The organism is Clostridium sp. B9 (assembly GCF_050509515.1).
Classification (GTDB): domain Bacteria; phylum Bacillota; class Clostridia; order Clostridiales; family Clostridiaceae; genus Sarcina.
The window spans coordinates 3570344-3628014 of sequence record NZ_JBNWKA010000003.1 but is presented as its reverse complement, the minus strand read 5'-3'; the positions used below and the strand labels follow the sequence as shown (position 1 = coordinate 3628014).

The window sequence follows — 57671 nt, the reverse complement described above, 5'->3', positions numbered from 1 at the left end:
GGATGCAGCTAACAATACTGGAGCAGCTGTTAAGAAGAGAGAAGATACTCACAAAATGGCTGAAGCTAATAAAGCATTTGCTCATTACAGATATTAATATAATGAAACTGTTTTGGCTTAGAGCCAAAACAGTTTTGTTGAATTTAAAAACACTATACGTTGAGAGGAGGAGTCACAATGGCTAGACAATATCCATTAGAGAAATTCCGTAACTTCGGAATAATGGCACACATAGATGCTGGTAAAACAACAACTACTGAGCGTATTCTTTTCTATACAGGAAGAAACCACAAAATAGGGGAAACTCACGATGGAGCTTCAACTATGGACTGGATGGCTCAAGAGCAGGAAAGAGGTATAACAATAACTTCTGCTGCTACAACTTGTTTCTGGAAAGGTTATGAGTTAAACATAATCGATACTCCAGGACACGTAGACTTCACTGTTGAGGTTGAAAGATCATTAAGAGTTCTTGATGGAACAGTTACTGTTCTTGATGCTAAGAGTGGGGTTGAACCACAAACTGAAACTGTTTGGAGACAGGCAGATAAGTATAACGTTCCAAGAATGATATACGTAAACAAAATGGATGCTACAGGAGCTGACTACTACAACTGTATAAACACAGTTAGAGAAAGATTACAAGCTAATGCTGTTGCGATCCAAATTCCAATAGGTCAAGAAGATCAATTCCAAGGAATGGTTGACTTATTAGAAAACAAAGCAATCATCTTCAAAGATGACTTAGGAAAAGATATCGATGTAACTGATATCCCAGCTGAGTTAGCTGATAAAGCTGAAGAGTACAGAGCTGCTATGATAGAAGCTATTGCTGAAACTGATGAAGAGTTAATGATGAAATACCTAGAAGGTGAAGAGTTAACTTTAGAAGAGTTAAAGCTTGCTTTAAGAAAAGCAACTATAAACAATGAAATAATCCCAGTTATATGTGGATCATCATACAAAAACAAAGGTGTTCAACAAATGATCGATGGTGTTGTTGATTACTTACCATCACCTTTAGATATACCTGCTGTTAAAGGTACTAACTTAGATGGTGAAGAAGAAACTAGAGAAGCTTCAGATGACGCTCCAATGTCAGCTTTAGCATTCAAAATAGCTACTGACCCATTCGTTGGAAGATTAGCATTCACAAGAGTTTACTCAGGAGTTTTAGAGAGCGGTTCATACGTATTAAACTCAACTAAGGGTAAAAAAGAAAGAATCGGAAGACTTGTTAAAATGCACGCTAACTCAAGAGAAGAGGTAGAATCATTAGAAGCTGCTGAATTAGGAGCTGTAATAGGTCTTAAGAACACAACTACTGGAGATACTCTATGTGCAGAGTCAGCTCCAATAATACTTGAAAAAATGGAATTCCCAGAGCCAGTTATATCTATCGCTATCGAGCCTAAGACTAAAGCTGGTCAAGAAAAAATGGGTATAGCTTTATCAAAGCTTGCTGAAGAGGATCCAACTTTCAAAACTTGGACTGATCAAGAAACAGGTCAAACTATCATAGCTGGTATGGGTGAGCTTCACTTAGATATCATAGTTGATAGATTACAAAGAGAATTCAAAGTTGAGTGTAACGTAGGTGCTCCTCAAGTTGCTTACAAAGAAACTATCAAGAAAGCTGTTGAAGCTGAAGCTAAATTCGCTAGACAGTCTGGTGGTAGAGGACAATACGGACACTGTAAGATAGAAATGATACCAACTGAAGGTGAATATGAATTCGAAAATGCTATCGTTGGAGGAGCTATTCCAAGAGAATACATTCCTGCAGTTGATAACGGAATTAGAGAAGCTTCAGAGAGTGGTATAATAGCTGGATACCCAGTTATAAACTTCAAAATAAGATTATTTGATGGATCATACCATGACGTTGACTCATCAGAAATGGCATTCAAAATAGCTGGATCTATGGCATTCAAAAACGCTATGGCTAAAGCTGATGCTGTATTACTTGAGCCTATAATGAAAGTTGAAATAACTGTACCAGAAGAATACATGGGAGACGTTATAGGAGATGTTAACTCAAGAAGAGGTAGAATGGAAGGAATGGACTCTAGAAATGGTGCCCAAATCATAAGAGCATTCATACCACTATCAGAAATGTTTGGATACGCTACTGCATTAAGATCTAAAACTCAAGGTAGAGGAACTTATGCAATGGAATTCGATCACTATGACGATGTACCAAAGAGTGTTCAAGAAGAAGTTGTAGGTAAAAAGAACAAGTAATTAAATTAAAATTAAAGGAGCTTTTTAAGTAAGGCTTCTTTAATACATAAATTGTATATAATATTTTAAATATAAGGAGGAATTTGCAATGTCAAAAGCAAAATTTGAAAGAAGCAAACCACACGTTAACATTGGAACAATCGGTCACGTAGACCACGGTAAAACAACTTTAACAGCAGCTATAACAACTGTTTTAGCTCAAGCTGGTGGAGCAGAAGCATTCAAATACGATGAAATAGATAAAGCTCCAGAGGAAAAAGAAAGAGGAATCACAATCAATACAGCACACGTTGAGTACGAAACTGCTAACAGACACTACGCTCACGTTGACTGTCCAGGACATGCTGACTACGTTAAAAACATGATCACTGGAGCAGCTCAAATGGACGGAGCTATATTAGTATGTTCAGCTGCTGATGGTCCAATGCCTCAAACAAGAGAGCACATCTTATTATCATCAAGAGTAGGAGTTGACCACATAGTAGTATTCTTAAACAAAGCTGATATGGTTGACGACGAAGAGTTATTAGAGTTAGTTGAAATGGAAGTTAGAGAGTTATTAAGCGAGTACAACTTCCCAGGAGACGATATCCCAGTAATAAAAGGATCAGCTTTAGTAGCATTAGAAAACCCAACTGATGAAGCTGCAACAGCTTGTATCAGAGAGTTAATGGAAGCAGTGGATAGCTACATTCCAACACCAGAAAGAGCAACAGATAAGCCATTCTTAATGCCAGTAGAGGACGTATTCACAATCACTGGTAGAGGAACAGTTGCAACTGGAAGAGTTGAAAGAGGAGTTCTACATGTAGGAGACGAAGTAGAAATAATCGGATTAACTGAAGAAAGAAGAAAAACAGTTGTTACAGGAATCGAAATGTTCAGAAAGTTATTAGATGAAGCACAAGCTGGAGATAACGTAGGAGCATTATTAAGAGGAATCCAAAGAACAGACATCGAAAGAGGTCAAGTTTTAGCTCAAACTGGAACAATCAACCCACACAAAAAATTCGTAGGTCAAGTATACGTACTTAAAAAAGAAGAAGGTGGAAGACATACTCCATTCTTCGATGGATACAGACCACAATTCTACTTCAGAACAACAGACGTTACAGGATCAATCAAATTACCAGAAGGTATGGAAATGGTTATGCCTGGAGACCACATCGACATGGAAGTTGAATTAATCACTGAAATCGCTATGGACGAAGGATTAAGATTCGCTATCAGAGAAGGTGGAAGAACTGTAGGTTCAGGAGTTGTTACTTCAATAATCGAGTAATTTAAACTTTTAAAATAAATTCTAGTAGTACCGATGAACGCCGGGAATTGATGCTCAAGTATATGGATATATATTTTTAGCGCAAAAGATATAAACTCTATGTACTTGAGAAGATGTTCTTAAATATAGACGTATATTTAAGAATGCTTATAAAATATGAAAGATATAGCGCAATGTTTTTTATACTTTATAAGAGTTCAGCCAAAAGGCCTGTAAAAAGAGAGAGGTTAATTCCTCTCTCTTTTTATTTTTAAAATAATATATTGATTTTATAAAAAAATACAATATAATATAATTAGAAATTTTTTTGTTGGATATAATTAAAATGTAGATTTTAATCGAGGAATAAAATTCTTGTTGAAAAAATAAAAAAATAGTATATTATTAATAATAGTGTTGTATTTTTTGAGCGTTTTTTTGATTAAATAAGTATAAAAATACATATGTCAAAACTTCTAAAAAAATACTTGAAAAAACATAATATACATAGTATAATGAAGAAGTTGTAAAGCGAACAGCGATGAATCAAGAGGTTGCCGGACTTCCGGGTAATTCTTGATGAGCATGTTAGGATCTAGAATCCGACGACAGAAGTAAAGTTTGCTCGTCTAAAGTGTGAAACACCAGGGACAGTTTACACATACTTACTGTTGTGCGTTAGAAGTAAAGCGTACATGAAAAGGAGGGAAACCAAATGTCAAAACAAAAAATAAGAATAAGATTAAAAGCATTTGATCACACAATATTAGATCAATCAGCTGAGAAAATTGTTGAAACTGCTAAATCAACAGGAGCTAAGGTTGTTGGACCAGTTCCACTACCAACTGAGAAAGATGTTATAACAATCTTAAGAGCTGTACATAAGTACAAAGACTCTAGAGAGCAGTTCGAAGTAAGAACTCACAAGAGATTAATAGACATCGTTAATCCATCACCAAAAACTGTTGATGCATTAATGAGATTAAACTTACCAGCAGGTGTTGATATCGAAATAAAACTTTAATAGTTTATTTAGATTGAATTAAGAGATTGAACTGTTATGATTGCAGAGGCAATCCGCTAATATGTTTAGGAGGTGTAACCACATGAAAAAAGCTATCATAGGTAAAAAAGTTGGAATGACTCAAATATTCGATGAGAATGGTAAAGTAATTCCTGTAACTGTAGTTGAAGCTGGTCCATGTGTTGTTGTTCAAAAGAAAACAGTTGAAACTGATGGATATGACGCAATACAAGTTGGATTCGGTGAGTTAAGAGAAAAATTAGTTAACAAACCAAGAAAAGGACATTTTGCTAAAGCAGGTGTTTCTTTAAGAAGAACTTTAAAAGAGTTCAAAATGGAAGATGTTGCTAATTACAATGTTGGAGACGAAATAAAAGTTGACACATTTGAAATTGGAGACAAAGTAGACGTATCAGGAGTTTCTAAAGGTAAGGGATTCCAAGGTACAATAAAAAGATGGAATGCTAGTAGAGGACCAATGTCTCACGGTTCTAAATTCCACAGAGCACCAGGTTCAATGGGAGCTGCTTCAGACCCATCAAGAACTTTCAAAAACAAGAGAATGCCTGGACATATGGGTGCTAAGAACACAACTGTTCTTAACTTAGAAGTTGTTAAGATAATGCCTGAAAAGAACATAATCTTAATCAAGGGTGGAATCCCTGGTCCAAATAAAGGCACTGTAGTTATAAGAAACAGCGTTAGAGCTTAATTTCTGTAGAAAGGAGGAAGCGTAATGCCTAAAGTAGGTTTATTTAATAAAGAAGGACAAAAAGTTGGAGATATCCAATTAAACGAGCAAGTATTTGGAGTAGAAGTTAATCAATATGCTTTACACCAAGTAGTAGTAGCTCAATTAGCTAATAAGAGACAAGGTACTCAATCAGCTAAAACAAGATCTGAGGTAAGAGGAGGCGGAATCAAGCCTTGGAGACAAAAAGGAACAGGTAGAGCAAGACAAGGTTCTATCAGAGCGCCTCAATGGATCAAAGGTGGAGTTGTATTCGCACCAAAACCAAGAGATTACAGAATGTCAATACCAAAGAGCATGAGAAAAGTTGCTATGACTTCTGCTTTAACTAGCAAAGTTGCAGATATGGTTGTTTTAGAAAACTTAACTTTCGAAGCTCCAAAAACTAAGGAAGCAGTTAAAATGTTAAATGCTTTCGAAGCTAAGAAGACATTAATAATAACAGCTGAAGTTAATGAAAATGTATATAAATCAGCTAGAAACATCGAAGGTGTAACAGTTATGCCTGTTAACAACATCAATGTTTATGATTTATTAAACTGCAAAACATTAATGATAACTAAAGAAGCTGTAAACAAAATTGAGGAGGTGTACGCATAATGAAGTTAACAAGCCATGATATAATCAGAAAACCAGTTATAACTGAAAAGAGTATGGCAGCTATGGCTGAAAATAAATACACCTTCATAGTTCATATGGCAGCTAACAAAGTACAAATAAAGAGAGCTGTAGAAGAAGTTTTCAACGTAAAAGTTGCTGACGTTAAGACTATGAGATTCGAAGGAAAAACTAAGAGAGTTGGAGTTCATATCGGAAAAAGAGCTGACTTCAAAAAAGCTGTTATAACTTTAGCTGAAGGTAGCAGCATCGAGTTCTTCGAAGGAATGCAATAATATAAAGCAGGTATTGGTTGAAAGCCAGATAAGCTATTAAGAAGGAGGGACAATAATGGCACTTAAAAAGTTTAACCCAATAACACCATCAAGAAGACAAATGACTATGCCAACATTTGAAGAAGTTACTACAAATGCACCTGAAAAGTCACTTCTTGTTTCTTTAAAGAAAACTGGTGGTAGAAACGCACAAGGTAAAATAACTGTTAGACACCACGGTGGTGGAGCTAAGAGAAAATATAGAATAATAGATTTCAAAAGAAATAAAGATGGAATCCCAGCAAAAGTTGCTACAGTTGAGTACGATCCAAACAGATCAGCTTACATAGCACTTGTTGTTTACGCTGATGGAGAGAAGAGATACATACTTGCTCCTGTAGGTTTAAAAGTAGGAGATACAGTTGTATCAGGACCTGAGGCTGATATCAAGCCAGGTAACGCTCTTCAATTAAAGCACATGCCAGTAGGTACATTCATACACAATATAGAATTACAAGCTGGTAAAGGTGGCCAAATGGTAAGATCAGCAGGTACTTCAGCTCAGTTAATGGCTAAAGAAGGAAACTATGCTACATTAAGATTACCATCAGGTGAAATGAGATACGTAAGAATCGAATGTAAAGCTACTGTTGGAACAGTATCAAACACAACTCATGAGATCGTAAATATCGGTAAAGCTGGTAGAAAGAGACACATGGGATGGAGACCAACAGTTAGAGGTTCTGTAATGAACCCTTGCGATCACCCTCACGGTGGTGGAGAAGGTAGATCTCCTATCGGTAGACCAAGTCCAGTTACTCCATGGGGTAAACCAGCACTTGGATACAAAACTAGAAAGAACAAAAAATACTCAGATAGATTCATCATTAAGAGAAGAAACGCTAAATAATCTGGAGAGAATTAAATATTCTCTTCAAAGTTTGGCGGCATAATTAAGTTTATGAAGGGAGGCAATTCTAGTGAGTAGATCAATTAAGAAAGGACCTTTCGTGCATGCAGGTCTTTTAAAGAAAATAGAAGAAATGAACCAAAATGAAGATAAGAAAGTTATCAAAACTTGGTCAAGAAGCTCAACTATATTCCCACAAATGATAGGCCACACAATAGCCGTTCATGATGGAAGAAAACACATCCCAGTTTATGTTACAGAAGATATGGTTGGACATAAATTAGGAGAATTCGTTTTAACAAGAACTTTCAAAGGTCATATTAAAAACGAAAAAACATCAAAGAGAAAATAATAGTATCCGAGAAAGGAGGATCTTTAGATGGAAGCTAGAGCTATAGCTAAATATGTAAGAATGTCTCCAACTAAAGTAGGAGTTGTTCTTGATTTAATAAGAGGAAAGAACGTAAATGAAGCTTTCGCAATTTTAAAATACACTCCAAGAGATGCTGCAGAGGTTATAAGCAAAGTATTAAAATCAGCAGTAGCTAATGCGGAGAACAATCATGAGTTAGATGCTAACAGATTATTCGTTGCTGAAGCACATGTAGGTCATGGACCAACATTAAAGAGATTCAGACCAATGGATCACGGTAAAGCATTCAGAATAAACAAGAGAACAAGTAACATAACACTTGTTGTTAAAGAAAGAGCTTAATAAGGTAAGGAGGGAAAAGCATGGGACAAAAAGTACATCCTCACGGACTAAGAGTTGGTGTAATTAAAGATTGGGATGCGAAATGGTATGCTGATAAGAAGAATTTTGCTGACAACTTAATCGAAGACCAACAAATAAGAAAATTCATAAAGAAAGAACTTTTCACAGCTGGAATCGCTAAGATTGAAATCGAAAGATCAGCTAAAAGAGTTAAGTTAAACATACACACAGCTAAGCCTGGAGTAATCATCGGAAAAGGTGGTTCAGGAATCGAAAGATTAAAAGCTAGCTTAAAAAATATAATAGCTGAAAAGAATGTTTTAATAAACATCGTTGAGGTTAAGAACGCTGAAACTAACGCTCAATTAATGGCTGAAAACATTGCTGCTCAATTAGAGAAGAGAATATCATTCAGAAGAGCTATGAAGCAAACTATCCAAAGAGCAATGAAAGCTGGCACATTAGGTGTTAAGACTGCTTGTTCAGGTAGATTAGGTGGAGCTGAGATAGCAAGAACTGAGCAATACAATGAAGGAACAATCCCACTACAAACAATAAGAGCTGACATCGACTATGGATTTGCTGAAGCAGATACAACTTATGGTAAAATCGGTGTTAAAGTATGGGTTTACAATGGAGAAGTTCTTCCAACTAAAAAAGTTGAGAAAAAGGAAGAATCTAACGCATAATAAGATGCACTAAGAAAGGAGGAATTTAACATGTTAATGCCTAAAAGAGTTAAACATCGTAAGGTACAACGTGGTAGAATGAAAGGTAAGGCAACTAGAGGAAACTTTCTAGCTTACGGAGATTTCGGAATCCAGGCTACAACTTGTGGATGGATCACTAGTAACCAAATAGAAGCTGCGAGAATAGCTATAAATAGATATATAAGAAGAGGCGGAAAGCTTTGGATAAAAATATTCCCAGATAAACCTGTAACTGAGAAGCCAGCTGAAACAAGAATGGGTTCAGGTAAAGGTTCAGTTGAATACTGGGTAGCAGTAGTTAAACCAGGTAGAGTATTATTCGAATTATCTGGAGTTGACGAAGAGAAAGCAAGAGAAGCTATGAGACTTGCTTCACACAAACTTCCTGTAAAGACTAAGTTCGTTACAAGAAGAGATTTTGAGGAAATGGGTGGTGAAGAATAATGAAAGCTAGAGAGTTAAAAGAACTAAGAACAAGCAATCCTCAAGATTTAGTAAAGAAACTAGGAGACCTTAAAGCTGAATTATTCAATTTAAGATTCCAATTAGCTACAGGTCAATTAGAAAACCCAATGAGAATCAGAGAAGTAAAAAAATCAATAGCTCAAATCAAGACAATCATAAGAGAAGAAGAGTTAAAGATTGAGCAGTAATCCTGAAAGGAGGTAACCGCTGTGGAAAGAAATTTAAGAAAAAAGAGATTAGGTAGAGTTGTTTCTGATAAAATGGATAAGACTATCGTTGTTGCGGTTGAAACAAAGGTTAGACATCCACTATACGGAAAAACTGTTAACAGAACAACTAAGTTCAAAGCTCATGATGAGAATAATGAGGCTAGATTCGGAGATAGAGTTCTTATAATGGAAACTAGACCATTATCTAAAGATAAGAGATGGAGACTTGTTGAGATAGTAGAGAAAGCGAAATAGTTTTCTAAAGTCTGAAAGGAGGTTAATTTCATGATACAACAACAAACCTTACTAAAGGTTGCTGATAACTCAGGTGCAAAAGAAATAATGTGCATAAGAGTTTTAGGCGGATCTAAAAGAAAATTCGGAAATATTGGTGATATAATAGTTGCTAGCGTTAAAAGTGCAACACCAGGCGGAGTTGTTAAAAAAGGCGAAGTAGTTAAAGCAGTTATAGTAAGATCAGTAAGAGGACTAAGAAGAGCTGACGGTTCATACATCAAGTTTGATGAAAATGCAGCTGTAATAATAAAAGATGATAAGCAACCAAGAGGAACTCGTATCTTTGGACCAGTTGCTAGAGAGCTAAGAGATAATGAGTTCAATAAAATCTTATCATTAGCACCAGAAGTTCTATAATAAACGATTAGGAGGTGGCTAAGATGAAGGTACATGTTAGAAAGAACGACACAGTAGTAGTTATATCAGGTAAAGATAAAGGAAAAACTGGTGAAGTTTTAAGAGTAATTCCTAAGACTGGTAAAGTAGTAGTTAAAGGAATTAACTTAGTTAAAAAGCATCAAAAACCTAATAGACAAAACATGCAAGGTGGAATAATCGAAATGGAAGCTGCAATAAACAGCTCAAAAGTTATGTTATTCTGTGAAAAATGCAAGAAGGCTACAAGAATAAGCCATAAGTTATTAGAAGATGGTGCAAAAGTAAGAGTATGTAAGAAGTGTGGAGAAACATTCTAAAATTTGAAAGGAGGTACTTTACGTGAATAGACTTCAAGAAAGATATGAAAAAGAAGTAGTTCCAGCTATGATGGAAAAGTTCGGATACAAAAACATAATGCAAGTTCCTAAACTTGAAAAAGTTGTAATAAATATGGGAGTAGGAGAAGCTAAAGACAATCCTAAAGTTCTAGAAGCTGCTGTTGGTGATTTACAAATAATCGCTGGACAAAAGCCAGTATTAACTAGAGCTAAGAAGTCAGTTGCTAACTTTAAAATAAGAGAGAACATGGCTTTAGGATGTAAAGTTACTTTAAGAAAGACTAATATGTACGAATTCGTAGATAAATTAGTTTCAATAGCTTTACCTAGAGTAAGAGACTTCAGAGGAGTTTCAGCTAAAGCATTTGATGGAAGAGGAAACTACTCATTAGGAATTAAAGAACAATTAATATTCCCAGAAATCGAGTATGATAAAGTAGATAAAGTAAGAGGAATGGATATAATCTTCGTTACTAGTGCAAATACTGACGAAGAAGCAAGAGAATTATTAAGATTCCTTGGAATGCCATTCGCTCAATAATAAGGAGGGGATACGCATGGCTCGTAAGGCAATGATCGAAAAATGGAAAAAAGAACCTAAGTACAAAACTAGAGCGTATACTAGATGTAGATTATGTGGAAGACCACATTCTGTATTAAAGAAATTCGGAATTTGCCGTATCTGCTTCAGAGAATTAGCTTACAAAGGTGAAATTCCTGGATGTAGAAAGGCAAGCTGGTAATATAACTAGTAGAATGAAAGGAGGCACAATATAATGGTTATGACAGATCCTATCGCAGACTTACTAACTCGTGTGAGAAACGCGAACGCAGTAAGACACGAGGTTGTTGAAGTACCTTCTTCAAATGTAAAGAAGGCTATCGTAAACATATTATTACAAGAAGGTTATCTTAAAGGAGTAGAGGAGTACAACGATGGTGTAGTTCCTATGATGAGATTAACTTTAAAGTACGGAGCAAACAATGAAAGAGTTATAACTGGTTTAAAGAGAATATCAAAACCAGGTTTAAGAGTTTACTGCAAGAAAGATGAAGTTCCAAGAGTATTAAACGGATTAGGAATCGCTTTAATATCAACTTCAAAAGGATTAGTAGTTGACAGAGAAGCTAGAAAATTAGGATTAGGCGGAGAAGTTATCTGCTACGTTTGGTAATTTTTTAGATTGAGAAAATAACATAGATTTTATATAGATTGAAGCAAAGAGATGAAATAAAAAATATAAGGACCAAATTCACAGGAGGTGCGCATTATGTCAAGAGTAGGTAAAATGCCTATAGCTATCCCTGCTGGAGTAACTATTACTGTAACACCAGAGAACGTTGTTACAGTAAAAGGCCCTAAGGGTGAGTTAGTTAAAGCTATGCACAAAGACATTAATATAGCTGTAGAAGATGCTCAAGTAGTTGTTACTAGACCAAGTGACGTTAAAGAACACAGAGCACTTCACGGATTAACTAGAGCTTTACTTAACAACATGGTTGTTGGAGTAAGCCAAGGTTTCTCAAAAACTTTAGAGTTAAACGGAGTTGGATACAGAGCTCAATTACAAGGAAAGAAACTAGTAATGAACTTAGGATATTCACATCCAGTTGAAGTTGAAGCTGTTGAAGGAGTTGACTTCAAATTAGACGGAACAACTAAAGTTATCGTTGAAGGTATCGATAAAGAAAAAGTTGGAGCAGTTGCTGCTAATATCAGAGCATGGAGAAAACCAGAGCCATACAAAGGTAAAGGAATTAAGTACTCTGATGAAGTTATAAGAAGAAAAGAAGGTAAAACTGGTAAATAATAAATACTAATAAAGAAAGGAGTGAACCTTATGTTCAAAAAGGCAGACAGAAAAGAAGCAAGAGAAAGACGTCACCTAAGAGTTCGTAAGAAGGTATTCGGAACTCCAGAAAGACCAAGATTATCTGTATATAGAAGTGAAAAGAACATATATGCTCAAATAATAGACGACGTTAACGCTGTTACTTTAGTAGCTGCTTCAAGCTTAGATAAAGCTGTAGAAGTTAAAGGAAGCAACAAAGAAGCTGCTAAATTAGTAGGAGAATTAGTTGCTAAAAGAGCTATAGAAAAAGGAATAAACGATGTAGTATTCGACAGAGGTGGATACGTATATCACGGAAGAGTTGAGGCTTTAGCTAGCGGAGCAAGAGAAGCCGGATTAAAATTCTAATCTACAAGGAGGGGAAATACATGAGAATCGATCCTAGCACACTAGACCTTAAAGAAAAGGTTGTTAGTATAAGCAGAGTTACTAAGGTTGTTAAGGGTGGTAGAAACTTCAGATTCAGTGCTTTAGTTGTTGTTGGAGACGAGAACGGACACGTTGGTGTTGGAACTGGTAAGTCTATCGAGATCCCAGAAGCAATTAGAAAAGGAATAGAAGATGCTAAGAAAAACTTAGTAGAAGTTTCAATCGTTGGAACTACTGTTCCTCACGAAATACACGGAAAATTCGGTACAGGAGATGTACTTATAATGCCAGCTACTGAAGGTACAGGAGTTATAGCTGGAGGTCCTGCAAGATCAGTTCTTGAGTTAGCAGGATTAAAGGATGTTAGAGCTAAGTCATTAGGTTCAAACAATCCAAGAAACATGGTAAAAGCAACTATTAACGGATTATCAAACTTAAGAACAGCTGAAGATATAGCTAAATTAAGAGGAAAATCTGTTGAAGAGATATTAGGTTAGGAGGGATAGCGATGCTAAAGGTAACATTAGTTAAAAGCTTAATTGGTAGAAAAAAAGACCATATCGCTACTGCACATGCCCTTGGACTTAGAAAAATAGGTAAAACAGTAGAGCATGAGGAAACTCCTCAAATAAAAGGTATGATAAACAAAGTAAGTTATCTACTAAAAGTTGAAGAAGCATAATTAAATAGAGTGTCAGAGGAGGTGTAATAATAATGAAACTTCATGAATTAAGACCAGCAGCTGGTAGTAAATCAGCTCCTAAAAGAGTTGGTAGAGGTACTGGTTCAGGACTAGGAAGAAATGCCGGAAAAGGTGAAAAAGGTCAAAATGCTAGATCAGGTGGTGGAGTTAGACCTGGATTCGAAGGTGGTCAGATGCCATTATACAGAAGACTTCCTAAGAGAGGATTCACTAACCCATTTACAAAACATTTTGTAACAATTAATGTTGATAGATTAAACATATTCGATAATGGAACAGAAGTTACTCCAGAATTACTATTAGAAAAAAGAGTAGTAAGTAAACTAATGGACGGAGTTAAGATCTTAGGAAATGGAAACATTGAAAAGAGCTTAACTATCGCAGGTTGCAAGTTATCAAAGCAAGCAGCTGAAAAAATAGTTGCAGCTGGAGGAAAAGTTGAGGTGAAATAATCGTGCTATCAACCCTACGTAATGCCTGGAAGGTTCAAGATTTAAGAAAAAAAATAATTTGGACTGTATTCTTAATAGCAATTTTCAGGATGGGAAGTTATATTCCTGTTCCTGGAATTGATACAGATAGTCTAAAAGCTTTAACACAATCAGGAGGCTTAGTAAGCTTCTATGATTTAATTTCTGGTGGTTCTTTTAGTAGATTTAGTATATTCGCTTTAGGTGTTGTACCTTACATCAACGCTTCAATCATTTTGCAGCTATTAACAGTTGCAATCCCAAAATTAGAGCAATTATCTAAAGAGGGAGATGACGGAAGAAAGAAAATCCAAAAGATAACTAGATATGCTTCAATTATTATTGGAGCTATAATGTCTTATGGAACTTATGTGATTATTCACAATGTAGGAGCACTTAAAAGTACATCTCCAGTTAGTATGTTTGTAATATTACTAACATTAGTAGTTGGTTCAACTTTCCTAATGTGGTTAGGTGATCAAATTACTGTTAAAGGAGTTGGAAATGGTACATCATTGATAATATTTGTAAATATATTATCAAGCTTACCAATGACAGGTTATCAAATATATAACTTAAGTAAAGTAGGTAGAATTAACATCGTTGAGATAGCTTTATTCGTTATCTTTACATTAGCATTATTATGTGGTGTTATTTACTTATCATTAGCTGAAAGAAGGATTACTGTACAATATGCAGGTAAAGCCGTAGGTAACAAGGTTATGAAGGGACAATCAACTCATATTCCATTAAGTATTATTGGAACAACTGTTATAGCAATTATCTTTGCTATGTCTGTTATGAGTTTCCCTACAACTATAGCTCAATTCTTCCCTGAAGCTGGTTGGTCACAAGCTATTACAGGATCTTCTTATAGTCCTTTCAATGCAAAGACTTGGATGTATCCAGTATTATATGCGTTACTAACTATATTCTTTACATGGTTCTATACGCAAATAACTTTCAAGCCAGATGAAATGGCTGAGAATATGCATAAATCATCAGGTTTCATTCCTGGAATAAGACCTGGTAAACCAACAGAAATTTATTTAGAGAAAGTATTAAATAGAATTTCAATGTTTGGTGGATGTTTTGCTGCATTTATAGCAGTAGTTCCTATATTAGTTGCAAACTATACTCCTTTTGAAGGAATACAGTTTGGAGGGACTTCATTATTAATCTTAGTTTCAGTTTCATTAGAAGTAATGAGACAATTAGAATCTCAGTTAACAATGAGACACTACCAAGGATTCTTAAAATAGAAATACAAGTTATGGAGATGATGCCCGTGAAGATAGTTTTATTAGGTCCTCCTGGAGCAGGAAAAGGAACACAGGCAAAATCAATTAGTAATAGATATTCAATTCCTCATATATCTACTGGAGATATTTTTAGAAAGAATATTTCTGAAAATACTCCTTTAGGTGTTGAGGCTAAAACATACATGGATAATGGACAGTTAGTTCCAGATGAAGTAACTATAAACATGGTAAAAGATAGACTTCAGCAAGATGATTGTAAAAATGGATATCTGTTAGATGGTTTCCCAAGAACAGTTCATCAAGCAGAAGCTTTAGATAACTTTTTAACTGAAAGAGAAGAGTCAATAGACACAGCTCTTTTAATAGAAGTACCTAAGGAATTCATACTTGAAAGAATGACAGGAAGAAGAGTTTGTCCTTCTTGTGGAGCAAGTTATCACATAAAGTTTAATCCACCAGCTAATGATGGAAAATGTGATCTTTGTGGATCAGATGTTATCCAAAGAAAAGATGACACTGAAGAAACAGTTAAGGAAAGACTTGATGTGTATGAAAATCAAACACAACCATTAATTGATTTTTATGAAAACAAAAAGCAACTTTCAGTAGTAGATGGAACACAAGCAATAAACGAGGTCTTTGAGAGTATCTGTAAGATATTAGGAAGTGATAAGTAGTGATAATTCTTAAGAATGAACATGAAATCGACCTAATGAGGAAAGCAGGAAAGCTTCTTGGAGAAACACTTAACCTGCTTGAGGAGAAAGTAAGACCTGGTATTACTACTACGGAATTAGATAGAATAGCTGAAGAGTTTATAACTAAGCATGGAGCTACACCATCCTTTAAAGGATTGTATGGTTTCCCAGCTTCATTATGTATATCTGTTAATGAACAATTAATTCATGGATTCCCAGGAAGTTATGTTTTAAAAGATGGAGACATTGTTTCTATTGATTGTGGAGTTTGTCTAAATGGATTTCACAGTGATGCTGCCAGAACTTTTGGTGTTGGTGAAATATCAGAAGAAGCGAAAAAGCTTATAAAGGTTACTGAAGAATCCTTTTTCAAAGGAATCGAGAAAGCATACGTAGACAATAGATTAACGGATATTTCTAATGAAATACAGCAATATGTTGAAGCCAATGGATTTTCAATTGTTAGAGACTTTGTAGGACATGGAATTGGCCGAAAAGTACATGAAGATCCTGAAGTTCCTAATTTCGGTAGACCAGGCAGAGGTCCAAAGTTAATGGCAGGAATGGTATTAGCTATTGAACCAATGGTAAACATGGGATCATATAGAGTCAAGACTTTAGATGATGGCTGGACAGTAGTAACAGCAGATGGAAAACTTTCTGCACATTATGAAAATACAGTTGCAATTTTACCTAATGGTCCTGAAATATTAACACTTGTAAAATAGTTTTAATATATATTGCTTAGTTATAAATTAACATTTGCCTATAAGGAATTTGTAGTTTATGACTAAGGTAATCTTTGAGGTGGATAAGTTGCAAGAAACTCACTTAATTGGTAAACTAGTTACTTCAAGTACTGGTAGAGATGCAGGAAAATCATATATAGTGGTTGGATCTGCAGATGATTATCTACTAGTTGCTAATGGAGCAACTAAAACCATAGAAATGCCAAAAAAGAAAAAAATAAAACATGTAGTGTTTACTGAGATATTTGACGATGAGCTAAAATCATGTATAATATCAAAGGATAAGAATATAAATCTTAAGATAAAGAGATTTATAAAGCTTAATAAGCACTAACAAGGAGGTTTGATTACCTTATGTCAAAAAGTGATATAATTGAAATGCAAGGTACGGTTTTAGAATCCCTACCAAATGCAATGTTTGAAGTTGAATTAGAGAGTGGGCATAAAATATTAGCTCATATCTCAGGAAAGTTAAGAATGAACTTCATAAGAATTTTACCAGGAGATAAAGTTACTGTGGAACTTTCACCATATGACTTATCAAGAGGTAGAATTACATGGAGAGCAAAATAAGGAGGGTTAGCGATGAAAGTAAGACCATCAGTTAAGCCTATTTGCGAAAAGTGCAAAGTTATAAGAAGAAAAGGAAGAGTAATGGTAATCTGTGAAAATCCTAAGCACAAACAAAAACAAGGCTAATAGGTAAATAAAACATAATAAAAGGTCAATTGGGAGCGAATTCTTATTGACTTTTATTTAAAAGTAAAATATGATTATATAGGCATTTAAATAATAGCAAGTAAATTTTAGGTGCGGCTGTGATGGGTGAGACCATCAGCCTAAAATTTTAAATATAAATAACAATAGAGCAATTGAGTTACTATTAATGTAAATCAATTATACATTTTATTACCAGGAGGTGTAACATTAATGGCAAGAATAGCAGGTATCGACCTACCAAGAGAAAAAAGAGTTGAGATAGGTCTAACTTATATATATGGTATAGGATTACCTACATCACAAAAAATTCTTGAAGTAACTGGAGTTAATCCTGATACAAGAGTTAAGGATCTTACTGAGGAAGAAGTAAACTCAATAAGAAACTACATTAAAGAATTAACAGTTGAAGGTGACTTAAGAAGAGAAGTTGCTTTAAACATAAAGAGATTAGTTGAGATTGGTTCATACAGAGGAATCAGACATAGAAAAGGTCTTCCACTTAGAGGACAAAAAACTAAGACTAATGCTAGAACTAGAAAAGGTCCTAAGAAGACAATAGCTAATAAGAAGAAATAGTTAAGGAGGGAAGACAATGGCAGCTCAAAAAGTTAAAAAAACTAGAAGAAGAAAAGAAAGAAAAAATGTTGAGCATGGTGCAGCGCACATCCAATCAACATTCAACAACTCAATAGTTACTTTAACTGATGCAAAAGGAAATGCATTAGCATGGGCAAGTGCTGGTGGACTTGGATTTAAAGGTTCAAGAAAAAGCACACCATTTGCAGCTCAAATGGCAGCTGAAACAGCAGCTAAAGCAGCTATGGAACACGGATTAAAAAGCGTTGAGGTTTACGTAAAGGGACCAGGTGCTGGAAGAGAAGCAGCTATAAGAAGCTTACAAGCAGCTGGATTAGAAGTTACTTTAATAAAAGATGTAACTCCAATCCCACACAATGGATGTAGACCACCAAAAAGAAGAAGAGTTTAGTAACGTCACGGGAGGTGTAATGAATGGCAAGATATACTGGAGCTACATGTAAGTTATGTAGAAGAGAAGGTATGAAATTATTCCTAAAAGGGGATAGATGTTATACAGATAAATGTGCTTTCGTTAGAAGAAGCTATGCACCAGGACAACACGGAGCAAGCAGAAAGAAATTATCTAACTACGGAACACAATTAAGAGAGAAGCAAAAAGCTAAGAGAATATACGGAGTTCTTGAAGGTCAGTTCAGAAACACATATGAAAGAGCTGAAAAAATGAGAGGAATCGCCGGTGAAAACTTACTTAAGTTATTAGAAATGAGATTAGATAACGTTGTTTACAGATTAGGATATGGTGCTTCAAGAACAGAAGCTAGACAATTAGTAAACCACGGTCATTTCTTAGTAAATGGTAAAAAAGTTGATATCGCATCATTCAAAGTATCAGTTAATGATGTAATCACTGTTTGTGAAAAGAGCAGAGGATCAGAAAGATTCAAAATGTTTGCTGAAAATCCAAAAGCTTTACCAAAATGGTTAGAAGCTAACGTTGAAAACTTCGAAGGTAAAGTTGTTGCTGAGCCTGCAAGAGAAGATATCGATGTACCAGTTAACGAGACTCTAATCGTCGAGTTATACAGCAAATAATAATTTTTGATCTTAAGTACTTTTACGATTGGATCAGTTGCCCTCATAAGGTTGCCATTTTAAAATTAAGGAGGGTTTTTAAATGTTAGAAATAGAAAAGCCAGTAATTCAATGTGTTGAATCAAACGAAAACGGAACATATGGTAAGTTTGAGATTGAACCATTAGAAAGAGGTTACGGAATAACTCTTGGTAATGCATTAAGAAGAATATTACTTTCTTCTTTACCTGGAGTGGCTCCAACTTCAGTTAAAATAGATTCAGTTCTTCATGAATTTTCAACAATAACAGGTGTTAAAGAAGATGTTACAGAGATAATCTTAAATCTTAAAATGTTAGCACTTACTATGGAAGGTGAAGGACCAAAAACTATTTATATTGATGCTCAAGGACCAGGTGTTGTTACTGGAGCAGATATAAAAACAGATGGTGATGTGGAAGTTATAAATAAAGATTTACATATCGCTACATTAGACAATGATGGTAAGTTATACATGGAAATCGTAGTTAATAGAGGAAGAGGTTATGTTACTCAAAACAAGAACAAAACTGAAGATCTTCCATTATCAGCTATTGCTATAGATTCTATATATACTCCTGTAAAGAGAGTTAATTTCTCTGTTCAAAATACAAGAGTTGGTCAAATTACTGACTATGATAAACTTACATTAGAAATTTGGACTAATGGAACTATAAGAATAGAAGAAGCGATTTCATTATCAGCTAAAATTCTTATAGAGCACTTCAAATTATTCATGACTTTAACTGACAACGCTAATGATGTTGAGATAATGATTGAAAAAGAAGAAGATAAAAAAGAAAAAGCTTTAGAGATGACTATTGAAGAGTTAGACTTATCAGTAAGATCATACAACTGCTTAAAAAGAGCAGGTATAAACACTGTTCAAGAGCTTGCAGCTAAGAGCATGGATGATATGATGAAAGTTAGAAACTTAGGTAAGAAGTCTCTAGAGGAAGTAGAAAGAAAGTTAAACGAGTTAGGCTTAAATTTAAGACTAAACGACGAGTAGGTAAGGAGGTAAAGCCATGGCAGGATATCGTAAGTTAGGTCGTCCTACTGATCAAAGAAAAGCTATGCTTAGAAATCTTGTTACAAGCTTCTTAAAGCATGGTAAAATAGAAACTACTGAAACAAGAGCTAAGGAAGCTAGAAGTCTTGCAGAAAAAATGATCACTCTTGCAAAAAGAGGAGATTTACACGCAAGAAGACAAGTGTTAGCATTTGTTACAGAAGAAGAGGTTGTTAAAAACTTATTTGACAACGTAGCTCCTAAGTACGCTGAGAGAAACGGTGGATACACTAGAATGTACAAAGTTGGTCCTAGAAGAGGAGACGGAGCTGAAGTTGTTATACTTGAATTAGTATAATATATTTCTTTTATAGAGGATTAAGTTTTTACTTAGTCCTCTTTTGCTATATAAAATTAGTTCAATAATATGATGAGATTTATAGTAAGTGACTAAATTAAAGATTTATTATCTATATTAGGTACAGTAATGCGAGATAAATTTAAATAAAGCCCTAAAATAAGGAAATATCTATTTACAAAATAAAATTATTAATAGTATTATTTTATAAGTAGGTATTTTTTTAATACCTAAAATGAATTATTGAAACATATGATTAAAGATTATATTGTATGTATTCTTTATAGGTTTTATACATTACAATAAAAATTTTATAATCTAGAATAAATAATAGTTATATATATGACTGCTTCTTTATAGTTATTATAATTAAGTAGAATTGGCTTTATAGGAGGCTAGTATGGGAGAAAATATGATTAAAAGTGAAGACTTAGTTTTTAAGTACATAAATGCAGAAGAACAAACAGAAAAAGTTGCTATAAACCATGTTACTATGGATGTTAAAAAAGGTGAGTTTTTAGTTGTATTAGGACATAATGGTTCTGGAAAATCAACTATGGCTAAACATATGAATGCATTGTTACTTCCTAGTGGTGGAAAGATGTATGTAGATGGATTAGATACATCAGAGGGCGATAATATTTGGGAGGTTAGAAGAAGAGCCGGAATGGTTTTTCAAAATCCAGATAACCAGTTAGTAGCAACTATAGTTGAAGAGGATGTAGCTTTTGGACCTGAAAATCTTGGAGTAGAACCAAGTGAAATAAGAAAAAGAGTTGATGATTCTTTAAAGGCAGTTGGAATGTATGAATATAGAAAGCATGCTCCACATTTACTTTCAGGAGGTCAAAAGCAAAGGATTGCAATAGCGGGAATTTTAGCCATGATGCCAAAATGTATAGTTTTAGATGAACCAACAGCTATGCTTGACCCTTCAGGTAGAAAAGAAGTTATGAAGACTATAAAAGAAGTAAATAAAAAATACGGTATAACTATAATACTTATAACTCATTACATGGATGAAGCCGCTCAGGCAGATAGAATAATAGTAATGGATAAGGGTGAAAAAGTTATGGAAGGGATACCTAGAGAAATTTTTTCACAAGTTGAAAAGATAAAATCAATAGGTCTTGATGTACCTCAAGTAACAGAATTAGCTTATGAACTTCAAAAAGAAGGAATAGATATATCAACTGAAATTTTAAATATAGATGAGATGGTGGGTGCTTTATGTCAATTAAAATAGAAAAATTAAGACATGTTTATATGCCTAAAACGCCTTTTGAGAAAATTGCCTTAAACAATATAAATTGTGAGATTAATGATGGGGAATTTATTGCATTAATTGGGCATACTGGATCAGGAAAATCAACTTTTATACAACATTTAAATGGATTATTAAGTCCTACTAGTGGAAAGATAATTGTTGATGATATAGATATAACTGAGAAAAAGGTTAAATTAAGTGATATAAGAAAAAAGGTTGGGTTAGTATTTCAATATCCAGAGTATCAATTATTTGAAGAGACTATTGAGAAAGATATTGAATATGGACCAAGAAATTTAGGGATAAGTGAAGAGGAAATAAGTAAAAGAGTAAAGAAGTCAATGAAAATGGTTGGACTTGATTATGAAACTTATAGAAATAAATCTCCATTTGATTTAAGTGGAGGACAAAAAAGAAGAGTTGCTATTGCTGGGGTTATTGCTATGGAACCAAAGGTTCTTATATTAGATGAGCCAACAGCAGGTCTTGACCCTAAGGGAAGAGAAGATATTCTTGCTCAAATAAAGATTCTTCATGAAGAGTATGGCATGACTATAATAATGGTTAGTCATAGTATGGAAGACGTAGCTAAAATAGCAGATAGAGTTATAGTTATGAATGGTGGAGAAATTGTTTTAGATGGAGCTATAGCAGAAGTATTTAAAGAGATAGAGACTTTAGAGAAAATTGGATTAGCAGTTCCTCAAGTTACTTATTTAGTCAAAGAGTTAAGAAAGAAGGGCTTTGATATATCAGAAGAGATATTTACTATTTCTCAAGCTAAGGAAGCACTTTTAGAAATAATAAAGAATAATAATTAGGAAGGACAAAGAATTATGTTAAAGGACATTACTATAGGTCAATATATTCCTGGAGATTCTTTTGTACATAAATTAGATCCAAGGACTAAGATATTAATATCATTTATTTTTATAGCTTCATTATTTATAGTAGATAAATTCTTCGGATATATATTTATAATAGCTTTTTTAGGAGCTACAGTATTAGTATCAAAATTACAATTTAAATATTTATATAAAGGACTTAAACCGGTATTTTTATTAATTGCTATTACAGCGGCACTTAATATATTTATGATAAAAGGTACGCAGGAAACATTAATATGGCAATGGAAGTTCTTAGCTATATACCAAGAAGGTATTAGAACAGCTATATTCATGGCTCTAAGACTTGTTTTATTAATAATGGGTACTTCTGTACTAACATTAACAACATCTCCTATAGAGCTAACAGATGGTATTGAGAGTCTCTTAAAACCATTTAAGAAAATTGGAGTTCCAGCACATGAGTTAGCCATGATGATGACTATAGCTTTAAGATTTATACCAACATTAATTGATGAGACTGATAAGATAATGAAAGCTCAAAAAGCTAGAGGGGCTGATTTTGAATCAGGAAATTTAATTCAAAAAGCTAAGAGTTTAATTCCATTATTAATACCATTATTCATAAGTTCATTTAGAAGAGCTGATGAACTAGCTATGGCAATGGAAGCTAGATGCTATAGAGGTGGAGATGGAAGAACTAGAATGAAAGTATTAAAGTATTCAAAAAATGATTTTATTTCATTTGGAATTGCCGGATTACTTTTAGTTGCTTCAATAGCAGTTAGATTTGCTTAATTTAAAGCAAGCTATGTTTAGTTAAAAGACTTATTATAAAAATAAAATTATTAATTATAAATAGAAATAAAATATTATAATGCTATAATAAATAAAGATTTTAAAATAAAGATTACAATTTTGTAGTCTTTATTTTTTTGATAAAATTAATTTGAAAAAGAGTTTTAGTTTTTTTATGATTGGCTAATAATCTTTAGGGAAAATGTTAATTAAAATTAAGCATGAGTAAAATATAAGATAATATAATAAAATTTGTATAGATAGTTTGGAGTATTTTATTAAATAAGTTTTAAATTAAGAGGGATTAAAAAAATACTAATTATATTTAAAAAGATTTAAAGGAATGATAAGATGAAGAATATAAAGTTAACTATAGAATATGATGGAACAGCATATTTTGGGTGGCAAAAGCAGCCCATAGGTAATACTATTCAGCAGAAAGTTGAAGAGGCTATAAAAAAGGTAACAAAAGAGGACATAGAAATTTTAGGAAGTAGTAGGACTGATTCAGGGGTTCATGCTAGAGCTTATGTAGCAAACTTTAAAACTAATTCTAATATACCAGGAAAGAATTTTAAAGCTGCAATAAATTCTAAGCTTCCAAAGGATATAGTAATAATGGATTCAGAAGAGGTTGATGAAAACTTCCATGCAAGATATATGACTACTGGAAAGACATATTGCTATACTATTTTAAATAGAGAAGAACCACCAGCTCTAGAAAGAAATTATGTTTATCATGTTAAGAAGCCATTAGATGTAGAGGCTATGAAGGAAGCATGTACATATTTTTTAGGCAAGCATGATTTTAAAGCCTTTCAAAGACCAGGTGGAACAGTAAAAACATCAACAAGAACAATAAAAGATCTGCATATAGAAACAGAGGGAAATAAGATAAAAATATATGTATCAGCAGATGGATTCCTATATAATATGGTTAGATTAATAGTTGGAACATTACTTAAGGTTGGAAGAGGTAAAGAAAAGCCAGAATTCATGAAAGAGGTAATAGAATCTGGAGATAGAAAAAAAGCTGGAATATGTGTTCCGGCAAGTGGATTATGTCTAGAAAAAGTTTTTTACTAAAAGTAACTTAAATGTATTGACACGCCCGTAAGCGTGTATTATAATGGTATTTGTTTGTAAGAGAGATGTACGGGATTCAAAATGAATCTTAACATAAAGTACGAGGACATATAAAACCTATTTTAAAATTCTAGGGAGGGAAAACGATGAAATCATACATTGCAAAAGCACAAGAAGTTGAAAGAAAATGGTATGTTGTTGACGCTGCTGGAAAGCCACTAGGAAGAGTTGCTAGCCAGGTTGCTTCAATATTAAGAGGAAAGAACAAGCCAACATTTACACCAAATGTTGACTGTGGAGATTTCGTTATCGTTATAAACGCTGAGAAAGTTGTTTTAACTGGTAAGAAATTAGACCAAAAAATGTTAAGAAAGCACAGCTTATACGCTGGTGGATTAAAAGAAACTCCATACAGAGAAGTTTTAGATAAGAAACCAGAATTTGCTTTCGAAGAAGCTGTTAGAAGAATGCTTCCAACAGGTGTTTTAGGAAGAAAAATGTTAAAGAAATTAAATGTGTACAGAGGAACTGAGCACAAGCATGCTGCTCAAAACCCAGAAGTACTTGAGTTAAGATACTAATATTATAAGCTCGGGAGGAGGAATTCAAATGGCAAAAGTTCAATACATGGGAACTGGAAGAAGAAAGAAATCAGTTGCAAGAGTAAGACTTGTACCAGGTGAAGGTAAAGTTGTAGTAAATAATAGAGAAATCGAAACATATTTCGGATTAGAAACTTTAAGAGTTGTAGTTAACCAACCTTTAGTTTTAACAGAAACTAAAGACAAATATGACGTTTTAGTTAACGTTCATGGTGGTGGATTATCAGGTCAAGCAGGAGCTATAAGACATGGTATATCAAGAGCTTTATTAAAAGCTGACGAAAACTTAAGACCAGAATTAAAGAAAGCTGGATTCTTAACTAGAGACCCAAGAATGGTTGAAAGAAAGAAATGCGGTTTAAAGAAAGCAAGAAGATCTCCACAGTTCTCAAAGAGATAATATTGTTTTCATTAGAAAAGAGGGAGTTTACTCCTTCTTTTTTTTATACTTTAAATTAATAGTTTAAAATATATATTTAGTAATTTTTAGATTTAATGTATAAAGAATATAATTATTTAGGCTTTTAGAGGAGTATAAGTAATATTATTACATAAATATTAACAATTTTTAAACTGGAAATAATGAGTTGATCATTAAAATCAATTCAAATAGGTAGCGTATAAATGGCTATTTGTAAGGTGTTAGAGTCTATTTGTTTTAATTTTAACTCAATAAATTAACTATAATCTAGAAAAAAATTCAATAAATTGGATGCTGTATTAAGTTTAGGTTAAAAAGAATATTTAAAACTTAACAAAAGACTGATTATATTGTAAAATGTTATAGGATTGATAATTTAAAATTAAATACAAAAAATTAAAAACGTTTGTAGATTTACAAATTAGCAAATTGGAGGAGAAGTATCTTGAAAGATGCAATTTTTACTTTAATTGAGGTTGCCGGTGGTTTAGGTCTATTCCTTTTCGGTATGAAACTTATGGGAGACGGCTTAGAAAATGCTGCTGGAGATAAATTAAAAAGTATATTAGAGAAAGTTACTAAGAATCCTATATCAGCTGTTATAGTTGGTGCATTTGTAACAATGGTAATACAAAGTTCAAGTGCTACAACGGTAATGGTAGTAGGTTTTGTTAACGCAGGTCTTATGAATTTAGCACAAGCGGCTGGAGTAATTATGGGTGCCAATATAGGTACAACCATTACTGCTCAACTTGTTGCATTTAAATTAGATGAGATTGCACCTTTATTTGTAATTATTGGTGTTGTACTATTAATGTCAGCCAAGCAAAAGAAAAGAAGAGATGTTGCTAATATTATTTTAGGGTTTGGTATCTTATTCATGGGTATGGGAATAATGAGTTCAGCATTAAAACCATTAGCTGAGTCACCAATGTTCTCACAACTTATTGTTGCTATAGGAGATAACTGGATTCTAGGAATATTCACAGGTTTAGCACTTACAGCTATTTTACAAAGTTCATCTGCAACTACAGGTATATTAATTGCCTTAGCATCAACTGGTGCTATAGACATAAAAGTTGCATTACCAATATTATTCGGATGTAACATTGGAACATGTGTAACTGCTTTAATAGCAAGTATTGGTGCAAACAAGACAGCTCACAAAGCTGCTGGAATACATTTAATGTTCAACGTATTAGGTACATTAATATTTATACCTTTCATAACTCCATTATCAGATATAGTTATGAAAATGAGTCCTGGAGATGTTGAAAGACAAATAGCCAATGCTCATACAATTTTCAATATAACTGCAACTATAATACTTGTACCTTTAAGTAAGTACATGATTATGATAGTTAACAAGTTAGTTAAAGGTGAAGATGAGGTTGAACATTGCGGACCTAAATATCTTGATGAGAGATTACTAGAAACACCGGTAATAGCTGCTGGTCAAGTTCAAAAAGAAACTTTAAGAATGGCTAACAAAGCTAAACAAAACTTAGAGTTAAGTATGGAAGCTTTCAAAAAGAATAATGAAGGTTTAGTTAAAAAAGTATATGAAAATGAAAAACTTATAAATACATTAGAAGAAGCTATAACTACTTATTTAGTAAAACTATCTAAGTGTGATTTATCTGCTAAAGAAAGTAACATAGTAGCTGCTACTTTCCATGTTGTAACTGATATTGAGAGAATTGGTGATCATGTTGAAAATATAGCTGATTTAACTTTAGAGAAAATCGGAAGAAATTTAAAGTATAGCGAAGATGCTTTAAAAGAAATTGACTACATATATGGCCAAACTACTAAAGCTTTAGATGTAACAATTGATGCTTATGCAAATGAGAATGTTGATGAGGCTGGAACTATCTATGAAATAGAAAGAACAATAGATTCATCACAAAAAGAATTTAGAGATAATCATATTAAGAGATTAAGTCAAGGTTCTTGCAGTGCTTATGATGGTGCAATATTTATGGACTTATTAAGCAACTTTGAAAGAATTGGTGACCATGCAACTAATATAGCAGAAAGTGTTATGGAAGTTTATTAGAATTTAAAGAGTACCTGAGAGTCAGGTACTCTTTTTTTGTTTGTACAAGTTAGAATATTTCTTTAAATATTGGTAAAAATAAATTAGGCATTATTTATAGGAGGTATTCTAATGAAGAAAATATTAAAGGTATGTTCAATACTAGTTCTAGGATTTTTAGTATTTAGTATTGTAGGAATAAGAGTAAATGCAGAGGAATGTAGAAAGGTTATTGTCATAGATCCAGGTCATGGAGGAATTGATGGTGGAGGAAAAAGTCAGAGTGGAATATTAGAGAAGGACATAAATCTTTCTATAGCATTAAAGACTAAAGAGGCACTAGAGAGTAGAGGATATAAAGTAGTAATGACTCGTACAGAGGATATAGGTTTATATACAGAGGGAAATAAAAAGGTAAGAGAAAAGAAACGAGAAGATTTAGCTAATAGGGTTAAGATGAAAAAAGAGAGTAATTGTGATGTTTTTATAAGTATTCATCAGAATATGTTTCCTCAGAAAAGTTGTAAAGGGGCACAAGTATGGAGTGCTGGAAATGAGGAAAGTAAAAAATTAGGTCAAATAATACAGCAAAGATTTAAAGAAGATGTAGATTCTTCGAATAAAAGGGTTGCTAAGGTGGCAAATAAGGAATATATGATATTAAATGATGGTCATAAAGGAGCATCATTAATTCTAGAGTGTGGTTTCTTATCAAACCCAGATGAAGGGGTTCTTTTAACAAAAGAAGATTACCAAGCTAAAATTGCCAATGCCATATTAAAATCAGTTGATGAATATTTTAATGGTGAGGCAGTAAAACAAAAAGGTACAAATAATTAGTCATATAAGACTTTGATTTATTAGATTAAATTTATAGTAGCTTACAAGTAAGTTAATTATAAGAATAAATAGTAGTATAATTAAAAAATATATTATTAAGTTGGTTAGTTTATATCTATTAATCATAAAAACTCCTAAAAACTTCTTTATTATATATTTAGATGATAATAATAAAATTATGACAATAAAAAAGCTATGCCTTAACAAGCATAGCTTTTCTTTTATATATTTTTGAAGCCTTTTCCTTTAACTTCAGAAACATCTATTATGGTTATAAAGGCTTTTGGATCTATATAATGAATTGTATTTTTTAATTCAATCATTTGTCTAGTTGTAACTAGGCAATAAAGCATTTTCTTTCTATCGTGGGTATATTCTCCTTCAGCTAAAAGAGAAGTTACTCCTCTATGAAGATCATTTATTATATAATGTATAACTTGTTGTTCTTTATCTGTTATTATCAGTAGTAGTTGTTTTGAATGAATACCTTTTATAACTTTATCAACTAAAACAGTTTGAACAAATATTGATATAAGAGTATAAAGTGCAGTTTCCATACCAAAGAATACTCCACCAACGGCAACTATACACATATTTAACACAAAGCTTAAAGAGCCTATATTAAAGTTTGAGTATTTTTTACGAATAACCATTGTAATTATATCAGTTCCTCCAGTAGAGCCACCTTTAGAGAAGACAAGACCATAGCCTAGTCCACATATTGCTCCACCAAATATACAATAAAGTAACATATCATCTAAAGATATTAAACGTGAAACTGGAGCAGTTATCATAAGCGATATAGATAAAGCTAACATTCCTATAGCTGAGTTAAAAGTAAACTTCTTTGAAAGTTTAAAATAACTAAGTATGAATAATGGAATGTTTATGATTAGTACAACAATACCTGAGTTAATTCCCATTAAGTATTGAAAGATAAGTGCAATACCTGTTGCGCCACCACTAAGAAGTCTTGCTTTTGATAAAAATAAGTTTACCCCTAGTGAGGCAATGAAACACCCTAAAATAATAAAGGCATTATCAATTAGTAATTCTTTTTTCTCTCTGATGTAATTCATTGGGATTCTCCTAATTTTATAATAAATAAATTTTCATAGGTTATTATAAAGCTTTTTTTATTAAAGTAAAGCAAATAGGTGTATTGAAAAAGCAACTAATGTGTTTTTATGGTAAAATACATTGTATATCCTAAGATTTTCACAGAATTAATGGTAATATTTATATCTTAATAAAATCGTAATAAATAAATATGTTAATTTTAATTTTCCTCCTTTAATATTTAAGTGGAGGTAAGAGTTTAAGGAGTGCTTTAGTTATGGAAAAAGAGAAGTTTAATGTTTTGGTTGTTGATGATGAGAAAGAAATAAGAGATGCAATAGATATATATCTAAGAGGTGAAGGAATAAATGTAATAAAGGCTGGAGACGGATTAGAGGCCTTAGAGATATTAGACAAGGAAGATGTTCATTTAGTTGTATTAGATATAATGATGCCTAAATTAGATGGAAGAAGAACTTGCCTTAAGATAAGAGAGAGTAGAAATATACCTATAATACTATTATCAGCAAAATCAGAGGACAGTGATAAGATTCTAGGTTTAAATATTGGAGCAGATGACTATGTTACAAAACCATTTAACCATTTAGAACTTGTTGCTAGAGTAAAATCTCAGCTTAGAAGGTATGATTATCCTTTAAATAGAGAAAATACTCAAGATTTAATAGTAATAAAGGATTTAACTATAGATACAGTAAATAAACAGGTTGCTTTAAGAGGAGAGAATATAAAGTTAACAGCTACAGAGTATAAAATATTAACGCTTTTAGCATCACACCCAGGAAGAATATTCTCTATTAAAGAAATTTATGAGAGAGTTTGGGAAGAGCCTTTTTATAAGAGTGAAAATACAGTAACTGTACACATAAGAAGAATGAGAGAGAAAATAGAGATTAATTCTAAAGAACCTGAGTATATAAAGGTGGTGTGGGGACTTGGGTATAAAATTGACAAATAGTTTTTCTAGGTGGTGGAGAAACTATAGTTTATCAGTAAGAAGCATAGAAAATATGTTTATATTAATATTTGCAGTGTTTATTCCTGTTCTTTATATTATTTTATTTGGAGGATATAGCTTTGATAGCATAGTTAAGTTAAATGCACAAGAGAATCCAAATGTAAGTACAAGAGTTGAATACAGGGATGCACTTATAAATCCACAAAAATACAGAGAAAGTAGACTGCTTGCACAGTCAGTAGATATTTCAGATTTTCTATACAATGAAACAAATTATTTAAGTTCATTAGATAATCTAGATACTAAAGAAAAGAAAGAGGCTTTTATAAAAAAGCTTCAGGAAAGAGCGACTAGTTATTCAGGTGTTGTCCTTATAAATAAAAAGACTGGAGAATATTATTCGAATAGAGTATGGTTTTATGAAAAGCCGTATAATCTTTCAACTCCAAAGGAAGTATTAGAGAGTTTATCTAAGAATGATAATGTGGTATTTACAGAGATAAGTCCTAATAATCAATATGAGGAAATTTATTTCTCAAGAGGTGAGCTTTATGATTCAGAAATAAGTTCTATAAAGATAGCTTTTATAGTAACATTAGCAACAACACTATTGATGTTAATACTTATATTCAAAAAAATATGCATGCTTAAGAATATGGGGATAAAGGCATATAAGGAAAGTTGGGCTAATGGATATTTTTATAAATTCTTAGATAGTTTAAATGTACTTATAACTAAGAAAATGTTTATAGAAGAATTTCTAAAGGATAAAGTAGTACTATTTACACTATCATTTACCGTAATTTATATGCTTATAAATGGATTTATGAGAAATATAGAATTTGTATGGAAGCATTATCACTATATATTAACAGATACTAGATATCTATGGGTTATTCCAATTGTATTTATAATACATTTTATTGGTAAATTCATAAGAAAATATGATGGCTTAGATACCATAATAAAAGATATAGAATCTGTTAAAAAAGGTAATACTGAAATAGAGATAACTGATAATGATGACAAACAAATAAAAGAATTAGCAACAGGAGTTAATGAATTAAGATTAGGCTATATTGAACTTGTTGAAGAGGGGATAAAAAATGAAAAGCTTAAGACAGAGCTTATATCAAATGTATCCCATGATTTAAAAACTCCATTAACCTCAATAATAAGCTATGTAAATATACTTCAATTAGATGACATAAGCAATGAAGAAAGAAAAGAATATATAGAAATATTAGATAAAAAGTCTCAAACTCTTAAGAAGCTTATAGATGATTTGTTTGAGGTTTCAAAGATGTCATCAGGAAAAGTTGAGTTGTGTAAGTATGATATAGATATTATTCAATTAGTTTACCAGTGTATAGCTGAGGTTGAAGATTTTTATGCAGAGAAAAATATTCAATTTAAGATAAATGGACCAGAGGAATGTATGATAAGAATAGATCCTCAAAGAATGTCTAGAGTGTTCCAAAACCTAACTACTAATGCATTAAAATATGGAATGGAAAACACTAGGGTTTATGTTGAAATAAAAGATTTAGAAAATAATATAGAGATATCATTTAAAAATGTTTCATCATATGCTTTAGATTTTGATGAGAAAGATATTTTAGAAAGATTTGCAAGAGGAGATGAATCGAGAAACTCAATGATAGAGGGTTCTGGTTTAGGTCTTGCTATAGCAAAGACTATTGTTGAACTTCATAATGGTAAGTTTAGAGTTGAATGTGAAGGTGATTTATTCAAAGCTTTTGTAATTATACCTAAAAGCAAAGATATAGAACATTTAGGATAAACTTAATTATAAAAGTTTGCGTAGATAAACATATATTTAAAATCTAGATTTACTTTAAAAAATATAAAATTATAGTATAATTATTGTTATGTGATAATTTTTATTAAAAGAAGGTGTAGAAGATGAGTTTTTTATTTTTAGAATACCCTAAATGTAGTACTTGTAGAAAAGCAAAGAAATGGTTAGAAGACAATAATATAGAGTTTACAGATAGAATGATAGTTGAAGAAAATCCAACTAAGGAAGAATTAAAAGAATGGTATGAGAGAAGTGGGCTTAAATTAAGCAAGTTCTTTAATACTTCAGGAAAGCTTTATAGAGAAATGAATTTAAAAGATAAAGTTAAAACTTCTAGTGAAGATGAACTTTTAGAAATATTATCAACAAATGGTATGTTAGTAAAAAGACCTTTAGTTGTAAAAGATGATGCAATTCTTGTTGGATTTAAAGAAGAAGAATGGGCTGAAAAGTTAAAATAATTAAAAGACTACAGAATAAATTTTCTGTAGTCTTTTATATTTACAAAGGAAAGTCCCTAGTACTCACATTGTAGATGTTTATAAGAAATGTCAATAATAATTATTAAGCAAATAGTATTAAAAAAAGAAAATATAACTTAGATAATAAGGTTTATTGATAGTAAATGCTAACTTTTTAAAGAAATTTATGTTTTACAAATTGAACTTAAATTATTATAATAAATTGTCAAGATATTGTGCGAATATGAAAAAAGATTACTATATATTGTGGAGGGTTAGCTAATGACATTATTAAAGAGATACTGTTCATGGTCTGTAAGTGAATTAAGTGATGAAACTGGGCTATATACTGAGGAGAAACTACAAGTTGCATTAGAAAATATAGTTACTTCAGCTATGGGAGAAAAAGAGATAGTGAAGTCTTTTATTCAAGTTTCATTAGAATTAACTTCTCAAACAGAACCAAGATGGCAGGAAATTGCGGCAAAGTTATATGTTAAGAATTTATATGAAGAGGTAAGAATGAATAGAGGATTAGAAGAGGGTGCAGATCCATATGATAACTTCTATGACTTTATAAAGGAACTTACTGATAAAGGATTATACGGAAAGTATATTTTAGAGAATTATTCTAAAGAAGATATAGAAGAGTTAGAAAGAGAAATAAAAAGAGAAAGAGATTTCTTATTTACATACAGTGGAATAGATTTATTAGCTAAGAGATATTTGGTTCAAGATTTTAATAGATTACCATTAGAACTTCCTCAACAAATGTTTATGGGAATAGCAATGCATCTTGCTATACCAGAAAAAGCTGAAAATAGACTTTACTGGGCTAAGAGATTCTATGATGTTTTAAGTTCAATAAAGGCTACAATGGCAACACCAACTATGTCTAATGCTAGAAAGCCATTCTATCAATTAAGTTCATGCTTTATAGATACAGTTGAAGATAGTTTAGCTGGAATATATAAATCATTAGATAACTTCTCAAAGGTTTCTAAGTTCGGTGGTGGCATGGGAATTTATATGGGTAAGGTTAGAGCCTTAGGTTCAGCTATAAGAGGATTTAAAGGTGCATCAGGTGGAATTATACCTTGGATAAAATTATTCAATGATACAGCTGTAGCCGTTGACCAACTAGGAGTAAGAAATGGTTCAGTTGCAATCTGGTTAGATGCATGGCATAAAGATTTACCCGAGTTTTTACAAATAAGAACTAATAATGGTGATGATAGAAAGAAAGCACATGATGTTTTCCCAGGCCTTTGTTATCCAGATTTATTCTGGAAGTTAGCTGAAAATGATATAGATGCTAACTGGTATATGATGTGTCCTCATGAAATAAAGTCAGTTAAAGGATACTCATTAGAGGATTTCTATGGAGAAGAATGGGAAGAAAAATACTACGAGTGTGTAGAAGATGATAGAATAGAAAAGAGAGTAATGAGTGTTAAAGACATAGTTAGACTTATTATAAAGAGTGCTGCTGAAACAGGAACACCATTTGCTTTCTACAGAGATACAGTAAACAAATATAATCCTAATAAACATAAAGGAATGATTTATTCATCAAACCTTTGTACAGAAATTATGCAAAATATGAGTGCTATGGAAATAGAGCAAACTCAGATAAAAGATGAAAATGGAGACATAGTTGTAGTTGAGACTACTAAACCAGGAGACTTTGTTGTATGTAACCTTTCATCAGTAGTTTTAGGAAATGTAGATGTAACTTCAGATGAAGAAGTTGAATATGTAGTTGAAACTCAAATAAGAGCTATGGATAATGTAATAGACCTAAACTATTACTCAGTGCCTTTTGCTGAAATAACAAATAAAAAATACAGAGCAGTTGGACTTGGAACTTCAGGATACCATCATATGCTTGTAAATAATAAAATAGTTTGGAATTCAGAAGAGCATTTAGAATTTGTAGACAAGGTTTATGAAAGAATAAACTTCTATGCTATAAAAGCTAGTTTAAATATAGCTAAAGAAAAAGGTAGTTATCCTTTATTTGAGGGATCAGATTGGAGTAATGGAGATTATTTCGATTTAAGAGAATATAATTCTACTGAGTGGAAAGAACTAAAAGAAGAGGTTGCTAAGTATGGTATGAGAAATGGATACCTATTTGCAGTAGCACCAAATGGATCAACAGCTACATTAGCAGGTACTTCTGAAGGAGTAGATCCTGTTATGAATAGATTCTGGTTAGAAGAGAAAAAAGGAAGTATAACACCTAAGGTTGCACCAGGTTTATGTCAAGAAAACTTCTGGTACTATGTATCAGCTTATAATGTTGACCAAGAGTTCTCAGTTAAGGCTAATGGGGTAAGACAAAGACATATAGACCAAGGTCAGTCATTCAACCTTTATATAACAACTGATTTCACTATGAGACAAATAATGAATCTTTATATTACAGCTTGTAAGAGTGGAGTTAAGAGTATTTACTATGTAAGAAGTAAATCATTAACTGTTGATGAATGTGAGAGTTGTTCAGCATAATAGAAATATTATAAAATAGTTTAAGATAATAAAGATACTCATCTAAGTTTAGGTGAGTATCTATTACGTATAAATTAATAAAATAAGTGAATGAAAGGTGACGCAGAAATGGAAATAAATAAGAGACCTCTTTTTAATGAGTTTGGAGATACTGAAACGAATAAAAAGAGAATGATAAATGGTAACACAACTAACCTAAATGATTTCAACAATATGAAATATACTTGGGTTTCAGATTGGTACAGACAGGCTATGAATAACTTCTGGATACCAGAGGAAATAAACTTAGCTCAAGATTTAAAAGACTATAAAAAGTTAACTAAAGAAGAAAAAACTGCTTATGATAAGATTTTATCTTTCTTAATATTCCTAGATTCAATACAAACAGCTAACTTAGGAAACATAAACAGTTATATAACTGCTTCAGAGGTTAACCTATGCTTAACTATACAAGCTTTCCAAGAAGCGGTTCACTCACAAAGTTATAGCTACATGCTAGATAGTATATGTTCACCAGAGGAAAGAAACGAAATATTATTCCAATGGAAAGATGATGAAATATTACTTCAAAGAAACAAATTCATAGGAGAGCTATATAATAATTTCTTAGAAAATTCAAGTATGGAGAATTTCCTAAAATCAGTAATGGCTAACTACATCTTAGAAGGAGTTTACTTCTACTCAGGATTTATGTTCTTCTATAACCTAGAGAGAAATGGTAAGATGCCAGGTTCAGCTCAAGAGATTAGATATATAAACAGAGATGAGAATACTCACTTATGGTTATTCAGAAGCATAATTAAAGAATTAAGAGAAGAAATGCCAGAATTATTTACTGAAGAACTTAAAAATGAGTTAAGAGAAATGGTTAGAACAGGTGTTGAACATGAGATTGCATGGGGACACTATGTTATAGGAGATAATATAACAGGTATAAACAAAAAGCTTATAGAAAGATACATAAAATACATTGGTAATCTAAGAGTTAAGGCTATAGGATTAGAACCTTTATTTGAAGGATATAATGAAAATCCAGCACCTTGGGTTGATTACTATGCAGATGCTAACCAAGTTAAGACAGATTTCTTTGAAGCTAAATCAACAGCTTATGCTAAAGCGGGTGCTTTAGTAGATGATCTATAAGAGTTGATCTTTATTAATAGAATACTTTGAATATATTGAGGCTATAAAGTTAAGTGAAGAAATTTCTAATAACTTTATAGCTTTTTGTTTTGCTTCAATTATGAGTGATTTTAAATATATAATAGTTAAGCTATTTAATTAAGTTTTTTTGTTATGTAGTTTAGGATTAATTTACAAAGGTAGACTAGTAATACCATAGAAAAATACTAAGTATTATTTAAAGAAACAGAGTAACTCAAAGTATGAAAGAGGTAATTTCTTATAAAAAGATTATTTGTTAATGATAATCAATTTCAATTAAAAAGAAATTGTGGTAAGATAACATCATAGAAAAACAAACATTTGGAGGTTTAATATGGCTAAGATGATGGGACCTCGTTTCAAGATGTGCAGAAGACTTGGATTAAACGTAATAGGGCATCCAAAAGCTATGGAACGAGCTTATAGAGGCACTAGTAGAGCAGATAAGAAATTATCTGATTATGGTGTTCAATTATTAGAGAAACAAAGACTAAGAGCTTATTATGGTGTTATGGAAAGACAATTTACTAGATATGTAGATCAAGCTTTTAATAGCAAGGAGCAACCAGGTGAAGCTTTATTAATGATTCTAGAGTCAAGACTAGATAATATGGTTTATAGAATGGGATTTGCTAATTCTATAAGACAAGCAAGACAAATGGTTAACCATGGACATTTCTTAGTAAATGGTGAAAAAGTAAATATACCATCTTTCAGATTAAAGGTTGGAGATGAAGTTGTTTTAAGAGAGAAATCAAGAAAAACAGAAATGTTTGTAAATAACTTTAAGAATAGCATGGGAAATGAAGTATCTTATGTAACAAAAGAAGAGGATAACTTCAAAGGAATTTTTGCTAGAAAACCTAAGAGAGAAGAAATTCCAATAATGATACAAGAGCAACTTATAGTTGAGTTCTACTCTAAATAATAAGAACGTATAACTTAATTATGCCTTAAACCCAGATTTAGTTTTAATTAATTGCTGTTCCTCTAATTAAAACTAATCATCTTGCAAAATTACACTTCATGATGTTATTAAACTCTTACTAACAAAACCACTTGAAGGTGCGCTGACCTTCAAGTGGTTTCTTCTTTTTTCTTTTAATTAAATTTTACATACATTAAGCTAAATAGAAATCTTTATCTATTAACTTCTATATTATACTTCTTGCATTTCAAGGATATAGTTCTGTGAGTAAGCCCTAATGCCTTACCAGCTTTATTAAATGATTTATACTTTTTCATTGCAGCTTCTATAATTTGCTTTTCGTATTCTTCAAAGGGTAATATATTATTTTCATCTATATTTAATGAAAAAGAGTTTGATTCAACTGGTTTTAGATAAGATGGTAAATATCTACTATCTATATAATCAGCATCACAAAGATTTATAGCTCTTTCCATTATATTTTCAAGCTCACGTATATTACCTGGCCAAGAATAGTCTATAAGTAGATTAAGAGCATCTTGATTAATTCCAAGTATTCGTTTATCTAATTTTTTGTTAAGTTTAGATATAAAATGCTCAGCAAGTTCAGGAATATCTTCTTTACGCTCTCTAAGTGGAGGAAGATTTATTCCAAGAACATTAAGCCTATAATATAAATCTTCTCTAAATGAGCCGTCATCAATCATTTCTTCAAGATTTCTATTGGTTGCAGCAACGACCCTAACATCTATAGTTTTAGGGGCTATTCCTCCAACGCTTTCAATTTCTCTTTCTTGGAGAACTCTAAGAAGTTTTACTTGCATTGAAAGAGGCATATCGCCGATTTCATCTAAGAATATAGTACCACCATCAGCTATAGCAAATTTACCAGGTTTGCTTTGTATAGCTCCAGTAAATGCACCTTTCTCATAACCAAACAATTCACTTTCTAATAGGTTTTCTGGTATAGAAGCACAGTTAACTCTAACGAAAGGTTTATTTTTTCTATTACTATTATTATGTATAGCTTTTGCAATAAGTTCCTTACCTGTACCACTTTCACCTCTTATCAAAACAGTAGAAGTAGTTTCAGAAGCTTTTTGACACATATACATAATGTCCTTAAGAGTCCTTGTTGAACCTATTATATTGTTAAATGAAGAATTTTTAGAAAGTTGTCTTAAGAATTCATTCTTATAGTAATCTAATTCTTGTTCAGACTTATTAAGCTTAGACATAAGTTCTTTAATTAAACTAACAGGTCTAGAAGTAGATATAACTCCTTTGAATTCACCGTCAATAAATAGTGGATCAATTGTGCTTATAACATTAATTCCATTCTTTTTGTGGATTACATCTTTGATCAATTGTTTTTCTTTAAAAACCTTGGCTCTAAGGCCTTTAGGAGAAACATCAAAAATACTTTTTCCTACAATATCACTACTAACCTTAGAAAAGTTCTTTGTATATGCAGGATTTAAATAGTTTATTATTCCGTTCTCATCTAAGAAACAAATCATATCTTGTGAGTTTTCTAATATTTTAGTAAACTTTTCATTTATTTCTTTCATACCTATTAAGTCAGAAACATCTTGAATTACACTAACAGCTCCAATTATTTTTTCGCTTATAAATAAAGGAGAACTGTTTACTAATCCAACCCTATTATTAATATGGAGTGTAGATCCAAATTTTTTTAGATTACTAAGCATTACATGAGGAAGTTGAGATGAAGGTATTACCTCATGAATTTTTTTACCTTTAACCTCTTTCTTATTGCAACCAATAAATCTTAAAGCATATTGATTTATTGTTATTATATTTTGGTCTATGTCTATGACAACAATTCCTATAGGAAGACTTTCAACTACTTGTTCATTAGCTATGATGCTAGCATCTATTATTTCATCAATTTCATTATTTTCAACTATAGGTGGATTGTTTATGTTTTTATCTATGAATTCTAAAAGAGATTGAACAGCTAACTTTTCAATCATTCCTTCATTTTTAGAACCAATTTTTATACTTTCTCCTGGTAAAACTTTAAGAGAGAGTATAGCAAGCATACTTATACCTAGCCAATCAGTATAGGAATCCTTTTTCATATAAAGCTTAACTTTATATTTTGCTTCTATTTCAGAAGCTTTATTAACAATCATTGCAGAATATCTAGTGTGTAGACCTAATGGCGTTTTTATGACCAATTCTCTTGAATACATTAAATAAAATCACCGTCCAAAGTTTATTTTTTAATGAATTATACATAAAAAGTGAATGAGTTGATATTTTTTATCAAGTATTATTAATATATTATCAGAAAAAAACATGTAATTAAAGGGGGTTAACAAGTTATTAATAAAAAAACAGCTTAAAATCTGATAAAAAATATCAATAATAAAATTGGTTTGATATTTTTTATCAGATTTAGTATAATAAAAACAACTAACAACTAATTATTTTTAAATAAGTTTTTAACGAATAATATATTTTTATAATATTTAGAGGCATTTTTACTAGGGTTTATGAGTATAATATATTTGTGGAATATGAAATTTTAAAAACTTGGCACAGAAATTGCTGATATATATTAGCAGTGAATTTGAAAAGTGAATTAGTTGAATTGTGATTGATATTTAATGTTGTATTTAGTTGAGTACGAACTTAAAGGAGGACTACATAATGAAAAAAGGTATTGCTGCTTCAAAAGGATATGCAATAGGAACTGTATTTATACAAGAACATGAGGAAATAGTAATAACTGATGCGAAAGTTTCAGATATAGCTGAAGAAAAAGCTAAATTAGCTAAAGCTTTAGAGCAATCAAAAGAACAGTTAGAAGCTATAAAAGAAAAAACAGCTAGAGAAATTGGTGAGCATGAGGCTCAAGTTTTCGAAGCTCATTTAATGTTATTAGATGACGTAGAGTTTACTGGTCAAATGGAAATGACTATTGAAAATGATCAATTAAACGCTATGAAAGCTGTACAAAATGTTACAGATACTTTCGTTATGATATTTGATTCTATGGATGACCCTTATATGAGAGAAAGGGCAGCAGATATAAAAGACGTTTCTAAGAGAATAATCGCTAACCTAGCTGGTAAGGGCGGAAACGGAATGGAAAATGTAGGAGCTAATACTGTTGTTGTAGCTCATGACTTAACACCTTCAGATACTGCTCAATTAGATAGAAGCAAAGTTGTTGGTTTCTTAACTAACATAGGTGGAAGAACTTCTCACTCAGCTATAATGGCTAGAACATTAGAAATACCAGCTGTTGTTGGATTAGGTGATATAACAACTTCAGTTAAAAATGGAGATGCCATCATTGTTGATGGTGTTGAGGGTGTAGCTATAATCAATCCAGATGAAGCTACTATAAATGAATACAAAGCTAGATTAGAGAAATATAAAGCAGAATTAGAAGAATTAAAGAAATTAATAGAAGTTAAAACAACTACTAAATCAGGTAGAAGAATAGAAGTTTGTGGAAATATTGGTAAAGCAGAAGATGTAGACCAAGTTTTAGCAAATGGTGGAGATGGAGTTGGACTATTCAGAACTGAGTTCTTATACATGGATAGAGAAGAAGCTCCGAGTGAAGAAGAGCAATTTGAAGCTTATAAATACGTTTTAGAAAAAACTGAAGGTAAGCAAGTTGTTATCAGAACACTAGATATCGGTGGAGATAAAACTCTTCCATATTTACCACTACCAGAAGAAATGAACCCATTCTTAGGATATAGAGCTATAAGATTATGCTTAGACAGAAAAGATATCTTTAAAGTTCAAATAAGAGCTTTATTAAGAGCTTCTGTTTACGGAAATCTTGCAGTAATGTTCCCAATGATTTCAGGATTAGAAGAATTCCAAGCAGCTAAAGAGTTTGTTGAAGAGTGTAAAGCAGAATTAAGAGAAGAGGGTATTGCTTACTCAGATTCAATTCAATGGGGTATCATGGTTGAGATTCCAGCTGCAGCAGTTTACGCTGATGAATTAGCTAAATATGTTGATTTCTTCTCAATTGGAACAAACGACTTAATCCAATATACATTAGCTGCGGACAGAATGAGTGAAAAGGTATCATACCTTTACAACCCAATGCATCCAGCTGTATTAAGATTAATCAAAATGACAATAGATGGTGCTCATAAACATGGTAAGTGGGTAGGAATGTGCGGAGAGATGGCAGGAGATGAGAGAGCTATACCAACATTAGTTGAATATGGTTTAGATGAATTCTCAATGAGTGCTACATCAATCTTAACTGCTAAGAAAATAATAATGGAACAAGAATAATAATAGTTAATAATAAAAATTAATATACAACACTCAAAACCCTAAGTTTTGGCACGAATTATTTCGTGCCATTTTTTTTTATAAAAAAGCAAGTTTTTTATTAAATAAATTTATTTATTATTGAGTTTTAGGAAAACATAATAATAATTTATATTAAAGAGGAGGTATAGATTTGATAAAAGTAATAAAAAATGTTGAGATTTATGACCCAGAGTACTTGGGTAGGAAAGATATTGTTATACTTAGTGATAAAATCGAAGGATTATATGAGAATGTTAATGTACCAGAAGATTTTATAAACATCCAAGTTATTGATGGAGAAGGAAAAATTGCTGTCCCAGGATTTATAGATTGTCATGTGCATATCATGGGAGGAGGAGGAGAAGGCGGTTTTAGAACAAGAACCCCTGAACTTCAATTAAGTAGTATAGTAAAAGGTGGAATAACTACCCTGGTAGGGTGTATTGGTACTGACGGTGTTTGTAGAGATATGAAAGGATTAGTAGCTAAAGCACATGCTTTATGTGAAGAAGGAGTAACTTGTTATTGTTATACAGGGTCTTATGATGTCCCGGTTAATACTATAACTAAGAATGTAAAAAGTGATTTGCTTTTAATTGATAGTGTTATAGGTGTTGGAGAAATAGCATTATCAGATCATAGAAGTTCTCAACCTACATATGAGCAGTTTGTCAATATAGTTGCTCAGGCTAGAGTTGGAGGATTATTATCTGGCAAGGCAGGTATAGTTAATGTACATCTAGGCAGTGGTAAGAGGATGATTGAATATATAACAAAATTAATAAGGGAGACTGAGATTCCTCCGAATCAAATAGTTCCTACTCATATGGGAAGAAGTAAAGAATTATTTGAAGCAGGAATAGAATATGCTAAGTCTGGGGGACAGATTGACTTGACAACATCATCTGACCCACAGCATTTAGAGGAAGGAGAGTTAACGGCTGGTTTAGGTCTTAAAAAGCTTCTAGATGCAGGAGTTCCTATAGAAAGAATAACATTTTCTTCAGATGGAAATGGAAGTATGCCATTATTTGATGAAAATGGCGAGCTAAAAGGTTTAGGTATTTGTTCAGTAGAAACTTTATTTGGAGAAGTTAAAGAGGCTATAAATTTAGGTGTGCCTCTTGAGAAGGCTATTAGAGTTATAACAAGTAATGTAGCTAATGTTCTTAAGTTAGAACATAAAGGGTTTCTATCAGCTGGAAAAGATGCTGATATAATTTTATTAGATAAGAAAAATTTAGATATAAATTCTGTAATATCTAGAGGAAATATTTTGATGGATAATAAAGAATTGTTAGTAAAAGGTACTTTTGAATAACAAACTTATAAAAATATAATTAATAATTATTATTTGTAACATTGACTTAACATTTTAAATATAATATAATTGTAAATAATAAAGTACCCCCAAGGGGTATAATCAGGAGGCGTGTAAAATGGTAAAACATATAAATGATCAAGATTTTAACACAGAGGTAATAGAAGCAAGTGAAGTGGTAGTTGTAGATTTCTGGGCAACTTGGTGTGAACCTTGTAAAATGATAGCTCCAATCATTGAAGAGTTAGCTACAGAAATGGAAAATGTTAAATTTGTAAAAGTTGACGTTGATAAAAACCCTGGTTCAGCAGGAAAATATCAAATACAAAGTATACCAACTTTATTAATATTCAAAGAAGGAAAAGTTGTTGATACTTTAGTTGGATTTAGACCAAAAGCTGCATTAGTTGAAACTATTAAAAAATACGTTTAATATAGCTTCTTAAGGAGATGAATAATTTTGAGCGAAAGATATGATATAGCCATAATAGGAAGCGGACCAGCTGGACTTTCAGCTGCATTAAACGCAAAAATAAGAAATAAAAAATTTATTCTTTTTGGAAATAGTGATTTAAGCCCAAAACTTATTAGAGCACCTAAAGTAAATAACTATCTTGGGTTTGTTGGTAAGAATGGTGAAGATCTTAAGAATCAGTTTATGGGTCATTTAAGAGAGATGGACATTGAAATAACTGAGGAAAGAATTAATAATATATATGCTATGGGAGATTATTTCGCTCTTATGGTAAATGAAAAAATGTATGAAGCAAGTTCAATAATACTTGCAACAGGTATAGAGTATACAAAGCCTATGAAAGGGGAAGATGAATTCCTTGGAAGAGGAGTTGGATACTGTGCTACTTGTGATGCACCTTTATATAAAGAGAAAGTTGTAACTATAATTGGTTATAATAAGGAAGCAGAAGAAGAAGCTAATTTTGTAAGTGAGTTAGCTGCTAAAGTGTATTATGTTCCTAGATATAAAGGAGAGTTTCATTTAAATGACTCAATAGAAGTTGTTGAAGATATCCCTGTAGAAATACAAGGGGATATGAAGGTGACTAAATTAATCATGAAAAATGGAGAGATTGAAACAGATGGTATATTTGTTTTAAGAGATAGTATATCACCAGGACAATTAGTTCCAGGATTAAAGATTGAGGATGGTCATATAGAAGTTGATAGACTAATGAAAACTAATATAGAAGGATGCTTTGCTGCTGGAGACTGTGTAGGTAAGCCATATCAGTATATTAAGGCTGCAGGAGAAGGTAATGTAGCTGCATTAAGTGCAGTATCATATTTAGACAGTAGAAAGTAATAAAAAAGCTAACACATTTGTGTTAGCTTTTTTTGTTAGTCAATATTAAAAAATACATGTTGACCGATATTTTTTACTCCTGTCTTTTCAACGCCTTTCATCCACGAGCATGTAGCGATTTTAGGGTTATAGAAATATAATGCTTCATTTGTTGGATCATTGCCTTCTATAGCTTTTAAAACAGCATTATAGCTATCACTATCAGGTACTACGTCTATTCTACCATTTCTAACGCAGGAAAAAGCGTTTTTTTGAGTTATTACTCCTGATATAGTATCAGGGAAGTGAGAATCTGTTGTTCTATTTAAGATGACTGAAGCCACGGCTACCTTTCCGTCAAAGGGTTCACCTTTACTTTCTGCATAAACAACTTGTGACATTAAATATATGTCATCTTTTGTTAGTGGTATTGTATGTTGTGAATGCTTGAATACGGCAACAACATCTTCAGTTGTGTTGTAAAATAGTTCAGATTCACTGGTATCTGTTGAATTAACAGATACTGTAGTTAATTTTATATAATCATTTTTGGTTACATGCTCATTTGAATGAGAAAGCCCTAGAACTTCTTTCCCATTTAATGTAGTGATAAGTAATAAGGCGAAGGCAAAAAAGAAGAAGTAGTAAGTATAAATACTCTTTCTCATAAGAACCTCCTTTTGGTAATTATTTTACCTAGTATATTGTAACCAAAAAAATAGAGAAAATACGTGTTTTTAGTTTTTCATATAATTATCTAAAGTGCTTTCAGCAATATCAAAGGATTTTATAAATTCGTTAAATAACTCTTCAGACTTTTCATAATAATCATTAGGAGTCTTGTTTCCATCAATTTCACCAAGTAAATTTTCTAAGAAATAACTTATATATTTTCCATATGAATTAAGTGTATTTTCTAGAGCAATAAAGCAATCATTAGCTTGCTCTGGAATAGGTAATGAGTATAAGTCATTTTTTAATTCTTGAAGAGAATTGTTTTTAGTGTTTATATCATTAACTAGGACTTTTAAATCTCTATTAGATTCTCTTATAAGTTTAGCTGTTTCAAATAATTTTTCATCCATTGATGATAATTTTAAAAGTATTGACTTAATAGAAACAACAAAGTCATTTTTTTGGCTTTGAATAAATCCTTTATCTCTATTAGTTTTTATAAGTTCGTTTATATAGTAGAAAATATCTTGTAGATAAGTACTACTTTCTTTATAAAGATAAACAGGAACTAGATTAGCTCTGCATAGATAGTAGTTGTTCTCACATTCTTCTTTTAACTTTAAGGCTATCTCATATTCTTCTGAAAGTTTACTAGAATCAGGAGTTTTTAGTATTAATAAAATTTTGTTGTAAAGTTCTAGGTTTTTACTTAACCCATCTTGTAGTGGACTTAATAAATCTTGGCGTTTTGGAGAAACTGATAAAGATTTTAAATTAGAGTCTATATCTGAGAGTTTTAATATTTTATCTTCAATAGATTTTATATAATTTTCAGATGTTATGTTCTCTGAATCTAAATCATTGGTTAGATTTACTTCAGAAATTGAACGTCCAAAGTCTTCGATAAGTGATTTTTCATTATGGGCTCTAAAAAAAGAAAATCCTAAAACAAATATTAGTATGATAACAGCAAATATTATGTATATTAAGGATTTATCTATATACTTTTTATATTTAAATTCCATATTAGGTACCCCCTTGCATACTTTTTTATTAAAATATATGAGGGAATGTGTAATAACATTACCTAGAATATGTAAAACTACAAATAAATACTGCAAAATATATTTTATAATGATATTTTTATTGTATAATTTAATTGTTACGGTAATGGAGGTGAAATTTATGCAAGAATTGATTATGATGTTTACAAATAGTATAAAAGATATTTCTATTTGGTCTGTTATAGATATTCTAACAGTTGCTTTTATCTTTTATAAAGGATATATGCTTATAAAGGAAACAAGAGCAGAGCAATTACTTAAAGGGATTTTATTAATAGTAGCACTTATTCCTATAAGTTATGTATTAAGACTACAGATGCTTAACTTTATTCTTACAAAAACAATAACAATTGGGGTATTATCAATAATTATTATTTTCCAACCAGAAATAAGAAGAGCATTGGAGCACATAGGAAGTACGGCATTTGATGATTTTCATGTACTTCAAGATGATGAGAAGCTAGAAGAAGTAATTGATGAACTTATTGTGGCTGTAGAAGATATGGCTGAAACAAAGACTGGTGCTTTAATAGCAATAGAACAAGGTACAGGTCTTGGAGAAGTTATAAAAACAGGAACTCAATTAGACGCTGTAATAACTTCTGCTTTAATAGAAAATATATTTTTCAAAAACACTCCATTACATGATGGGGCAACAATAATAAGAAATGATAGAATTGTTTCAGCTGGTTGTGTTTTACCGCTAACAAACAATAACACTATAAATAAAAAATTAGGTACTAGACATAGAGCAGCTATTGGTTTATCTGAGAATTCAGATGCTTTAGTTATTGTTGTTTCAGAAGAAACAGGTAGCATATCATTAGCTGTTAAAGGTAGACTAACTAGAAATTATGATGGTAAAAAATTAAAGAATATATTATTAAAGGTTATGAGAAATAGACGTGATAAGAGAGGAAAATCTTATGGGGAGAAGGTGAAGATATGCTTAAAAAAATTGAAGGGAAAAATTTCTTAGTAAAATTTATATGCTTATTACTATCCTTTTCACTCTGGTTATACATAATAAATGTAGAGAATCCAGTTAGGGAATATAAATTAAGTAATGTGCCAGTTCAAGTAATTAATGCAGATATGTTAAAAGAATATAATTTGGTTATGGTACCAAATCAAAATTTAACTGTTGATTTAGACTTGGAGGGACCTTCTAGTGAAATATATAAGGTGAAAAAAGATCAATTTAAGATTGTTGTTAATTTAGGTGCTTATGTATTAAAAGAAGGTGATAACAATATACCAGTAGAGATAGCTAGTTATCCAACAAATATAAATATAAAAAATAATGGGTTTTTAAGAGTAAATGTACTTCTTGATAAGTATCAAGAAAAGAATTTACCTATAGAAAGTAAGATAAAGGTCAATACAGAGCAAGGAGTTTATGCAGATAAACTTTCAATAAATCCTCAAAACGCTACTGTTTCAGGAGCTCAATCATTAGTTGATAAGGTTAAATTCTTAGAAGTAAAAGGTGAGATTAATGATGTTAATAAGGCTGTAAACATGAGCCTACCTGTGGTAGCTGTAGATGCTGATGGAAATGAAGTAGAAGATGTAAATATAAGTCCTAGTAAGGTTGATATATCATTTGGAGTAAAACAATCTAAAGAAGTTCCTGTTAATGTAATAACTACAGGTACACCTAAGGAAGGATTAGCATTAAAATCAATAACTCCTAGCTTAACAAAGGTGAATTTGATTGGTCAAGAAGATGCACTAAGTAAAGTTAATTTTGTGGAAACTTCGCCAATAGATGTTTCACAGTTTGCTGATGACGCAAGTGTATCTACTGTATTAAAATTACCTGATGGAGTAAGTCTTGCTTCAGGTCAATCAGCACAAATAAATGTAAAATTAGCATTTAGCAAGGATGTACAAAAGGAAATAGAGGTTCCTATAACTGTAGACGGTGAGTTAAAAGGATATATTGTTGAGACAGATGTTAAATCAATTAAGTTAACATTAGATGGACCGGAAGAGGATGTTAATAAGGTTGATGCAAGCAAGTTCAAATGTGTAGCTGATATATCAAAGCTTACAGAATCAGGGGGTTCTGTTAAGTTGAATATAAGTAATCCTTATGACAACATTAAGATAACTAAGACTGATCCAACAGAGGTTAAAGTAACTTTTAAAAAGACAGATGATTCTGGTAAAAATGATGGAACAAGTACTGGAAATAATACAGGAACAGATGGTTCAAGTACAAAACCTGATACAGAAAATAATCAAAGTCAGAATAATAATCAATAAAAATTTACCACAGATTACTTTAGGAGTATTCTGTGGTAAAATAGTTTACTAAGGAAAATAAAATGGAGGAAATTTTATGACTATTAGAATAAATAACATTAGTTTAGATATAAATGAAGATTTAGAATTAATTAAAAATAAAGTAGCTAAGAAACTTAAAATGTCTAAGAATGAGATTGGTGATGTAAAAATAATAAAAGAATCACTAGATGCTAGAAAAAAGAATCTTATAAAGTTCAATTATTGTGTAAATATAGAACACAAAGATGAAGCGAAAATAGTCGCTAGACTTAATGATAAAGATGTTAAGTTAGAGACAGTTAATTATGATTTTGATTTTGAGTTTGGTGATAAAAAGTTAGAACATAGACCAGTAGTTGTTGGATTAGGACCAGCGGGACTTTTTGCAACTCTTTTATTAGCTAAGAAAGGCTTTAATCCTATAGTTTTTGAAAGAGGAGAAGATGTTGATACAAGAAGTAAAACTGTTGAAGAGTTTTGGAAAACAGGAAAGTTAAATCCAGAATCAAATGTACAATTTGGTGAAGGTGGAGCTGGTGCATTTTCAGATGGTAAGCTTACAACAAGAATAAAAGATACTAGATGTGATTTTGTTTTAGAAGCTCTTGTTAGAAATGGTGCTCCAGAAGAGATAATCTATAAAGGAAAACCTCATGTAGGAACTGACATATTAAAGAATGTAGTTAAAAATATAAGACAAGAAATAATAAGATATGGTGGAGAAGTTCATTTTAATTCAAGATTTGAAGGGCTAATAAAAAAAGATAATAAGCTAAAGGGAATTAAGGTTAATGGAGAAGAGGTTCCATGTGAAGTAGCTATATTAGCTTTAGGTCATAGTTCAAGAGATACATATGAGATGTTATTTAATGAAGGAATCTTTATGAAACAAAAACCTTTTGCAATAGGAGTTAGAGTAGAACATCCACAAGAAATTATAAATATAAGCCAATATGGAGAAAAATTCGCTAATCACCCAAGATTAAATGCTGCAGAGTATAGACTAGCATATCAAAGTAAAACTTTAGATAGAGCAGTATATTCATTCTGTATGTGCCCAGGTGGAGTAGTAGTTAATGCTTCTTCAGAAGAGAATAGACTATGTGTAAATGGAATGAGTTATCACGCTAGAGACAAGGAAAATGCAAACTCAGCTTTAGTAGTAACAGTGGGACCAAATGACTTTGGAGGTGAACATCCTTTAGCAGGAATGAAGTTCCAAAGACATTATGAAGAACTTGCATTTAAATTAGGTGGAAGCAATTATAATACTCCAGTTCAGCTTTTAGGTGATTTTATGGAGGATAAGGTTACTACTAAATTAGGAAAAGTAAATCCTAGTGTGTTAAGTAATGATTATAGATTTGAAGATTTAAGAAAATGCTTGCCTTCATACGTAATATCAGGAATAAAAGAGGGTATAGTTGACTTTGATAGAAAAATAAAAGGATTTGGTCATCCAGATAGTATTTTAACTGGAATAGAAACAAGAACTTCGGCTCCAGTTAGAATAGAAAGAAATGAAAAGCTTCAAAGTATTTCACTACAAGGATTATATCCAGCTGGTGAGGGCGCAGGATTTGCAGGTGGAATTGTTTCAGCTGCTGTAGATGGCTTAAAGGTAGCAGAAAATATAATGAAAGAATTCAATGTTTAAAATTTAACAATTAAATAAAAAATAATAATTTGAATATTCTGAAAACTTTGGTTTTCAGAATATTTTTTGGTAGAATATAGTTAAGGGTAATTAATTTTGAAATGATAAGTTTGTGTAGGCAAATTTTTTTTGTTTACAATTGTTATAAATTTAACAAAATTAAAGAAAGAGGATTGAGTATTATGGCTAAAAATTTTAATGAGTTATTTTCAAAACTAAGAGAAAATGGAATGAAGAAGGTTTCAGTTGCAGTTGCTCAAGATGAGCCTGTATTAGAGGCTGTAAGAGAAGCTAAAAGACTAGGAATAGCTGATGCTATTTTAGTTGGTGATGAAGAAAAAATAAAAGAAATAGCTAACAAAATTGATATGAACTTAGGCGATTTTGAGGTTATAAATGAACCAAATGATAAAAAAGCCGCTTTATTAGCTGTTGAATTAGCTTCAACTGGTAGAACTGATATGGTAATGAAAGGATTAGTAGATACTGCTACATTCTTAAGAAGTGTATTAAACAAAGAAGTTGGTTTAAGAACAGGACAATTAATGTCTCATGTTTCTGTATTTGAAATACCAGGAATGGATAGATTAATGTTTTTAACTGATGCAGCATTCAATACATATCCAGAATTAAAAGATAAAGCTGCTATGATAAACAACTCAGTTAAAGTTGCACATGCTTGTGGAATAGAAGTTCCAAAGGTAGCAGTTATAGGAGCTGTAGAAGTAGTTAATCCAAATATGCCAGCAACAATGGATGCAGCTTTATTAGCTAAAATGAATGATAGAGGACAAATAAAAGGATGTATAGTTGATGGACCATTTGCATTAGACAATGCTATATCAGAAGAGGCAGCTGAGCATAAAGGTGTTAAAGGAGAAGTAGCAGGTAAAGCAGACATATTATTATTACCAAACATAGATGTTGCTAATGTTATGTATAAAACTTTAACTTACATGTCAGAATGTAAAAATGGTGGTTTATTAGTAGGTACATCAGCACCAGTTATATTAACTTCTAGAGCAGATAGTTTTGAAACAAAAGTAAAATCAATAGCTATAGCAGCAGTAGTTGCTCATGATTTAAAATAATCAATTTATGGGAGGGGAATTTATATGGCTTATAAATTATTAATAATAAACCCAGGTTCAACATCTACTAAAATAGGTGTTTATGAGGGTGAAAAAGAAATATTAGAAGAGACTTTAAGACATTCAGCAGAGGAAATATTAAAATACGATACAATATATGATCAACTTGGATTCAGAAAAGATGTTATTTTAAATATATTAAAAGAAAAAGGAATTAATATAAATGAGTTAGATGCTATAGTTGGTAGAGGTGGAATGCTTAAACCAATAGAAGGTGGTACTTATGAAGTTAATGACGCTATGATAGAAGATTTAAAAGTTGGGGTTCAAGGACCTCATGCTTCAAACTTAGGTGGTATATTAGCTAGCGAAATAGCAAAGCAAGTAGGAGCTAGAGCGTTTATAGTTGACCCAGTTGTTGTTGATGAAATGGAAGCAGTAGCTAGATTATCAGGTGTTCCTGAGTTGCCAAGAAAGAGTAAGTTCCATGCATTAAATCAAAAAGCAGTTGCTAAAAGATATGCTAAAGAACATAACACTTCATATGAAGAAACTAATTTGATTGTTGTTCATATGGGTGGAGGAGTTTCAGTAGGAGCACATAAAAAAGGTAGAGTTATAGATGTTAACAATGCTTTAGATGGAGATGGCCCATTCTCACCAGAAAGAGCAGGGGGAGTTCCATCAGGTGAATTACTAGAGATGTGTTTCTCAGGAAAATACAGCAAAGAAGAAGTTTATAAAAAGTTAGTTGGAAAAGGCGGATTTGTAGCTTATGCTAACACAAATGATGCTAGAGATTTAATTAAATTATCACAAGAAGGTGATAAGGAAGGTATCTTTAATATTCGATGCATTCATATATCAAATAGCAAAAGAAATTGGAGCTATGGCTGTAGTTTTAGATGGAAATGTTGATGCTATAGTATTAACTGGAGGAATTGCATATAGTGAGTATGTTACAAATGCTATAAATGAAAAAGTTAAATGGATTGCACCTATGGTTGTATATGGTGGAGAAGATGAACTTTTAGCTTTAGCTCAAGGAGCTATAAGAGCATTAGATGGTATAGAGGAAGCGAAAATCTACAAATAAGCTAATGTAATAGATGAAAAATTTAAATGAGTAATTATTTGGGGGAAGAATTTTGTAATTCTCCCTTAAATTTTGTTCTAAAAAAGTGTTCATAAAAGTCTGAAATATTTATATTTCACAAATATTATGTTAGAATAGTAACGATGATTTTTAAATTAACTGATTTTTACGATATATGAGTTGAGGTTTAGTATTTATCAAAAAATCCTAAAAATTGGAGGAACAGCATGAATAAAATAATAATCAATGATAAAACTATCGAATTTGATGGTGATAAGACGATACTTGACTTAGCAAGAGAGAATGGATTTGACATTCCAGTGCTTTGTGAGTTAAAAAATTGTGGAAACAAAGGACAATGTGGAGTTTGTCTTGTTGAGCAAGAAGGAAATGACAGACTATTAAGATCTTGTGCTATAAAAGCTAAAGATGGAATGGTTATAAAAACTGACAGTGAAAAAGTTTTAGATGCTAGAAAAGAAAGAGTAGCAGAGCTTCTAGATGAGCATGAATTCAAATGTGAGCCTTGTAAGAGAAGAGAAAATTGTGAATTCTTAAAATTAGTTATAAAAACTAAAGCAAGAGCTCATAAACCTTTCGTAGTTGCAGATAAATCAGAATATGTAGATGACAGAAGTAAATCAATAGTTTTAGATAGAACTAAATGTGTTAAATGTGGAAGATGTGTTGCAGCATGTAGAACAAGAACAGCTACAAACTCAATAAAATTCCATAGAATTGACGGAGTTAGATTAGTTGGACCAGAAGAATTAAAATGTTTCGATGATACAAACTGTTTATTATGTGGTCAATGTGTAGCTGCTTGTCCAGTTGATGCATTATCAGAAAAATCACATATAGAAAGAGTTCAAGATGCATTAAATGATCCAGAAATGCACGTAATAGTTGCTATGGCACCAGCTGTAAGAACATCAATGGGTGAATTATTCAAGATGGGTTACGGCCAAGATGTTACTGGAAAATTATATACTGCTTTAAGAGAATTAGGATTCAATAAAGTATTTGATATAAACTTTGGAGCTGACATGACTATCATGGAAGAAGCTACTGAGCTTATAGAAAGAATTAAAAATAACGGACCTTTCCCAATGTTAACATCATGTTGTCCATCATGGGTTAGAGAAGTTGAGAATTATTTCCCAGAATACATAGGAAATCTTTCAACAGCTAAATCACCACAACAAATATTTGGTGCAGCATCAAAAACTTATTACCCACAAGTTGCTGATATAGATCCTAAAAAGGTATTTACAGTAACTATAATGCCTTGTACTTCTAAGAAGTTCGAAGCAGACAGACCAGAGATGGAAAACGATGGTATAAGAAATATAGATGCAGTTTTAACTACTAGAGAATTAGCTAGAATGATAAAAGCTGCTAAAATAGATTTCGCTAAATTAGAAGATAGTGAAGTAGATCCAGCAATGGGTGAATACACTGGAGCAGGAGTTATATTTGGTGCTACAGGTGGAGTTATGGAAGCTGCTTTAAGAACAGCTAAAGACTTCATGGAAAATGCAGATTTAGAGCATGTAGACTACGAAGCAGTTAGAGGTATAGCTGGAATTAAAGAAGCTGATATAGAGATTGCAGGAAATGAATATAAATTAGCTGTTGTAAGTGGAGCTGCTAATGTATTTGATTTAATGAAATCAGGAAAATTTGATGACTATCACTTTATCGAAGTAATGGCTTGCCCAGGTGGATGCGTTAACGGTGGAGGACAACCACACATTTCAGCTGAAACAAGTGATGAAATGGATATAAGAGAAGTAAGAGCATCAGTTCTTTACAATCAAGATAAAAACTTAAAGAAGAGAAAGTCACACCAAAACTCAGCATTATTAAAAATGTATGAAACTTACATGGGTCAACCAGGACATGGAAAAGCTCATGAATTATTACACATGAAATATACTAAGTAATTAGTTTGTGATTATAGAAAAGAGTGTTTCAATTAAGAAACACTCTTTTTGTTATGCAAAAATTAAGTAATTTATATTAAGTCTTATATTAAAATATTATTTTTTATGAAAATTTGAATTCTTCAGTATAATAAATATTAGAATTTGTCCATATAAATATAAAATTTGTACAGGCTCTTTAGATTATCATACAAAAAACAATCAATTCTTTTGTAAATAATGTCCATAGATGAAAACGGTTAATTGGTATAAAATAAAGACATAAAAGAAATTCGAGAAATAATTGGAATTTATGGGGGAGTATTAATATGGCAAATTTATCACTTAAACATATTTATAAAGTATATCCAGGAGATGTTACAGCAGTTAAAGACTTTAACCTAGAAATCGCTGATAAAGAGTTCATCGTATTCGTTGGACCATCAGGATGTGGTAAGTCAACTACTTTAAGAATGATAGCTGGATTAGAAGAGATTTCAAAAGGTGAATTATTCATTGGAGATAGATTAGTTAACGAAGTTGAGCCTAAGGAAAGAGATATAGCGATGGTTTTCCAAAGTTACGCATTATATCCACATATGACTGTATATGATAATATGGCATTCGGACTTAAGTTAAGAAAAGTTGCAAAGGAAGAAATAGATAAAAAAGTTAGAGATGCTGCTAAAATACTTGATATAGAGCATTTATTAGATAGAAAGCCAAAGGCTTTATCAGGTGGACAAAGACAGAGGGTTGCATTAGGAAGAGCTATCGTAAGAGAGCCTAAAGTATTCTTAATGGACGAGCCTTTATCAAACTTAGATGCTAAATTAAGAGTTCAAATGAGAACAGAGATTTCTAAGTTACATCAAAGATTACAAACTACATTTATATATGTTACACATGACCAGGTTGAGGCAATGACAATGGGTACTAGAATTGTTGTTATGAAAGATGGTATAGTTCAACAAGTTGACTCACCACAAGAAATATACAACAACCCAGCTAATATATTCGTTGCAGGATTCATTGGAAGTCCACAAATGAACTTTATAGATGGAACTGTAAAAGAAGAGGGTGGAAAGTACTTTGCTTGCTTCCAAAATGAAAAAATAGAAATGCCAATGGAAAAAGCTAGATTATTAAAAGAAAAAGGATATGTTGGTAAAAATGTTATAATAGGTGTAAGACCTGAGCATTTAGACGACGATCAAGAGTTAGTGGCTGCAAATCCAACTACTGTAATCAAATCAAAGGTTGAAGTTACAGAGTTAATGGGAGCAGAAAGTTACATCTATACTAAACTTGGTAATCAAAACATCACAGTTAGAGTAAATGGAAGTACTCAGTTAAAGAATGGACAAGAGGCTAAATTCTATGTTGATGCTAATAAAATTCATATCTTCGATAAAGAAACTGAGTTAAAATTAGTTTAATTAGTAGATAGCTTTAAAATAGAGGGGTAATCAGTATGTACAGTTTTCATAAGTTCTTAGAAGAGTTATATATAAACACCAAAATACCTTTTAAGGTTACTTTGGATGCGGAGGAGTTCTCGCCATGTGATTTTGAAGATTCACATAAAGAAGAATATGTTTCTCAAGAATTCGAAGTTAGAGGTAAAAAAGGTGAAATTATAACTAAAAAGGACTATGAAAGCTGTATTTCTTTATTGAAGTATTTAATAGAGAGTAAGATTACAGAAGTATCTAGTAATAAAGAAAAGCTCATAAGGAAAGCTTTAAAGGGTATAAATATAGATAAAAACACTATAAATAAAGAACTTTCAGTTTTAAAAGATGAATTCTACATAATAAGTGTATATTTATCATCTCATATCCAAGAAGGATTAGAGCTTATAAGTGAATGTTATGATAGTAAAAACATTATTAGCTTGTTAAAGGATGATACTATAGTTATAATTGGTACATTAGAAGATGTTGAGGAACATGCTAATGGAATTAAGGATTCTATAGCTTCAAACTTATATACTAAATGCTACATAAGCTATATGAAATTAAATAATATAAATGAAATTAAAGAGGCCTACGAGATAAATATGTCTAAAATAAATCTTGCAATAAAATACGATTTGGATGAAATTGTTTATGGAGAAAGAGATTTACTTTTTGAAAATTTAGTAGACTCCATAGATGAAGATTTGAAAAACAAGATGTATGAGGATTTTGGCTTAGGTTTCTCTAAATTAGATAGGGAAATGATAAAGACCATAGAAACATTCTTTAAGTGTGGTCTTAATATAAGTGATGCATCTAAGGAATTATATGTGCATAGGAATACTTTGATATATAGATTAGATAAGATTCAAAAATGTACATCTTATGATATAAGAAATTTTAATGAAGCTGTTATTTTTAAGATTGCTTTCCTAATATGGAGAGGAAAAGAAATTAATAGGTAATTATTATAAGACTCAATTTAAGTAAATGTTACTTGAATTGAGTTTTTTTATTTCTATATTGATAAAATAATAAAAAATATTACAGAAAAATTTAAAAATGAAAGCCTTGGAAATATAGTCTTTATAAGGGGTTTATTATATTTGAAAATAAAGGTAAATATAAAACTTATACAAAAACTAGAAAAAATTCAAAAAAAGTATTGAAAATGTTTTCTTGGTATTATATAATAATCTTGGAAACGATACCGAAAGACTTTTTGAAAAAGTATTTGTTATTCTAACAAATAGAATATTTTTTTAAGATGTTTTGGTATCGTTTCCGAAAATTAATTGTGAAAAAGATAAAATCTTTAAATTAATTAAAGTTATGAGGGGGATTTAATAATGGGAAAACGTACAAAAATTCTAGCAACTGTAATGGCAACAACAATGTTATTCGCAGGATCACTAGTAGGATGTGGAGGAAGTAGTTCAGAGAGTTCAGAAGGAACTAAAGAACTTACAGTATGGTCACACTTAACAACTCCAGAGGTTGATGAAATCAACAAATTAGCTCAAAAATGGGGCGAAGAAAAAGGAGTTAAAGTAAAAGTTGTAGAAGATAAATCAGAAATGCAAGCTTATATTCAAGCTGCAAATAGTTCAAAAGGACCAGATATAATGTTTGGATTAGCTCATGATAACTTAGGAACATTCCAAAAAGCAGGTCTTTTGGCAGAAGTTCCAGAAGGAACTATAAATGATTCTGATTTTGCATCACATCAAGTTTTAGATGCAGTAACAATTGGTGGAAAAAGATATGCAGTTCCAATAGCTCAAGAAACTTCAGCTCTTTTCTATAACAAAGATAAAGTTAAAGAAGTTCCAAAAACTATGGAAGACTTAGTAAAAGTTGCAGAAGAAGGAGCAGGATTTAAGTATGATGTAAATAACTTCTATGCTACTTATGGATTTATAGCAGCAGACGGAGGATATGTTTATAAAGATAATAATGGAACACTTGATCCAACTGATATTGGACTAGCTACACCAGGAGCTATAAAAGGATATCAATTCGTTCAAGATTTAGTTCAAAAAGATAAATTAATGCCATCTGATATAACTGGAGATATAGCTAAAGGAGATTTCTTAGCTAAAAATACTGGATTCTATATTTCAGGACCATGGGATGTATCAGCATTCAAAGATGGGGGAGTAAACTTTGGAGTAGCTCCAATGCCAACATTATTTGGAAAACAAGTACCTACATTCTTAGGTGTACAAACTGCTTTCGTAAGTGAAAAATCAAAGAATAAAGATTTATCATGGGAATTAGTTAAGTACTTATCAGAAAACTCAGGAGATATCCTATTAAATAAAGGTAACAGAATACCTGTATTAAACAAATACTTAGATAGCAAAGATTTCAAAGATAATGCTTACATGAGTGCTTTTGCAGAGCAAGCTAAAAATGCTACTCCAATGCCTAATATACCAGAAATTCAAGCTATGTGGGCACCAGCTGGAGCTAACTTACAATTATTAACTTCAGGACAAATAACTCCAGAACAATGTGCTCAAATGACAGTTGAACAAATTAAACAAGGTATAGAGCAACAAAAATAATAAGAATTTAAAAGGGGGGATTTATAGTCCCCCTTATTTATAAGAAGTAATTTTAAAAAGG

64 protein-coding genes and 2 pseudogenes (1 of these 66 cut by a window edge) are annotated in these 57671 nt (G+C 31.7%); 62 read left to right on the top strand and 4 right to left on the bottom strand.

Annotated features, from left to right (window positions below; genetic code table 11):
• The 43 genes and pseudogenes from rpsG to cwlD form a co-directional block, all read left to right on the top strand.
• Window positions 1-97: the final stretch of a 30S ribosomal protein S7 gene (rpsG, locus tag ACQZHJ_RS16355; RefSeq protein ID WP_430486563.1), read on the top strand. The gene continues 374 nt to the left of window position 1, outside the view; only the last 97 of its 471 coding nucleotides appear in the window; the start codon falls outside the window, past its left edge; the stop codon is at window positions 95-97.
• A gap of 80 nt (window positions 98-177) precedes the next feature.
• Window positions 178-2244 (top strand): elongation factor G, encoded by a 2067-nt coding sequence (gene fusA / locus ACQZHJ_RS16350; protein WP_430486562.1) that lies wholly within the window; start codon window positions 178-180, stop codon window positions 2242-2244.
• A gap of 88 nt (window positions 2245-2332) precedes the next feature.
• Window positions 2333-3526 carry an elongation factor Tu gene (tuf, locus tag ACQZHJ_RS16345; RefSeq protein ID WP_430486561.1) on the top strand — a complete coding sequence of 398 codons (1194 nt, stop codon included), beginning with the start codon at window positions 2333-2335 and terminating at the stop codon, window positions 3524-3526.
• A 694-nt stretch (window positions 3527-4220) separates the two neighbouring features.
• Window positions 4221-4529, top strand: a complete 309-nt coding sequence (rpsJ, locus tag ACQZHJ_RS16340; RefSeq protein ID WP_003479233.1) for a 30S ribosomal protein S10 — start codon at window positions 4221-4223, stop codon at window positions 4527-4529.
• A gap of 82 nt (window positions 4530-4611) precedes the next feature.
• Window positions 4612-5241, top strand: coding sequence for a 50S ribosomal protein L3 (gene rplC / locus ACQZHJ_RS16335; protein ID WP_430486559.1), 630 nt, complete (start codon window positions 4612-4614; stop codon window positions 5239-5241).
• Window positions 5242-5265: 24 nt separating this feature from the next.
• Window positions 5266-5880 (top strand): 50S ribosomal protein L4, encoded by a 615-nt coding sequence (rplD, locus tag ACQZHJ_RS16330; protein ID WP_430486557.1) that lies wholly within the window; start codon window positions 5266-5268, stop codon window positions 5878-5880.
• The gene (rplW, locus tag ACQZHJ_RS16325; protein WP_003454311.1) at window positions 5880-6173 is read left to right on the top strand and encodes a 50S ribosomal protein L23; all 294 of its coding nucleotides are present in this window, start codon (window positions 5880-5882) and stop codon (window positions 6171-6173) included. Before rplD ends, rplW begins: the two co-directional genes overlap by 1 nt.
• A 55-nt stretch (window positions 6174-6228) precedes the next feature.
• Window positions 6229-7062 (top strand): 50S ribosomal protein L2, encoded by an 834-nt coding sequence (gene rplB / locus ACQZHJ_RS16320; RefSeq protein WP_430486556.1) that lies wholly within the window; start codon window positions 6229-6231, stop codon window positions 7060-7062.
• 70 nt (window positions 7063-7132) lie between these two features.
• Window positions 7133-7414, top strand: coding sequence for a 30S ribosomal protein S19 (rpsS, locus tag ACQZHJ_RS16315; protein ID WP_430486554.1), 282 nt, complete (start codon window positions 7133-7135; stop codon window positions 7412-7414).
• A 27-nt stretch (window positions 7415-7441) separates the two neighbouring features.
• A complete protein-coding gene (rplV, locus tag ACQZHJ_RS16310; RefSeq protein WP_430486552.1) occupies window positions 7442-7777 on the top strand; it encodes a 50S ribosomal protein L22 in 336 nt (111 codons plus the stop codon).
• Between the two features lie 20 nt (window positions 7778-7797).
• Window positions 7798-8466, top strand: coding sequence for a 30S ribosomal protein S3 (gene rpsC, locus ACQZHJ_RS16305; protein ID WP_430486551.1), 669 nt, complete (start codon window positions 7798-7800; stop codon window positions 8464-8466).
• A gap of 30 nt (window positions 8467-8496) precedes the next feature.
• Complete coding sequence (rplP, locus tag ACQZHJ_RS16300) at window positions 8497-8931, top strand: 50S ribosomal protein L16 (protein ID WP_003454381.1); 435 nt, start codon at window positions 8497-8499, stop codon at window positions 8929-8931.
• On the top strand, window positions 8931-9140 hold the full coding sequence (gene rpmC / locus ACQZHJ_RS16295; RefSeq protein WP_430486550.1) for a 50S ribosomal protein L29: 210 nt from the start codon (window positions 8931-8933) through the stop codon (window positions 9138-9140). Before rplP ends, rpmC begins: the two co-directional genes overlap by 1 nt.
• A 21-nt stretch (window positions 9141-9161) precedes the next feature.
• Window positions 9162-9416 (top strand): 30S ribosomal protein S17, encoded by a 255-nt coding sequence (gene rpsQ / locus ACQZHJ_RS16290; RefSeq protein WP_003454312.1) that lies wholly within the window; start codon window positions 9162-9164, stop codon window positions 9414-9416.
• 30 nt (window positions 9417-9446) lie between these two features.
• Window positions 9447-9815 carry a 50S ribosomal protein L14 gene (rplN, locus tag ACQZHJ_RS16285; RefSeq protein ID WP_430486549.1) on the top strand — a complete coding sequence of 123 codons (369 nt, stop codon included), beginning with the start codon at window positions 9447-9449 and terminating at the stop codon, window positions 9813-9815.
• 23 nt (window positions 9816-9838) lie between these two features.
• Complete coding sequence (rplX, locus tag ACQZHJ_RS16280; RefSeq protein ID WP_430486548.1) at window positions 9839-10153, top strand: 50S ribosomal protein L24; 315 nt, start codon at window positions 9839-9841, stop codon at window positions 10151-10153.
• 22 nt (window positions 10154-10175) lie between these two features.
• A complete protein-coding gene (rplE, locus tag ACQZHJ_RS16275) occupies window positions 10176-10715 on the top strand; it encodes a 50S ribosomal protein L5 (protein ID WP_430486547.1) in 540 nt (179 codons plus the stop codon).
• A gap of 16 nt (window positions 10716-10731) precedes the next feature.
• Entirely contained in the window at window positions 10732-10917 is a 186-nt protein-coding gene (locus ACQZHJ_RS16270; protein WP_003470274.1) for a type Z 30S ribosomal protein S14, read from the top strand.
• A 33-nt stretch (window positions 10918-10950) separates the two neighbouring features.
• Window positions 10951-11349, top strand: coding sequence for a 30S ribosomal protein S8 (gene rpsH / locus ACQZHJ_RS16265; protein WP_430486546.1), 399 nt, complete (start codon window positions 10951-10953; stop codon window positions 11347-11349).
• A 96-nt stretch (window positions 11350-11445) separates the two neighbouring features.
• Window positions 11446-11985, top strand: coding sequence for a 50S ribosomal protein L6 (rplF, locus tag ACQZHJ_RS16260; RefSeq protein WP_430486544.1), 540 nt, complete (start codon window positions 11446-11448; stop codon window positions 11983-11985).
• Window positions 11986-12015: 30 nt separating this feature from the next.
• Window positions 12016-12375 carry a 50S ribosomal protein L18 gene (gene rplR / locus ACQZHJ_RS16255; protein WP_430486543.1) on the top strand — a complete coding sequence of 120 codons (360 nt, stop codon included), beginning with the start codon at window positions 12016-12018 and terminating at the stop codon, window positions 12373-12375.
• 20 nt (window positions 12376-12395) lie between these two features.
• The gene (gene rpsE, locus ACQZHJ_RS16250) at window positions 12396-12893 is read left to right on the top strand and encodes a 30S ribosomal protein S5 (protein ID WP_430486542.1); all 498 of its coding nucleotides are present in this window, start codon (window positions 12396-12398) and stop codon (window positions 12891-12893) included.
• 5 nt (window positions 12894-12898) lie between these two features.
• Window positions 12899-13078, top strand: a complete 180-nt coding sequence (gene rpmD / locus ACQZHJ_RS16245; RefSeq protein ID WP_322505130.1) for a 50S ribosomal protein L30 — start codon at window positions 12899-12901, stop codon at window positions 13076-13078.
• A gap of 32 nt (window positions 13079-13110) precedes the next feature.
• The gene (rplO, locus tag ACQZHJ_RS16240; protein ID WP_430486541.1) at window positions 13111-13551 is read left to right on the top strand and encodes a 50S ribosomal protein L15; all 441 of its coding nucleotides are present in this window, start codon (window positions 13111-13113) and stop codon (window positions 13549-13551) included.
• Between the two features lie 2 nt (window positions 13552-13553).
• Window positions 13554-14831 (top strand): preprotein translocase subunit SecY, encoded by a 1278-nt coding sequence (gene secY, locus ACQZHJ_RS16235; RefSeq protein ID WP_430486540.1) that lies wholly within the window; start codon window positions 13554-13556, stop codon window positions 14829-14831.
• 26 nt (window positions 14832-14857) lie between these two features.
• A complete protein-coding gene (locus ACQZHJ_RS16230) occupies window positions 14858-15508 on the top strand; it encodes an adenylate kinase (RefSeq protein ID WP_430486539.1) in 651 nt (216 codons plus the stop codon).
• Entirely contained in the window at window positions 15508-16257 is a 750-nt protein-coding gene (gene map, locus ACQZHJ_RS16225) for a type I methionyl aminopeptidase (RefSeq protein WP_430486538.1), read from the top strand. The genes ACQZHJ_RS16230 and map overlap by 1 nt, the downstream gene beginning before the upstream one ends.
• Before the next feature lie 88 nt (window positions 16258-16345).
• A pseudogene (locus tag ACQZHJ_RS16220) lies at window positions 16346-16625 on the top strand (hypothetical protein).
• 7 nt (window positions 16626-16632) lie between these two features.
• The gene (gene infA / locus ACQZHJ_RS16215) at window positions 16633-16851 is read left to right on the top strand and encodes a translation initiation factor IF-1 (protein ID WP_430486537.1); all 219 of its coding nucleotides are present in this window, start codon (window positions 16633-16635) and stop codon (window positions 16849-16851) included.
• A gap of 12 nt (window positions 16852-16863) precedes the next feature.
• A complete protein-coding gene (rpmJ, locus tag ACQZHJ_RS16210) occupies window positions 16864-16977 on the top strand; it encodes a 50S ribosomal protein L36 (protein ID WP_039312872.1) in 114 nt (37 codons plus the stop codon).
• A 231-nt stretch (window positions 16978-17208) separates the two neighbouring features.
• Window positions 17209-17574: a 30S ribosomal protein S13 gene (gene rpsM / locus ACQZHJ_RS16205; RefSeq protein WP_430486536.1), complete on the top strand. Its 366-nt coding sequence runs from the start codon at window positions 17209-17211 to the stop codon at window positions 17572-17574.
• Between the two features lie 16 nt (window positions 17575-17590).
• Window positions 17591-17986 (top strand): 30S ribosomal protein S11, encoded by a 396-nt coding sequence (gene rpsK, locus ACQZHJ_RS16200; RefSeq protein ID WP_003454436.1) that lies wholly within the window; start codon window positions 17591-17593, stop codon window positions 17984-17986.
• A gap of 23 nt (window positions 17987-18009) precedes the next feature.
• On the top strand, window positions 18010-18630 hold the full coding sequence (gene rpsD, locus ACQZHJ_RS16195) for a 30S ribosomal protein S4 (RefSeq protein ID WP_003470276.1): 621 nt from the start codon (window positions 18010-18012) through the stop codon (window positions 18628-18630).
• 82 nt (window positions 18631-18712) lie between these two features.
• Complete coding sequence (locus ACQZHJ_RS16190) at window positions 18713-19660, top strand: DNA-directed RNA polymerase subunit alpha (protein WP_430486535.1); 948 nt, start codon at window positions 18713-18715, stop codon at window positions 19658-19660.
• A 16-nt stretch (window positions 19661-19676) separates the two neighbouring features.
• Window positions 19677-20018, top strand: a complete 342-nt coding sequence (rplQ, locus tag ACQZHJ_RS16185; protein WP_430486534.1) for a 50S ribosomal protein L17 — start codon at window positions 19677-19679, stop codon at window positions 20016-20018.
• Between the two features lie 400 nt (window positions 20019-20418).
• A complete protein-coding gene (locus ACQZHJ_RS16180) occupies window positions 20419-21264 on the top strand; it encodes an energy-coupling factor transporter ATPase (protein WP_430486533.1) in 846 nt (281 codons plus the stop codon).
• Complete coding sequence (locus ACQZHJ_RS16175; protein WP_430486532.1) at window positions 21249-22106, top strand: energy-coupling factor transporter ATPase; 858 nt, start codon at window positions 21249-21251, stop codon at window positions 22104-22106. The genes ACQZHJ_RS16180 and ACQZHJ_RS16175 overlap by 16 nt, the downstream gene beginning before the upstream one ends.
• 15 nt (window positions 22107-22121) lie before the next feature.
• Window positions 22122-22928: an energy-coupling factor transporter transmembrane component T family protein gene (locus tag ACQZHJ_RS16170; protein WP_430486531.1), complete on the top strand. Its 807-nt coding sequence runs from the start codon at window positions 22122-22124 to the stop codon at window positions 22926-22928.
• Window positions 22929-23279: 351 nt separating this feature from the next.
• Window positions 23280-24014 carry a tRNA pseudouridine(38-40) synthase TruA gene (gene truA, locus ACQZHJ_RS16165; protein ID WP_430486530.1) on the top strand — a complete coding sequence of 245 codons (735 nt, stop codon included), beginning with the start codon at window positions 23280-23282 and terminating at the stop codon, window positions 24012-24014.
• A gap of 146 nt (window positions 24015-24160) precedes the next feature.
• Window positions 24161-24595, top strand: a complete 435-nt coding sequence (rplM, locus tag ACQZHJ_RS16160) for a 50S ribosomal protein L13 (RefSeq protein ID WP_430486529.1) — start codon at window positions 24161-24163, stop codon at window positions 24593-24595.
• 28 nt (window positions 24596-24623) lie between these two features.
• On the top strand, window positions 24624-25016 hold the full coding sequence (rpsI, locus tag ACQZHJ_RS16155) for a 30S ribosomal protein S9 (RefSeq protein WP_430486528.1): 393 nt from the start codon (window positions 24624-24626) through the stop codon (window positions 25014-25016).
• A 466-nt stretch (window positions 25017-25482) separates the two neighbouring features.
• Window positions 25483-27096 carry a Na/Pi cotransporter family protein gene (locus tag ACQZHJ_RS16150; protein WP_430486527.1) on the top strand — a complete coding sequence of 538 codons (1614 nt, stop codon included), beginning with the start codon at window positions 25483-25485 and terminating at the stop codon, window positions 27094-27096.
• Between the two features lie 111 nt (window positions 27097-27207).
• Window positions 27208-27915, top strand: coding sequence for an N-acetylmuramoyl-L-alanine amidase CwlD (cwlD, locus tag ACQZHJ_RS16145; protein WP_430486526.1), 708 nt, complete (start codon window positions 27208-27210; stop codon window positions 27913-27915).
• Between the two features lie 221 nt (window positions 27916-28136).
• Here the strand turns inward: cwlD and ACQZHJ_RS16140 are convergent, their stop codons facing one another.
• Complete coding sequence (locus ACQZHJ_RS16140; RefSeq protein ID WP_430486525.1) at window positions 28137-28994, bottom strand: YitT family protein; 858 nt, start codon at window positions 28992-28994, stop codon at window positions 28137-28139.
• A 257-nt stretch (window positions 28995-29251) separates the two neighbouring features.
• On the opposite strand from ACQZHJ_RS16140, the gene ACQZHJ_RS16135 reads away from it, so the two are divergent.
• From ACQZHJ_RS16135 to rpsD (ACQZHJ_RS16110), 6 genes are all read left to right on the top strand, one after another.
• The gene (locus tag ACQZHJ_RS16135) at window positions 29252-29950 is read left to right on the top strand and encodes a response regulator transcription factor (RefSeq protein WP_430486524.1); all 699 of its coding nucleotides are present in this window, start codon (window positions 29252-29254) and stop codon (window positions 29948-29950) included.
• Window positions 29928-31754 carry a sensor histidine kinase gene (locus tag ACQZHJ_RS16130; RefSeq protein ID WP_430486523.1) on the top strand — a complete coding sequence of 609 codons (1827 nt, stop codon included), beginning with the start codon at window positions 29928-29930 and terminating at the stop codon, window positions 31752-31754. Before ACQZHJ_RS16135 ends, ACQZHJ_RS16130 begins: the two co-directional genes overlap by 23 nt.
• Before the next feature lie 122 nt (window positions 31755-31876).
• The gene (locus ACQZHJ_RS16125; RefSeq protein ID WP_430486522.1) at window positions 31877-32233 is read left to right on the top strand and encodes an arsenate reductase family protein; all 357 of its coding nucleotides are present in this window, start codon (window positions 31877-31879) and stop codon (window positions 32231-32233) included.
• 282 nt (window positions 32234-32515) lie between these two features.
• Window positions 32516-34747, top strand: coding sequence for a ribonucleoside-diphosphate reductase subunit alpha (locus tag ACQZHJ_RS16120; protein WP_430486521.1), 2232 nt, complete (start codon window positions 32516-32518; stop codon window positions 34745-34747).
• A gap of 108 nt (window positions 34748-34855) precedes the next feature.
• On the top strand, window positions 34856-35890 hold the full coding sequence (locus ACQZHJ_RS16115; protein WP_430486520.1) for a ribonucleotide-diphosphate reductase subunit beta: 1035 nt from the start codon (window positions 34856-34858) through the stop codon (window positions 35888-35890).
• Window positions 35891-36245: 355 nt separating this feature from the next.
• Window positions 36246-36839: a 30S ribosomal protein S4 gene (gene rpsD, locus ACQZHJ_RS16110; protein ID WP_430486519.1), complete on the top strand. Its 594-nt coding sequence runs from the start codon at window positions 36246-36248 to the stop codon at window positions 36837-36839.
• 212 nt (window positions 36840-37051) lie between these two features.
• On the opposite strand, the gene ACQZHJ_RS16105 is transcribed toward rpsD (ACQZHJ_RS16110), so the two are convergent.
• The gene (locus tag ACQZHJ_RS16105) at window positions 37052-39058 is read right to left on the bottom strand and encodes a sigma 54-interacting transcriptional regulator (protein WP_430486518.1); all 2007 of its coding nucleotides are present in this window, start codon (window positions 39056-39058) and stop codon (window positions 37052-37054) included.
• A gap of 460 nt (window positions 39059-39518) precedes the next feature.
• Here ACQZHJ_RS16105 and ptsP point away from each other — a divergent pair, with 460 nt between their 5' ends.
• The 4 genes from ptsP (at window position 39519) to ACQZHJ_RS16085 (ending at window position 43801) form a co-directional block, all read left to right on the top strand.
• Window positions 39519-41138 (top strand): phosphoenolpyruvate--protein phosphotransferase, encoded by a 1620-nt coding sequence (gene ptsP / locus ACQZHJ_RS16100; RefSeq protein WP_430486517.1) that lies wholly within the window; start codon window positions 39519-39521, stop codon window positions 41136-41138.
• A gap of 172 nt (window positions 41139-41310) precedes the next feature.
• Window positions 41311-42480, top strand: coding sequence for a beta-aspartyl-peptidase (gene iadA, locus ACQZHJ_RS16095; protein WP_430486516.1), 1170 nt, complete (start codon window positions 41311-41313; stop codon window positions 42478-42480).
• Window positions 42481-42598: 118 nt separating this feature from the next.
• Complete coding sequence (gene trxA, locus ACQZHJ_RS16090) at window positions 42599-42913, top strand: thioredoxin (RefSeq protein ID WP_430486515.1); 315 nt, start codon at window positions 42599-42601, stop codon at window positions 42911-42913.
• Between the two features lie 27 nt (window positions 42914-42940).
• Window positions 42941-43801 carry an NAD(P)/FAD-dependent oxidoreductase gene (locus tag ACQZHJ_RS16085; protein WP_430486514.1) on the top strand — a complete coding sequence of 287 codons (861 nt, stop codon included), beginning with the start codon at window positions 42941-42943 and terminating at the stop codon, window positions 43799-43801.
• A gap of 35 nt (window positions 43802-43836) precedes the next feature.
• Here the strand turns inward: ACQZHJ_RS16085 and ACQZHJ_RS16080 are convergent, their stop codons facing one another.
• A complete protein-coding gene (locus tag ACQZHJ_RS16080) occupies window positions 43837-44448 on the bottom strand; it encodes a cell wall hydrolase (RefSeq protein ID WP_430486513.1) in 612 nt (203 codons plus the stop codon).
• 69 nt (window positions 44449-44517) lie between these two features.
• Entirely contained in the window at window positions 44518-45480 is a 963-nt protein-coding gene (locus tag ACQZHJ_RS16075; protein ID WP_430486512.1) for a hypothetical protein, read from the bottom strand.
• 160 nt (window positions 45481-45640) lie between these two features.
• Here ACQZHJ_RS16075 and cdaA point away from each other — a divergent pair, with 160 nt between their 5' ends.
• The 9 genes and pseudogenes from cdaA to ACQZHJ_RS16030 all read left to right on the top strand — a co-directional run bounded on the left by cdaA (window position 45641) and on the right by ACQZHJ_RS16030 (window position 57610).
• On the top strand, window positions 45641-46498 hold the full coding sequence (gene cdaA / locus ACQZHJ_RS16070; RefSeq protein ID WP_430486511.1) for a diadenylate cyclase CdaA: 858 nt from the start codon (window positions 45641-45643) through the stop codon (window positions 46496-46498).
• Complete coding sequence (locus ACQZHJ_RS16065) at window positions 46465-47790, top strand: CdaR family protein (RefSeq protein ID WP_430486510.1); 1326 nt, start codon at window positions 46465-46467, stop codon at window positions 47788-47790. Before cdaA ends, ACQZHJ_RS16065 begins: the two co-directional genes overlap by 34 nt.
• A 76-nt stretch (window positions 47791-47866) precedes the next feature.
• Window positions 47867-49468: an NAD(P)/FAD-dependent oxidoreductase gene (locus tag ACQZHJ_RS16060; protein WP_430486509.1), complete on the top strand. Its 1602-nt coding sequence runs from the start codon at window positions 47867-47869 to the stop codon at window positions 49466-49468.
• A 182-nt stretch (window positions 49469-49650) separates the two neighbouring features.
• Window positions 49651-50559, top strand: a complete 909-nt coding sequence (gene ptb, locus ACQZHJ_RS16055; RefSeq protein ID WP_430486508.1) for a phosphate butyryltransferase — start codon at window positions 49651-49653, stop codon at window positions 50557-50559.
• Between the two features lie 24 nt (window positions 50560-50583).
• Window positions 50584-51655 (top strand): annotated as a pseudogene (buk, locus tag ACQZHJ_RS16050) (butyrate kinase).
• Window positions 51656-51882: 227 nt separating this feature from the next.
• Window positions 51883-53601 carry a ferredoxin hydrogenase gene (locus ACQZHJ_RS16045; RefSeq protein ID WP_430486507.1) on the top strand — a complete coding sequence of 573 codons (1719 nt, stop codon included), beginning with the start codon at window positions 51883-51885 and terminating at the stop codon, window positions 53599-53601.
• A gap of 308 nt (window positions 53602-53909) precedes the next feature.
• Entirely contained in the window at window positions 53910-55019 is a 1110-nt protein-coding gene (locus ACQZHJ_RS16040) for an ABC transporter ATP-binding protein (RefSeq protein WP_430486506.1), read from the top strand.
• Between the two features lie 35 nt (window positions 55020-55054).
• On the top strand, window positions 55055-56005 hold the full coding sequence (locus tag ACQZHJ_RS16035) for a PucR family transcriptional regulator (protein WP_430486505.1): 951 nt from the start codon (window positions 55055-55057) through the stop codon (window positions 56003-56005).
• A 384-nt stretch (window positions 56006-56389) separates the two neighbouring features.
• The gene (locus ACQZHJ_RS16030; RefSeq protein ID WP_430486504.1) at window positions 56390-57610 is read left to right on the top strand and encodes a maltose ABC transporter substrate-binding protein; all 1221 of its coding nucleotides are present in this window, start codon (window positions 56390-56392) and stop codon (window positions 57608-57610) included.
• The last annotated feature ends 61 nt before the right edge of the window (window positions 57611-57671 follow it).

Coding starts and splice junctions, on each gene's coding strand:
- fusA (WP_430486562.1), top strand. CDS start 178: ATGGCTAGACAATATCCATTAGAGAAATTCCGTAACTTCGGAATAATG.
- tuf (WP_430486561.1), top strand. CDS start 2,333: ATGTCAAAAGCAAAATTTGAAAGAAGCAAACCACACGTTAACATTGGA.
- rpsJ (WP_003479233.1), top strand. CDS start 4,221: ATGTCAAAACAAAAAATAAGAATAAGATTAAAAGCATTTGATCACACA.
- rplC (WP_430486559.1), top strand. CDS start 4,612: ATGAAAAAAGCTATCATAGGTAAAAAAGTTGGAATGACTCAAATATTC.
- rplD (WP_430486557.1), top strand. CDS start 5,266: ATGCCTAAAGTAGGTTTATTTAATAAAGAAGGACAAAAAGTTGGAGAT.
- rplW (WP_003454311.1), top strand. CDS start 5,880: ATGAAGTTAACAAGCCATGATATAATCAGAAAACCAGTTATAACTGAA.
- rplB (WP_430486556.1), top strand. CDS start 6,229: ATGGCACTTAAAAAGTTTAACCCAATAACACCATCAAGAAGACAAATG.
- rplV (WP_430486552.1), top strand. CDS start 7,442: ATGGAAGCTAGAGCTATAGCTAAATATGTAAGAATGTCTCCAACTAAA.
- rpsC (WP_430486551.1), top strand. CDS start 7,798: ATGGGACAAAAAGTACATCCTCACGGACTAAGAGTTGGTGTAATTAAA.
- rplP (WP_003454381.1), top strand. CDS start 8,497: ATGTTAATGCCTAAAAGAGTTAAACATCGTAAGGTACAACGTGGTAGA.
- rpmC (WP_430486550.1), top strand. CDS start 8,931: ATGAAAGCTAGAGAGTTAAAAGAACTAAGAACAAGCAATCCTCAAGAT.
- rplN (WP_430486549.1), top strand. CDS start 9,447: ATGATACAACAACAAACCTTACTAAAGGTTGCTGATAACTCAGGTGCA.
- rplX (WP_430486548.1), top strand. CDS start 9,839: ATGAAGGTACATGTTAGAAAGAACGACACAGTAGTAGTTATATCAGGT.
- ACQZHJ_RS16270 (WP_003470274.1), top strand. CDS start 10,732: ATGGCTCGTAAGGCAATGATCGAAAAATGGAAAAAAGAACCTAAGTAC.
- rpsH (WP_430486546.1), top strand. CDS start 10,951: ATGGTTATGACAGATCCTATCGCAGACTTACTAACTCGTGTGAGAAAC.
- rplF (WP_430486544.1), top strand. CDS start 11,446: ATGTCAAGAGTAGGTAAAATGCCTATAGCTATCCCTGCTGGAGTAACT.
- rplR (WP_430486543.1), top strand. CDS start 12,016: ATGTTCAAAAAGGCAGACAGAAAAGAAGCAAGAGAAAGACGTCACCTA.
- rpsE (WP_430486542.1), top strand. CDS start 12,396: ATGAGAATCGATCCTAGCACACTAGACCTTAAAGAAAAGGTTGTTAGT.
- rplO (WP_430486541.1), top strand. CDS start 13,111: ATGAAACTTCATGAATTAAGACCAGCAGCTGGTAGTAAATCAGCTCCT.
- infA (WP_430486537.1), top strand. CDS start 16,633: ATGTCAAAAAGTGATATAATTGAAATGCAAGGTACGGTTTTAGAATCC.
- rpmJ (WP_039312872.1), top strand. CDS start 16,864: ATGAAAGTAAGACCATCAGTTAAGCCTATTTGCGAAAAGTGCAAAGTT.
- rpsM (WP_430486536.1), top strand. CDS start 17,209: ATGGCAAGAATAGCAGGTATCGACCTACCAAGAGAAAAAAGAGTTGAG.
- rpsK (WP_003454436.1), top strand. CDS start 17,591: ATGGCAGCTCAAAAAGTTAAAAAAACTAGAAGAAGAAAAGAAAGAAAA.
- rpsD (WP_003470276.1), top strand. CDS start 18,010: ATGGCAAGATATACTGGAGCTACATGTAAGTTATGTAGAAGAGAAGGT.
- ACQZHJ_RS16190 (WP_430486535.1), top strand. CDS start 18,713: ATGTTAGAAATAGAAAAGCCAGTAATTCAATGTGTTGAATCAAACGAA.
- rplQ (WP_430486534.1), top strand. CDS start 19,677: ATGGCAGGATATCGTAAGTTAGGTCGTCCTACTGATCAAAGAAAAGCT.
- ACQZHJ_RS16180 (WP_430486533.1), top strand. CDS start 20,419: ATGGGAGAAAATATGATTAAAAGTGAAGACTTAGTTTTTAAGTACATA.
- ACQZHJ_RS16175 (WP_430486532.1), top strand. CDS start 21,249: ATGTCAATTAAAATAGAAAAATTAAGACATGTTTATATGCCTAAAACG.
- ACQZHJ_RS16170 (WP_430486531.1), top strand. CDS start 22,122: ATGTTAAAGGACATTACTATAGGTCAATATATTCCTGGAGATTCTTTT.
- truA (WP_430486530.1), top strand. CDS start 23,280: ATGAAGAATATAAAGTTAACTATAGAATATGATGGAACAGCATATTTT.
- rplM (WP_430486529.1), top strand. CDS start 24,161: ATGAAATCATACATTGCAAAAGCACAAGAAGTTGAAAGAAAATGGTAT.
- rpsI (WP_430486528.1), top strand. CDS start 24,624: ATGGCAAAAGTTCAATACATGGGAACTGGAAGAAGAAAGAAATCAGTT.
- cwlD (WP_430486526.1), top strand. CDS start 27,208: ATGAAGAAAATATTAAAGGTATGTTCAATACTAGTTCTAGGATTTTTA.
- ACQZHJ_RS16140 (WP_430486525.1), bottom strand. CDS start 28,994: ATGAATTACATCAGAGAGAAAAAAGAATTACTAATTGATAATGCCTTT.
- ACQZHJ_RS16135 (WP_430486524.1), top strand. CDS start 29,252: ATGGAAAAAGAGAAGTTTAATGTTTTGGTTGTTGATGATGAGAAAGAA.
- ACQZHJ_RS16125 (WP_430486522.1), top strand. CDS start 31,877: ATGAGTTTTTTATTTTTAGAATACCCTAAATGTAGTACTTGTAGAAAA.
- ACQZHJ_RS16120 (WP_430486521.1), top strand. CDS start 32,516: ATGACATTATTAAAGAGATACTGTTCATGGTCTGTAAGTGAATTAAGT.
- ACQZHJ_RS16115 (WP_430486520.1), top strand. CDS start 34,856: ATGGAAATAAATAAGAGACCTCTTTTTAATGAGTTTGGAGATACTGAA.
- rpsD (WP_430486519.1), top strand. CDS start 36,246: ATGGCTAAGATGATGGGACCTCGTTTCAAGATGTGCAGAAGACTTGGA.
- ACQZHJ_RS16105 (WP_430486518.1), bottom strand. CDS start 39,058: ATGTATTCAAGAGAATTGGTCATAAAAACGCCATTAGGTCTACACACT.
- ptsP (WP_430486517.1), top strand. CDS start 39,519: ATGAAAAAAGGTATTGCTGCTTCAAAAGGATATGCAATAGGAACTGTA.
- trxA (WP_430486515.1), top strand. CDS start 42,599: ATGGTAAAACATATAAATGATCAAGATTTTAACACAGAGGTAATAGAA.
- ACQZHJ_RS16080 (WP_430486513.1), bottom strand. CDS start 44,448: ATGAGAAAGAGTATTTATACTTACTACTTCTTCTTTTTTGCCTTCGCC.
- ACQZHJ_RS16075 (WP_430486512.1), bottom strand. CDS start 45,480: ATGGAATTTAAATATAAAAAGTATATAGATAAATCCTTAATATACATA.
- cdaA (WP_430486511.1), top strand. CDS start 45,641: ATGCAAGAATTGATTATGATGTTTACAAATAGTATAAAAGATATTTCT.
- ACQZHJ_RS16065 (WP_430486510.1), top strand. CDS start 46,465: ATGCTTAAAAAAATTGAAGGGAAAAATTTCTTAGTAAAATTTATATGC.
- ACQZHJ_RS16060 (WP_430486509.1), top strand. CDS start 47,867: ATGACTATTAGAATAAATAACATTAGTTTAGATATAAATGAAGATTTA.
- ptb (WP_430486508.1), top strand. CDS start 49,651: ATGGCTAAAAATTTTAATGAGTTATTTTCAAAACTAAGAGAAAATGGA.
- ACQZHJ_RS16045 (WP_430486507.1), top strand. CDS start 51,883: ATGAATAAAATAATAATCAATGATAAAACTATCGAATTTGATGGTGAT.
- ACQZHJ_RS16040 (WP_430486506.1), top strand. CDS start 53,910: ATGGCAAATTTATCACTTAAACATATTTATAAAGTATATCCAGGAGAT.
- ACQZHJ_RS16035 (WP_430486505.1), top strand. CDS start 55,055: ATGTACAGTTTTCATAAGTTCTTAGAAGAGTTATATATAAACACCAAA.
- ACQZHJ_RS16030 (WP_430486504.1), top strand. CDS start 56,390: ATGGGAAAACGTACAAAAATTCTAGCAACTGTAATGGCAACAACAATG.